This is a genomic window from Hoskinsella mucinilytica (genome assembly GCF_045223415.1).
Lineage (GTDB): Bacteria > Bacillota_I > Bacilli_A > Erysipelotrichales > Erysipelotrichaceae > Hoskinsella > Hoskinsella mucinilytica.
The window spans coordinates 1-53,693 of record NZ_JBEQZJ010000027.1 but is presented as its reverse complement, the minus strand read 5'-3'; the positions used below and the strand labels follow the sequence as shown (position 1 = coordinate 53,693).

Genomic DNA, 53,693 nt, shown 5'->3' with positions numbered 1-53,693 from the left:
AGCAGCAGTTCATGAGGCAAGAGCATTATTGAAAGCAAGTATCGAAAGTAATAGACTTCATCAGAAAAAAGTGGAGAAAAAGATAAAGCGTATCACGAACCGTATGAAGAACAATGAAAAGAAACTTCAGAAGATAGATAAACAATTACAGATGTTTATAGAAAAGAGCCATCATAAGAAGACAACGAAAGCAGATTATCTTGAAGAAGTACAGGTATGGAAACCAAAGAAGAAACAGTTGAAAAATGAACAGAAGATGCTGTTGTTTCGCCTTCATCGAGAAGAATACCGCTTATCAGGCTTGAAAAAGCGAGTAAAACAGTGTTGCTTTGGTGGAAGAAAACAGATGAAACAAAGAACGACAATGCCATATGAAGACTGGAAGAGAGAATACCGGAAGAACTGAAATGTTATGGAAAGAGTAATGTAAAGAGAATCACCCAGTGGAAGAAGATTGCCAAAGAGGCATAAGTTAACAAATGCAATCTGATATGTGATGATATACACTGGACGATGTATACATGGCGTACAGAATGAAATTGCAAAATGAAATAAAAAAAGCATCGTAATGAAAGAAAGACGCATAGCTCTATGATGTGATTACAACATGGAGAAGGTCTATCAAACAAAACGATGTTACTGAGGGAGCGAGGAATCTACTCAGGTGTGGAGACTTTGTTTTCACATGATCCATTTATGGGTCATTTTCTTGTTTTTTTAAGTATGGTATAATAAACAAAGAAAGAGAGAGAAGAATATGCTAGAATGTCCAAAATGTAAACATACGTTAGTGAAAAGGGAACATCGTTATCAATGTGATCAAAATCATAGCTTTGACATCGCAAAAAGAGGTTATGTAAATCTATTGCTAGGAAATCATAAAACGACTGGGGATGATAAAGAAATGGTAAAGGCCAGAACAACTTTTTTGAATCATGGCTATTATCATATGTTACAACAAAGATTGATAAAGCTTTTAACAAAGCATTCCATTCAGGTACTTGTGGATGCTGGGTGTGGACAAGGATACTATACCAATGCCATTCATGAGGCATGTCATTGTGAAACCTTTGGTTTTGATTTATCTAAATATGCAGTAGATGAAGCGTCAAAAGCACATAATGGTGCATTTTATGGGGTATGCAATATATTTCATATGCCACTATCTGATGAATGTGCAGATGCACTTGTTTCTGTTTTTGCACCTATTGATATTCGTGAAAATGCAAGAGTCTTAAAACAAAAGGGGATATTTTTAAAGGTGGCACCGGGACCTAAACACCTTATCGACATGAAGAAGGTCTTATATCAAGATGTTTATGAAAATGAAATAGAAACCGGATATGACGGCTTTGAATTGATTACTGAGGAACTGTTAGAGGATGAAATCCTTCTTCAGGATCAAGCAGATATCAAGGCTTTGTTTCAAATGACGCCATATTATTGGCGAACACCAAAAGAAAGTGTAGATAAATTATTTCGTATGGAACGATTACAGACCATGATTCAATTTCATATCACATGCTATCGAAAGCTTTGAAAGGATTCATTATGAATAGGAAAGAAAAAATTGAGTTGTATTTTAAGAGTTGGTTGCAAAAGAAGGATGAATGCTTTGATGATATATTTTCAAAAGAGATTACTTATTATGAATGCTATGGTCCTTTTTATCATGGATTAGAAACTTTACATAAATGGTTTCAAGATTGGCAACGATTTGGATCAGTCTTGGAATGGGAAATTCGTGATTATATCGAATCCGGAAATCAAGCAGTTGTGACTTGGTACTTTCATAGTGTGTATGAAGGGGAAGAGGATGCGTTTGATGGTGTGAGTATCATCCGTTTTGATGAAAACGAACATATCATTGAATTAAAAGAGTATCAATCAACGCTTCCACATACTGAAATTCAGTTAAAATAGCCTTTGAGAAAAGAAAGTGCTATGGTATAATAAACAAGAAATGTATGAGAAAGGCGGAATTTGCATATGGCATTTGAATCATTAAGTGATCGTTTACAAAAAACGTTTAAAAATATAACAGGAAAAGGAAAACTTAGCGAAAAAAATATGAATGACATGTTACGTGAGGTACGTATGTCATTATTAGAAGCAGACGTAAATTATGGCGTTGTCAAAGATTTTATTGCTAGAGTAAAAGAAAAAGCATTAGGAACCGAGGTCATGACTTCATTGAACCCAGGTCAAATGGTTGTGAAAATCGTTCATGACGAGATCATGGATCTTTTAGGAACGAATGATGCTCCTTTAAATTATAAAACATCTGGTATTACAACAATCATGATGGTTGGTCTACAGGGTACTGGTAAAACTACGGCAAGTGCTAAGATTGCCAATGTTATTAAGAAAAAGCAAAGTAGAAATCCTTTGCTTGTGGCATGTGATGTTATTCGACCTGCAGCAATTGAACAGTTACAGACATTGGGAGAAACCATCGGTATCGAAGTATTCTCTTTGGGTGTAGAGACCAAAGCTTTAGAAACAGCAAAGAGAGCGATGGAATATGCTTTGGAACATGGATATGATACCGTAATATTCGATACTGCCGGGCGTTTGCATATCGATGAAGAATTGATGCAAGAGCTTAGAGATATCAAAGCTTTCGTACACCCTGATGATATTCTTTTAACTGTGGATGCAATGACAGGACAAGATATTGTTAATGTAGCGAACAGTTTTCATGAACAACTAGATGTTACAGGGCTAGTGTTGACGAAATTAGATGGTGATTCTCGTGGTGGTGGAATCTTGTCTGTGCGAGCAATTACCAATGTTCCTGTAAAATTTATTGGTCTAGGTGAAAAGATCGATGATTTAGATGTATTCCATCCAGACCGTATGGCAGATCGTATCTTGGGTATGGGTGACATTCTTTCTTTAGTGGAACAAGCACAAGAAAAAATGGATATCGAAGCCAGTACAAAGAGTGCTAATCGTATGATGAGTGGTCAATTTACATTAACAGATATGTTGGTTCAATATGAGCAGATTGAAAAAATGGGTTCTCTTGGTGGAATGATGAAGCTGATTCCGGGATTCTCACAGATGGCGGGTCAAGTAGATGAAGCCAAAGCGGATAATAAAATGAAAAAAAGCAAAGCTATTATTTTGAGTATGACGCATGAAGAAAGAGAGAATCCTAATATCTTACGAGCAAGTCGTAAGAACCGAATCGCAAAAGGTAGTGGAACAACGGTAGCGGATGTAAATCGTTGTATCAGTGAATACGAAAAGATGAAAACGGTGATGAAACAAATGTCTAGCATGGCAAAAGGCGGTGGTATCCCAGGTATGCCTGGAATGGGAGGCCTAGGTGGCATGAAACAAGCCCATGCGATGAAAAAGGCAATGAAGAAAAATAAGAAACGCAGATAATGATGATAAAGCTTATCCGATCCTATGTTACTCAAGGATAACGAGAGATAAGCTTTTTGTTTAGAAAAAAACAAAGTGTCAAGTAAAAATACTTGACACCACAAAAAACTATGGTATACTAAGACAGGTAATAAGATAAATAGGAGGAAATAACATGGCTGTTAAATTAAGATTAAAAAGAATGGGTTCTAAAAGAAAACCTTTTTACAGAATAGTTGCTGCAGATTCTCGTTCACCTAGAGATGGACGTATCATTGAAACAATCGGTACTTACAATCCAACAACAAACCCTGCAAACGTAACAATCAATGAGGAATTGGCTGTTAAATGGTTGAAAGATGGCGCTCAGCCAACTGATACTGTTCGTAACATCCTTTCTAAACAAGGTGTTATGAAACGTTTGCATGATGAAAAATACGCTAAATAATCATGATTGATTACGAAAAAGTTTTATTGGATCTTGTAAAACCGATGGTGGAAGACAAGACAAATGTGTCTGTTAAGCAGATGGATAGTCTAGATGATAACGAAATTCTATTGTATGTTTACGCAAACAGTGAGGATGTTGCTCGTTTGATCGGGCGTCGTGGAATGATGGCTACCAGCATTCGTCAAATGATGTCAGTTGCTTCTCGTAAGGAAGATAAACGTGTCACCATCAAATTCGAATCTTATTAGGATGCAAATCGCATCCTTTTTTTGGAGGACTATATGAAACAGATAAAAATTGGTGTTTTGGTAAATACACATGGGTTGAAAGGGGAAGTGAAAATCAAGCCGTTGACGGACTTCCCTGATATTCGATTTAAAAAAGGAAATACGATTCATATGCATCATCATGATCAAGACATAGCATTGAGGATCCAATATGTTAGACAACAAAAGGATCTTTTGCTTGTATGCTTTGAAGGGTATGAAGATATCAATGCAGTAGAAGGATGGAAAGGCAATTCTCTTTATATCAATGAAGATCAATTGCATGAACTTGAAGAAGATGAAGTCTATTTCTTTGAATTAATGGATTGTGAGGTCTATGACACCAATGATACAAAACTTGGTGTTGTGAAAGAAGTAATTGAAACAGGTGCGAATGCAGTGCTTCGTGTTTGCGGAGAACGAGAATATCTGATTCCTTATGTGAAAGCATTTATCAAAGCATATGATAAAACCGAGAAAACAATTCATGTAGAGCTGGTGGAGGGATTATGAAAATAACGGTGTTGACCCTATTTCCTGAGTTTTTTGACAGCTTTATTTCAACCTCTATCATCAAACGAGCAATTGATCGCAATCTTGTCAGTTTTGAAACAGTAGATTTTCGTGCATATACGTTAGATAAACATCATCATGTTGATGATACACCATGTGGTGGCGGTCAGGGGATGTTGTTATCCTGTCAGCCAATCGTGGATTGTATCAAAGCGGTTCGCACTGAACGCAGTGTGGTTGTGATGATGTCTCCTCAAGGGAAAACCTTTCAACAACAGACGGCTCATGAATTTGCGCAATTCGAGCATTTGATCCTTTTGTGCGGCCATTATGAAGGCTTTGATGAGAGAATCCGTGATTATGTAGATATAGAAGTAAGCTTGGGCGATTTTGTTTTGACAGGTGGAGAGGCTGCTGCCTTGGTCATCAGTGATGCAATCATTCGTCTGTTGAATGGAGTCATTCTTAGTGAAAGCCATGAAGATGATTCCTTCGAGAACGGATTATTAGAATATCCCCAATATACCAGACCAATCGAATATGATGGAAAACGTGTCCCTGATGTATTGTTAAGCGGACATCATGCTAATATTCGTAAATGGCGATTAAAACAATCGCTACTTCGCACGATGGAGAAGCGCCCTGACTTATTGGAACATCGTACCTTTACAAAAGAAGAAACAAAACTAATGAAGGAAATCATGGAAGAAAAAGCGTGATTTCTTTTTCTATACTGACATAAGATGTCAGCTTTCTTGTGTTATACTAAAGTCATATCTATAAGGAGATGATGATATGGAAGATAACATCGTTGTAGTTTTTGTGAATGAATGTGCACCCATGAATGATCAAGATGATTTTTATGGAAAGGAAGATGGAGAATATGCGAATAGTGTGAAGGCATTATTTAAGGGTACGTCTTTAGAAGGGAAAGAAATGATACAGCTAAAAGAGTTGGGATTTTATTTTACCAATGTATGTAAGAAGCCTAAGTCTGAAACAAACATAACAAAAGAACTACTACAACGATATGCTGATCAATTGGAAGAAGAATTAAAACAATTTCCAAATGTGAAAGTATATATGTTGATGGGAGATACTGCGATTCAAACATATACCTATTTAAACCGAAAACACAAAAAGAAGCGTGTCATACCGGCTGGTTCTACATATAAACTTAGAAAAGATCGCTATATGGATGGTGAAATCAGAGTGTTTCCATCCTACATCATGACAGGAAAGAATCTGAAAATAGAAAAAAGTAAAATAACAATGATAAGAGAAGATATACAAAGAATGTTGAAATATCTTAATTTTTAGAAAATATCTTTTCAATTACTATAGGAAATGATATGATAATGACAAGAAAGTACCCGTAAACTTTCCAAAAAAACAAGCATCTGACGAAATGTAAAAAAATGAAAAAACTGTTTACAAAGGTGCTCTGATTATGCTATTATGATATAGCCTATTGGCACGAGGTTCCGCTGATCATGAATGATGAATGAGCCCAACGTTATATATGATAGAAAAGGAGCGCCGTAATTATGAACATGCAGTTAGTAAATGAAGTAACGAAATCACAATTAAAGAAAGATGTACCTTTCTTTAAACCAGGTAGTACCGTACGTGTACACGTTAAGATCAAAGAGGGTGACAAATCCCGTATCCAGATCTTCGAAGGTTTGGTAATTTCTAAACAGGGTGGAGGAATCGCTGAGAACTTTACAGTTCGTAAGATTTCTAACCAGATTGGTGTTGAGAGAACATTCCCAATCCATTCTCCAATTGTTGAGAAAATTGAAGTAGTACGTAACGGTAAAGTTAGAAGAAATAAATTATTCTACTTACGTGGACGTTCAGGTAAAGCTTCTCGTATCAAAGAAATTCGTTAGTAAAGGAAAAAGTCGGGTATTTGCTCGGCTTTTTCATTAGCTTAATTCGCCTACTGGAGGAATGAAAGATGGCTGGCTCAAAGAACAGGCACACGGAGGAATCCAAAGAGACATTAGGAAAAGTAATTGCGTCTAATTTATTTTCTTTATTGAAAATATTTTTGGTGTGCTTTGTTCTTGTTTATACGGTTGTGAACTTTGGAATCAAACCTGTTCGTGTATATGGAGGAAGCATGTATCCTACCTTAACGGATGGAAGTTTTGCGTTAAGTAATGCATTTCAAGGAAGATTTTTGGATATTGAACGATATGATATCGTTGTAGCTTATGACCCTGCCATCACGAAAACAACTCGAACGTTGATCAAACGTGTGATTGGTTTACCAGGCGAGACGATTTATGCTAAGGATGATGTGATATATATAGATGGAATCCCATTAGATGAGCCATATATTGCGAATGAACATAATAATTTTGCGAAAACAACAAGAGAATTTGAAGGTATTTTTACCAATGATTTTGGGCCGGTCACATTAAAGGAAGATGAATATTTTCTTATGGGAGATAGTCGAAAGCTATCAGATGACTCTCGGCGATTCGGTCCCTTTAAACGTGATTCCATTAAGGCAAGTGGCATTTTTGTGCTGATTGCAGGAAAGCAGTGATAAATATGAAAAAACGAAATCAAACAAAACGAGATAGAACTGACTTGACAATTGATTTATTAGAGTTGCTTCGTGTAGCAGTGATAGCGATTGTCGTTGCCCTTATGTTTTTTATGCTGATTGCAAGAAAAAAAGAAGTTGTAGGAAATAGCATGTATCCTTTACTAGAAGATAAGGAGTCCGTATTTATCAATGTTGCGGCAAGCTATTTGACATCAATAGAGCGTTTTGATGTTGTGGTTGTAGAACATGAGGAAAGTAATGAGTTGTGGGTAAAACGTGTCATCGGTCTTCCGAAAGAGAGCGTTTCTTATCGAGATGGCAAATTATATATCAATGATCAAATGGTTGAAGAACCCTTTTTGGATAAAGAATATCAAACAAAAGATATGAAAGAACTCGGACTTTCTGTTTTTACACAAGATATGGATACGGTAACATTGGGAGAAAATGAATATTTTGTGGTAGGAGATAATCGCAATCATTCCTTAGATAGCAGAAATCCAAGTATAGGAGCATTTCAACGAAGTCAAATCAAAGCAAAAGGAGTGTTGGTTTATGCTCCTTTATCGAAAGTGAGGTATGTATCAGGTGGAACAACAGGAACAGAAAATTAGGATACAATGGTTTCCAGGTCATATGACCAAGGCCAAAAGAGAGATGCAAGAACGCATGAAGATGGTGGATATGGTAATAGAATTAAGAGATGCCAGAATACCGAATGCGAGCAAAAATCCATTGATCGAACAATTATGCGGTCAAAAGCCAAGACTGATCATATTGTCAAAAAAGGACAAAGCTGAAGATGCGGTTACCGCAAAATGGATCAAGGCATTGAGCAATGAAACGACAAGTGTCATCGCCTTGGATATTTTAAAAGAAAATATTACACCAAAGGTAGTGTCAGCGAGCAAGACCTTGATGAAAGCTAAAATCGATCGAATGATCAAGAGAGGGATTCGTCCCAGAGCTATTCGTGCTATGGTCGTAGGTGTTCCCAATGTAGGAAAAAGTACTTTTATCAATCGGATAGCGAAAAAAAAGGTGGCGGTAACAGGGGATCGACCAGGTGTTACACGTTCTCTTCAATGGTCAAAAGTCAATCAAGAATTAGAATTATTGGATACACCTGGGGTGTTATGGCCAAAATTTGAAGATGAAACCGTTGGGGTGTTGCTTGCAATCACAGGAGCTATTCGAGATGAAATTTTACCTTTAGAAGAGATTGCGGCATGGGCAATGCGCTATTTGATTCAAAATAAACCTGAGCTTTTGGTCAAACGGTATGATGTAGCGTTATGCGAAGATCCTTATGTTATGTTGAAACGTGTGGCTATGAAGCGAGGCTTCCTCAAAAATCAGGATGAAATAGATGAAAAGCGAACCATCGAAACGTTTCTAAGAGAAATCAGAGATGAAAAACTAGGCGCTATTAGCTGGGAGGTACCAGATGAAGTGTGAGAATGAATATGAAATTGCATGGTGGCAACAAGGAAAAAAGAAGATCATTGGAATAGATGAAGCAGGAAGAGGACCGATTGCAGGTCCTCTCGTTGTAGCGGCAGTTAGCTTTCCTCCTGGCTTCTCTCATGAGGAAATTTATGATTCTAAAAAAGTAAGTGAAAAGAAACGAAAATTGTTGTTTCGTGAAATCATTGCACTTGCCAGTGAGTATCACATCGCAATCGTAGAACCGGATGTGATCGATTCTTTGAATATCTATCGAGCAACCCAAAAGACGATGGAAGATCTTAGTATGATGTTTCAAGAGGCAGATGGGGTATTGACCGATGCCATGCCACTTCCGGGCAATCCTTTAGAGGTGATTTCTTTGGTAAAAGGAGATCAAAAAAGCGTGAGCATTGCGGCAGCGAGCATTTTAGCAAAAGTAACAAGGGATTGTATCATGCAGGCATATGATAAACAGTTTCCTCAATATGGCTTTGCTAGGCATAAGGGATATCCGACAAAAGCTCATATTGAGGCGATGCATCAATATGGTGTAATAGATAAAATCTATCGAAAAAGTTATGGGCCGGTTGCGGAAATGAATCAATTGGTATTGGATATCTGAAAGAAAATAAGAAAAATAAGAAATTAGCAAAATAATAGTTGCAAATAAATAAGAAAAATAATATAATGAAGCCAAGAAAGGTGGTGGCAGTATGCTAGAATGGGTCAAGGGTAATGTCTATACATTAGTAATTACGTTGTATCCGAGCAATATTACACTAAACAGCAGTGCTGCTTCTTACTTCAAGGATGTAAGATGGTCTATGATTGGCGTCGACAGGGAAACGTTTCAATTGGCAATCAAGCCGGTAACCAAACGAGAGGTTGATTTGAATTTGGTTCCATTGGAACAGCTCCACAAGGTTTCTGTAGGGAAAGGCTATGCACGTATTTCAAATAAAGCAATCATTGAAGAAATATCGTTAATGATCGATGCACCGATTGATGGATTGAAAATTAGCGCAACATTTGATGATGAGGAGAATATGCTGATTGCAGATCTCCATGAGCTTGTTAAGGACAAGGGGTGAAACTATGATGGTCTTAATTTGGATAGGTATCAGTGTTGCGGCAGTTGTGCTGGAGCTGATTACACCTACTGCTTTGATTAGTATTTGGTTTGCCGTTGGCGGTGTCATTGGAATTCTGTTGGCATTATTAGATCTACCGTTATGGCTACAAATTGGGGCATTCGCAATTGTATCTATCGTAAGTATGCTAGTCGTTAGACCGATGGCTTCTCGCTATCTTCGTGGTAATACTGTCGCAACCAACAGTGATCGCTGTATTGGCGAAATTGGCGTGGTTGTGAAACAGATCGGTGAAGATACATGGGGAGAGGTTAAGGTCAATGGGACGATTTGGAGTGCGGTCAGTGTTGATCATGATGTGATAGATGAACATGATAATGTTAAGGTGATCGCTATTGAAGGTGCTAAACTACTTGTTCGTAAAGTAGTTTCACATAAATAAAAGAAAGAAGGGTAATGTATGAATTTATTTACAATTATTGCATTGGTCGTATTAGCATTGGCTTTGATTGGTTTCTTTGCTTATTTGGTACGTATCGTACCTCAAGCTAAGGCATATGTAATTGAGCGTTTGGGAGCATATCATTCTACTTGGAATACCGGAGTGCATTTCTTGATTCCATTTGTGGATCGTGTTGCCAATAAGGTGACTTTAAAGGAAGTTGTAAAAGATTTTGCGCCACAACCTGTTATCACAAAAGATAACGTTACGATGCAGATCGATACTGTTGTATATTTTGCAATTACGGATCCTAAACTTTATACGTATGGGGTTGTCGGACCGATTACAGCAATTGAAAATTTAACAGCAACGACACTACGTAATATTATCGGTGATTTGGAATTAGATGAAACATTAACATCTCGTGATATTATTAATACAAAAATGAGAAGCATCTTGGATGAAGCAACCGATCCATGGGGCATCAAAGTGAATCGTGTGGAAGTCAAAAATATCATTCCACCACGTGATATTCAAGAAGCTATGGAAAAACAGATGCGTGCAGAACGTGAACGTCGTGAATCTATCCTTCGTGCAGAAGGTGATAAACGAAGCAATATCTTAACTGCAGAAGGTGAAAAAGAAGCAATGGTACTTCGTGCTAATGCGAAAAAAGAATCTATGATTGCCGAAGCAGAAGGGCAAGCACAAGCGATGGAGCGTATTTATGAAGCACAGGCTCGTGGTATTGAAATGATCAAAAATGCAAATCCAACAAAAGAATATTTGAGCTTGAAGAGCTTGGAAACTTATGAAAAAATGGCGGATGGTAAGGCAACGAAAATTGTGGTTCCTAGTGAACTGCAAAATATGGCAAGTCTTTTGACCAGTGCCAAAGAAATTTTGATCGATGATGCAGATAAAGGGTTAAAAGACAACATCAAGGATACGATCAACCATAAAAAATAATGGTTATCACAAGCTTTAGAAACATAAAAAAGACGAAAAAACAGGTGTATTTCTAAAATATACTTGTTTTTTTATAAAATTTAGGATTTTCGCCTCTTTTATACGTATAGAATAATAGGAGGTAATGAAAATGAGAGAACAACTTTTGTACTATGCCGTCAAGTATGATGGCAATTATCAAAGAATCAAACGAGCAATCGAAAAAGAGGAGCCTTGGGAGCCAATCACTTATCAAGGGAATTACGTTACCATATTAGATGCCCAATATCCAATGAAATTAAGAAGGCTACAATATGCGCCATGGGTATTGTTTTATGAAGGTAATCTTTCTTTGGCGAAAAATGATGGTTGTGGAATTATCGGGAGTCGGGATACCAGTGTATTTGGTAGAGACATGTGCGTGAAAATCACAAATGAAGTAAAAAAACGGTATACCATTGTTTCAGGATTAGCAAAAGGAGTGGATGGATTGGCACATCGCTATGCATTGGATCGTAATACAATAGCGGTGATCGGTTGCGGTTTGGATATTTGTTATCCCAAAGAAAATGAATGGCTATATCGCCAAATTGCGCAGCATCATCTTTTGATAAGCGAGTATCCCAAAGGGAGTAAGCCATTAGCTTATCACTTTCCATGGCGCAATCGTATTCTTGCAGGATTAAGTGATTGTCTGGTTGTGATTGAAGCCAAAAAAAGAAGTGGAACATTGATTACGGTAAATGAAGCATTGGCACTGGATATTCCTATTTATTGTGTACCACATGACTTTATGAAAAAAGAGGGAGAAGGCTGTAATCTATTGATTTCTCAAGGAGCGAATATTTTGGTGGATGAGGATGATATTCGTGATATTTAAAATAAAATGTTTGACAAATCGGAAATATACGCTAATAATAGGATACGTATATTTTATGCTAGGAGGCTGTAATGAAAAATTTAGTAATTGTGGAATCACCTTCCAAATCTAAAACAATAGAAAAATATCTAGGAGAAGACTTTCATGTCGTATCTTCTAAAGGACATATTCGTGACCTTGCGACAACAGGCAAGGGAGGGCTGGGAATCGATGTGGATCACGATTTTGAGCCAACCTATAAAATCAGTACGGATAAAAAAGCGGTCGTAAAAGAATTAAAAGAACTTGCGAAAAAAAGTGATCAAGTTTATTTGGCAAGTGACCCTGACCGTGAGGGAGAAGCGATTGCATGGCATTTAGCGAATGTCTTGGATCTGGATATGGACCAAGATAATCGTATCATCTTCCATGAAATCACAAAGAATGCTGTTACTGAGGCATTTCAACATCCAAGAAAGATCGATCAGGATCTGGTGAAGTCGCAAGAGGCTCGTCGTATGTTGGATCGTATCATTGGATTTAAACTTAGCAAACTATTACAAAGCAAAATCAAAAGTAAAAGTGCAGGGCGTGTGCAATCCGTTGCTTTGCGTTTGATCGTAGAGCGTGAAAATGAAATCCGAGCATTTAAAAGCGAAGAATATTGGACATTGGCTGCCAATATCGAAAAGGATGGAAAACAATTTCGTGCATCCTTAAATCGTGTGGATGGTAAAAAAGCGGAATTAAAGACACAAGAAGAAGTTGATACGATCATTCAGCGTTGTCAACAGGATTTTGTTGTGCAAAGCATCGAAAAGAAAGTTCGTAAAAAAGAAGCAAAGATGCCATTTATTACATCTACCTTACAACAGGAAGCTAGCACGAAACTTGGTTTTGGTGCTAAAAAGACAATGCAGATCGCACAAAAGTTATATGAAGGTATTGCCTTGGCCGGAGGATCCCCTGAAGGTTTGATTTCTTATATGCGTACCGACTCTACAAGATTATCTGATGTATTCGTGAAGGATGCAGAGGATTATATCGAACAGACGTATGGAAAAGAATATAAGGGAAAGGCACGTCAGAAAAACAGTGAGAATGCTCAGGATGCTCATGAGGCAATTCGTCCGACTAATGTATGGAACACTCCGGATGCAGTGAAGGAATATTTGACAAATGATCAATATAAGCTATACAAATTAATTTATGCGAGAACGCTAGCATCTTTGATGGCGCCAAGTAAATCTGATGTTGTCAATGCACAAATCGTGAGCAATGGTTGTGAATTCAGTGCCAATGGTTCCATTTTGACCTTTGATGGTTATTTAAAGATTTACAACGCTTATGAAACGGTAAAAGATGAAATGTTACCGGCATTAGTAGAACAGGAAATCCTTAAAGATGTTGAATTAGAAGGAAAACAACATTTTACAGAGCCACCACTTCGTTATAGTGAGGCTAGATTGATCAAGGATCTTGAAGAAAAAGGAATCGGAAGACCTAGTACGTATGCAATCATCATCGATACCTTACAAGCTAGAGGCTATGTTTCTTTAGAACGTGCCAGCGAGGGAAGTAAAACTAAGGTGTTCTTCCCAAGTGAACAAGGAGAATTGACAGATACCAAGCTACAAGAATTCTTTAGTGGGATCATCAATGTTTCTTATACTGCCAATATGGAACATCACTTGGATGAAATTGCATCTGGAACAAGAGATAATATTGAAGAAGTGCGAACATTTTATAATGAATTTGAGCCTTTGCTTGAGAATGCATATGAGAATATGGAGAAAAAAGAGCTGGAACGTACCGGAGAGATGTGTCCGGAATGTGGAAGCGAATTGGTGTATCGTGTAGGAAGATATGGTAAATTCATTTCTTGTATCAATTTTCCGACTTGTCGTTATACAAAAGCAGAAAATGAGGAAGAAAATGCCACAGATGAGGTTTGTCCAAAGTGTGGCAGTAAGCTTGTGGCAAAAAAAGGTCGTTATGGTTCTTTCTTGGCTTGTAGTAATTATCCGGAATGTAAATATATCAAGAGCAATAAACCGAAAGAGGAGCCGGTTCCTACAGGCGAAATGTGTCCGGAATGTGGAAATGAGCTGGTTCAAAGAAAATCTCGTTTCGGTACAACTTTTGTAGGGTGTAGCAATTATCCGAAATGTCGCTATATCAAAAAAGATCCGAAAAAAGAAAAGGAAAAAGAAGAAAAGAAAGCAGCAAAGAAAACAGTGAAAAAGACGACCAAAAAGGTTGTGAAGAAAACAGCAAAGAAAGCTGAAGAAAAGAAAGAGGAAGCTTAATGGAAAAGGTAACCATCATCGGCGCTGGCTTGGCAGGTAGTGAAGCTTGTTATCAATTAATCAAACGTGGTATACCGGTGCGCCTTATCGAAATGAGACCAAAGGTTTCTTCTCCTGCACATCGAAGCGATCGATTTGCGGAATTGGTTTGTAGTAATTCTCTTCGTTCGGATTCTTTGAATAATGCCGTTGGTATATTGAAAGAAGAAATGCGTCAATTGGATTCTTTGATCATGCGCTGTGCAGATGAGCATCGTGTACCGGCAGGTAGTGCTTTGGCAGTAGATCGTGATGGCTTTGCTCAAGCGGTGAGTGATACGTTAAAGCAACATCCTTTGGTAGAAGTTGTATATGAAGAAGTTGATCATATCATGGATGGTCCTGTGATCATTGCAAGTGGGCCTTTGACAAGTCAAAAGTTAGCTGCTTCCATTCAAGAGTATACACATGAGGATTATTTTCATTTCTATGATGCCGCTGCACCGATCATTGAAAAAGATAGTATCAATTTTGATAAGGCTTATATCAAATCTAGATATGATAAAGGAGAAGCTGCATATATCAACTGTCCGATGAACAAAGAAGAATTCGAAGCTTTTTATGATGCACTGATCCATGCGCAAACCGCAGAGCTTCATGAATTTGAAAAGGAAACTTATTTTGAAGGTTGTATGCCGTTTGAAGAAATGGCGAGACGGGGTAAGAAAACCTTGCTGTTTGGACCTATGAAGCCGGTTGGTTTAGAATGTCCAGATGGTACGCTACCTTATGCAGTAGTTCAACTGCGTCAAGATAATGCTGTTGCATCTTTGTATAATGTGGTAGGATTTCAGACGCATTTGAAATGGGGAGAACAAAAACGTATTTTATCCATGATTCCGGGATTAGAAAATGTATCGATCGTTCGTTATGGAGTTATGCATCGTAATTCTTATTTATGTGCACCTAAGGTACTACGTCCAACTTATCAGCACATTACAAGAGATGACTTGTTTTTTGCGGGACAGTTAACTGGTGTAGAAGGTTATGTGGAGAGTGCTGCCAGTGGTTTGTTGGCTGGATTGAATATGGCAAATATCATGAAAGGGAAAGCACCTGTGGTGCTACCAGATACTTGTGTGATAGGTTCCATGGCAAATTACATTACGCATGCAAGTGCGTCCTATTTTCAACCGATGAACGCTAATTTCGGTATCATGAGATTAGAAGGAAAGGTAAAGAAAAAGGATCGAAAAGAAGCATTTGCGAAACAAGCATTGGATGTTGTAGCATCTTATAAGGAATCGTTTGTAGAGTAATGGAAGCACAAGATACTTTTGCGATTTATTTGAATCGATTCTTAGATCATGTTTCTTCTATGAATACCGGAAGCGTACATACGTTAGAGGCTTATCGACGAGATATTCTCGAGTTTTATGATTTTTTGAGTAGTGAAAGTATTGATCGTTTGGATGATGTAGATCGCATGGTCGTTATGAATTATGTTGCTGCGTTAAGAATGAAGATGGGGACAAGAGGCACGGTGAAAAATTCAACCATTGCAAGAAAATTGTCCTCTCTTCGTTCTTTTTTTCGTTATCTGAATGACTACATCGGGGTCAAGAGCAATCCTTTTCTTTATTTGAAATCACCAAAGATAGGAAAACGAATTCCGGAATTTTTGTTTCAAGATGAAATGGACGTATTTTTGAATTCCTTGGATCAACAAGATGACGCAACCATTCGTGATCGAGCCATGTTTGAGATGATGTATGCGTGTGGTTTACGTGTAAGTGAATTGATCGCATTACGGCTAGAGGATATTGATATGGTAGATCAAATCGTACACGTCATAGGAAAAGGAAATAAGGAAAGAATCGTTCCGTTTTTTGATGAGGCAGGGATCAGATTACAACTTTATATCACAAAGGTTCGTGATAAGTGGGTGAATCAGGAGCATGGTATCGTGTTTGTGAATCAACGTGGCGCTCCAATGACTTCCAGAGGGGTACAATATCGTATGGAACTTGCGGCAAAAAATAGTGGACTTTCCATTCATATCCACCCTCATATGTTTCGTCATAGTTTCGCAACGCATCTATTGGATCATGGTGCAGATCTAAGGTTTGTACAAGAACTTTTGGGGCATTCTTCTCTTTCAACTACCCAGATTTATGTCCATGTGAGTCAGGAGCGTTTGAAAAAAGCTTACAAGGACGCACATCCAAGGGCAAAATGATAAGAAATTTATGGAAAAGTATTTGAATGTATAAAAAACTATGGTATAATAACCAACGGTGCGAACAAGAAAAGCACCAATACACACATCATGGATTCGCATAGCCCGTGCTTTAGCTGCATTGATCAGTGATGATAAGTTGCTATGGTTTGAAATGATGGAGGTACAACGGAAAGCGAGGATATTAAAATGTCAGTAGTTACAATGAGAAAATTATTGGAATCTGGTGTGCACTTTGGACATCAGACACGTAGATGGAACCCTAAAATGAAACCAAACATCTACGCAAGCAGAAATGGAGTTTATATTATCAACCTTGAGAAATCAATGGAACAGATTGAAACTGCATATGCTGCAATGAAAGATATCGCTGAAAAAGGCGGTAAGGTATTATTCGTAGGAACTAAAAAACAAGCTCAGGCTGTAGTTGTTGAAGAAGCACTTCGTTCAGGAAGCTTCTTTGTTAACCAGAGATGGCTTGGTGGATTGCTAACAAACTTCCGTACGATTCAAAAACGTGTAAAACGTCTTGTTGAAATCGAAGAAATGGAAGCTAGTGGCGTATTAGATGTATACCCTAAGAAAGAAGTTGCTCAGATCAAAAAAGAAAAAACAAAATTGGAAAACTTCTTAGGTGGTATCAAAGAAATGAAGAAACTTCCAAATGCATTGTTCGTAATCGATCCAAAAGAAGAACACAATGCAGTTGCAGAAGCTAAAAAATTGGGTATCCCTGTATTTGCAATGGTAGATACAAACTGTGATCCAGAAATGGTAGATTACCCAATCGCATCTAATGATGATGCTATTCGTTCAGTGAAATTGATCACAACATTGATGGCTGATGCTATCGTTGAAGCAAAAGGCGGATTGTTAAGCGTTGCTCACAATGTAGATGAAAACGAAACTGATGTAACTATGAAAGATGTTATCATCAACGTAGAAGAACAAATCGCTGAAAACGAAAGACGTCGTCGTCAGAGAAATGAAGAAAGAAGAAACCGTCGTCCATATGACCGTAACCGTAACAACAATGGACGTGGAGCTAGAGCACCTTACCAAAAACGTGAAAACGTAAGACCAGCAGAAGCAACAGCTAACACAGAAGCTGCTGCAGAAGCAAAACCAGCTGAAACAAAAGCTGCTGAATAATCAAGGGAGGTAAGATACAGATGATTACTGCACAAATGGTAAAAGAACTGCGTGAAAAAACAGGCGCAGGAATGATGGACTGTAAAAAAGCATTGACAGAATGTGACGGGGATATGGAAAAATCCATTGACTGGTTACGTGAAAAAGGAATTGCAAAGGCTGCTAAGAAAAGCGACCGTATTGCTGCTGAAGGTTTGACTCGTGTTGCTGTAGATGGCAATGTGGGTGTCGTTCTTGAAGTAAATTCAGAAACTGACTTTGTTGCAAAGAACGAACAGTTCCTTGGCTTATTAGACAATATCCAAAACGTATTGTTAACTCAGAAACCAGCTGATTTAGATGCAGCATTGGCTTGTACGCTTGATGGTGTAACTGTTGCTGATATGGTAACAACTGCTACTGCTACGATCGGAGAAAAAATCAGTCTTCGTCGTATCGCTGTTGTAGAAAAAGCTGATGATGAATTCTTCGGTTCTTATATGCACATGGGTGGAAAAATTTCTGCACTTGTTGTATTAAAAGGAAAAGAAGATGCAAAAGTTGCGAAAGATATCGCAATGCAGGTAGCAAGTATGGCTCCTCAGTATGTATCTCGTGATGAAATGCCTGCTGAAGTTGTAGAACACGAAAGAAAAGTTCAAATCGAAATCGTGAAAAACGATGAAAAACTAGCTAACAAACCTGAAAAGGTATTGGCTGGTATCATCGAAGGTAAAGTTAGCAAGAACTTAAAAGACTCTTGTCTGGTAGAACAAGAATTCTTCTTGAATCCTGATCAGAAAGTTGCTCAGTATTTGAAAGAAAGCCAGGCTGAAGTTGTAAGCTTCATTCGTTACAACGTAGGTGAAGGTATCGAAAAACGTGAAGATAACTTTGCTGAAGAAGTAATGAGCCAAGCATTTGGTAAATAGGACACAACTCGTGTCCTTTTTTTAAGGAAAGATGTAATTTATTCTTTTCTTTTGTAAGCTTTTTCTTTATAATAATACATAGAGGATTTAATTCCGGAAAGTAAACGAAGGTGGATGTGATATGTACAAACGAGTATTGTTAAAGCTGAGTGGGGAAGCTCTTTCTTCTCCAGGTAATTCTTTTGATCCCCAGATATTAAAATCCCTGGCACAGGAATTGAAAGAAGTTCATGAGTTGGGTGTAGATCTGGCAATTGTCGTTGGCGGAGGAAATTTCATTCGTGGTAAGATGGCAGAAACGATGGGTATCGAACGTGTACAGGCAGATTATATGGGAATGCTTGCAACAGTTATCAATGCACTTGCTGTACAAAGTGCTTTGGAACAGGAAGGTGTTCCTACACGAGTACAGACGGCAATTGAAATGCAAAAGGTTGCGGAACCATTTATTGTTCGACGTGCTACTCGTCATTTAGAGAAAAATCGTGTTGTGATTTTTGGCGCTGGTACAGGAAATCCTTATTTCTCTACAGATACAACAGCGGCACTTCGTGCAAGCGAAATCAAAGCTGATGTGATCTTGATGGCTAAAAATGGAGTAGATGGCGTATACAATGCAGATCCTAAAACTAATCCTGATGCTGTAAAATATGATACTTTGACTTATATGGATCTGATTCAGGAAGGGCTTGCTGTTATGGATACAACAGCAACAAGCATGTGTATGGATAATGATATTGATCTTGTTGTGTTTAATATGAATGAACATGGCAATATTTTAAAAGCAGTGAAAGGCGAAATTACAGGCACTGTGATTTCAAAAGAAAGGAACTAAAACAATGGAATTGTTAGATTTAATGAATCATAAAATGGAAAAAGCGGTTGCAGCTCTAGAAGAAAATTTAAAAACACTTCGCACAGGTGTGGCGAATGCAGCAATTTTTGATCATGTACAGTGTGAATACTATGGTAGTCCTACACCAATCAACCAAATGGCAAGTATCAAGGTTGTAGAAGGAAGACAGCTAGTGATCAAACCTTATGACAAAAGTATTTTAAAAGATATCGAGCGTGCGATTTCTACAAGCGATGTTGGTCTTGTACCACAAAATGATGGAGATGTCATTCGTTTGAATGTACCTGCTTTGACTGAGGAACGTCGTAAGGAATTGGCAAAACATGCCGGTAAATTTGGTGAAGAAGCTAAAATCGCAGTACGTAATGTACGTCGTGAAGGTATGGATGCCATTAAAAAAGATAAAGAATATACAGAAGATGATAAAAAAGAAATGGAAACAGAAGTACAGAAAATTACAGATAAATTCGTCAAAGCAATTGATGAAGCTGTAAAGGCAAAAGAAGCAGAAATCATGAAAGTTTAAGAAAAGAGGGCATTTGTGTTACAAATGTCCTTTTTTGTCAGTTATTGGATGATTTTACGTATAGAAACGCTTTGTTTTATGGTATAATACCAATGACTATTCACGTAGCTGTGATATTGTTTAGGAGGTTGGCTGTTATGGAAGGAAGAGTGATCCCGCAGCATATCGCCATCATCATGGATGGAAATGGAAGATGGGCTAAGAAAAAAGGACTGCCAAGAACTGCTGGTCATAAGCAGGGAGCAGAAATGATAAGGAAAATCGCAATTGCATGTAATGATCTAGGTGTAAAAGTATTGACATGTTATGCATTTTCAACAGAAAACTGGAAACGACCTGAGAGTGAGGTAGATTATTTGTGTAAGCTACCAAAAATGTTTTTTAATCGATATATCAAAGATCTAAAAGCAAGAAATATCAAAGTTTCTTTTATTGGAGAATTAGAACGTTTTCCCGCTGAAACGAAAAAAGTTATTTTGGATGCGGTAGAACAAACGAAAGAGAACACAGGGTTAAACTTGTGTATCGCAATCAATTACGGATCAAGAAGAGAAATTACTCTTGCAGCACAAGCATATGCGCAAGATGTCATTCATGGTGTTGTCGATGCAGACATTGATGAAGAAACATTTGGAAAGTATATGATGACAACTGATTTTCCTGAGCTGGATCTATTGATACGAACAAGTGGAGAACTACGTATCAGTAATTTTCTTTTGTGGCAACTTGCTTATGCGGAATTGATCTTTACACCGGTTCCATGGCCGGAATTTGATGAAGATGAATTGAATAAGGCAATTGATGAATTTAATCATCGACAAAGAAGATTTGGGGGATTATGATATGAAAACCAGAATATTAACTGCGTTGTTGATCTTAGCATGTGTCATTCCTCCGCTTTTATATGGTGGATGGCTTATCTTTTTACTTATTTCTTTTATCATAATTGCGGGTGGAATCGAATTATTAGGGTTAACGGAACATAAGGGAGCTTGGCCGATCGTTATCAAACCTTTGGCTATTCTCTGCGTATTTATCTTGACCTTTGGCAATCAAAAACTATCTGTATCATTATTAGGCGTATTTGCTCTTGTGTTTTTATCTATACCTGTGTTTACAGATGCTTTTCATGCAAAGGATGGGTTTCTTTGTATTACTTATATCACTTTCTTTTATATGATTGCGACATCCTTTTTAGATATCTATCAATTGGATCCCTTGTATGTATGGCTGATCATCGTCGCAACCTATGTATGTGATACTGCCGCATATTTTTGTGGAAGATTTTTAGGAAGTCATAAACTAAATGTTCGTATATCACCTAAGAAAACATGGGAAGGTGCCATTGGCGGATGGCTGTTTGGTGCTATGTTATCCTTTGCATTTGCTTATTTTTTGATTCCTAATATGGGTTTAACGCATATGCTATTGGCAAGTTTGGTTCTTCCTTTTACAGGACAGATAGGAGATCTGTCTTTTAGTGCAATCAAACGTTGTTTTCAAATCAAAGATTTCAGTGATTTGCTACCGGGACATGGTGGTGTTTTAGATCGTGTAGATTCCCTTGTGTTTAATTTTATATGTTTTGACTTTATATTGGTGGTGTTATCATTATGAAAAAATTAGTATTATTAGGTGCGACCGGTTCCATTGGAACACAGACGATCGATGTCGTAAATCATCATAGAAATGAGTTTTCAATCATAGGATTAAGTGCTGGGCATAATATCAAAAAGCTTATTGAGCTATTACAAGTTTGTCCGGATGTAACATATGTTTGTGTTGCAAGACAGGAAGATAGAGAACATTTGCAAAAACAATATGCAAATATCACTTTTTTTGATGGTGAGGAAGGGTTGTGTAAGCTTGCTTCCTTATCTGATTATGATGTCTTTGTAAATGCAATTGTTGGCTTTCGTGGCTTGCTTCCGACACTTGCTGCGATTCGAAATCAAAAGATGATCGCTCTTGCCAATAAAGAAACCTTAGTGGCTGGAGGGCCTATCGTAAAAGCAGAGTTGGCTAAATACAATGTTACGTTATATCCGATCGATAGTGAACATTCTGCCATCTTTCAATGTCTTCAAGGCAATCAGATGAAAGATGTCGATAAGTTGATCGTCACGGCAAGTGGTGGAAGCTTTCGAGATAAAAGTAGAGAAGAATTAAAGGATGTAACCGTAGCACAGGCATTGAAGCATCCCAATTGGAATATGGGAGGTAGGATCACCATTGATTCTGCAACTATGATGAATAAAGGTTTCGAAGTGATAGAAGCACATTATTTATTTGATGTTCCTTATGAAAATATCGAAGTGCTGATTCATCGTGAAAGTGTGATTCATTCTATGGTACAATATCAAGACCATGCCATCATGGCACAGCTTGGTACTGCGGATATGCGCTTGCCGATTCAGTATGCCTTATCTTATCCAAGACGATTAGATATGCCACAAGAAGAGCCATTTAACTTTATGGATCATCCTACGCTTCATTTTGAAGTGGCGAATACAACACGATATCCACTGTTAGGACTAGCTTTTGAAGTAGGAAAAAAAGGTGGTAATCTAGGTGCTGTTATGAATGGTGCTGATGAAGAAGCTGTGGCATTATTCCTACAAGATAAAATTTCTTTCCTTGAAATAGAAACCTTGATTGAAGATGCAGTAAAGGCAGCAACCTATATAGAACATCCAAGCCTGCAGGATATTATCGATGCAGATCACTTTGGACGTGAATTTGTAAGACAGGCATGGAAAGGAGCGAGCGAATGAATTTCGTAACAATTATTTATTTTATACTTATTTTAAGTGTCATTATTATTATACATGAATTGGGGCATTTGATTGCCGCTAAGCATTTTGGTGTATATTGTAGAGAGTTCTCCATAGGTATGGGACCGATCATTTACCAAAAACAGATGAAAGAAACAGCATGGTCTATCAGATTATTGCCAATTGGTGGGTTTGTGGCCATGGCTGGAGATGAAGATGCGCCATTAGAAGGCGGTAGTAGTGAAGATGAGGAAGAATTGGATATCCCATTTGAACGAACCATCAATGGAATCAAACGATGGAAACAAATCGTTGTTATGGCTGCCGGAGCTTTCATGAATATCATCTTGGCATGGGTTATTTTCATTGGTATTACAGCATATCAAGGAAAAGTAGCAATCCCAGGGAAACCAATGGTATCCAGTTTTACTGAAACCAGTGTTGCGGAAAAAGCCGGTATGAAAGTAGATGATGAAATCATCAAGGTGAGCAACGGGAAAGAAAGTATAACACCAAAAACATTTGATGACATTACAGAATTTATGCAATATTATCCAGGAGAAACGACCTTTACCGTAATGCGTGAAGGGAAACAGTTAGATATTACGATGACACCAGTTTTTGATAAAGAAGAGAATATGTATAAAATCGGTGTTTATCATGAATATAAGGATATCAAAGAAATCAGTTTATTGGAATCTATACCATACGGTACACAGAAAATGGTAGATAGTGTAACCTCAATCATTTCCTCATTAGGAAAGTTAATACAAGGGGTTGGCTTAAACAATTTAAGTGGGCCTGTCGGTATTTATAAATTAACAGATCAAATTACCCAAACAGGCTTCTTGACCACATTAGCATTTGTGGGCTTGCTGTCAGTGAATGTTGGTATCTTTAATTTGTTACCTATTCCGATTCTTGATGGAGGAAGAATTTTTATCCTCTTGATTGAAATGGTCATAGGAAGAAAGTTAAGTGAACGAGTACAAAATATTATTATGACAATAGGGCTCGTCGCAATCGTTGCGTTGATGTTGTTTGCGACATGGAATGATATTGTCAGATTATTATAAAAAAGCAATCCTAAGTGATTGCTTTTTTGTCATCATTTTAATTGATACATCCATGTATTGGTTTCTTTTTGATGATAGCTTTGATAGGATTGAGCAATGATGCCTTCTTTTTGTGCCAAATCAAATAAGGTGTTGCCATCTTGTAATGTTTCATTTAATGTATCACATACCTTATTTGTTTCACATTGAAAAATCAATGTAGGGTGGTCATTGTGTGCCTCTTTGGATAACAGACGTTGAATATCCTGTAAATTCGAAGTATCAAGATAAGCATCATTTCGATAAAAATAGTTATCTTTTAATGCTGTGCTTTCCATATAATCAATATCCGGATGATACAATGCTAACATCTGTGAACTTGTCATACTAAAGAAACTATAACGCCAACGTTCATCTAATTGCTCATCATCTTGATCACCGTTGGTAGCATCCAAATAATAGATATCACCATCCATTTTCACAAGGTTCCATGCATGGTCTTCTTGTGAATACGTGGTACCGCCCCATAGATAAGTACAAGGAATATCGGCTTTATTTAACAGATATTGAATGCTTTTGGCATAGCCTGCACATACACTGGATTGGTATAGAAAGACACTTAGAATGGTTTGATTATACATGCTGTTTTCTTGATAGGTTGTATGGTCTATGACATAATCATAAATATATTTCACTTTTTCATAATCATGATCTAATTGAGCAACTTTGGCAAGGATTCCTTTCGTGACTTCGTCTAATTGCTTTTCATAATGTTGAATCTCTTTTAAGCTAAAGGTGTTACTGGCATATACTTCAAATACCGTTTTATCACCAATGGAAGAGGTGGTGTAAGATACATTGCTACCATCTTCCCAGAAAATTTCCGGATGATCTGCCAACACATACTCATATAGATCAAAGAGTGTGTCTTTATCATCTGCCTCAACACCAAAGGATTGGTCATGTTTGCTAAGGTGATAATAAATAGTATCATAAATGGTTTGTTCCTTCTCATTAAGCTGATCACGGTAATAGCTAAAGCCTTGATATTCTTTTGCATAGGCGCTAGCGGCATCAATATCATCTTTTTTAGTTGCGCTACAGGAACAAAGAAGCAGCAAACATAACAGCATGCTAAACACTTTCTTCATAAGATCCCTCAATTTCTACGAATAGTATAACAGAATTATAAAAAAAAGCATACAAAAAAATCGATCATCCGATCGATCATTTATGCAGCAATTTCGTTGATTGCTTTAGCCAGACGTGATTTCTGTCTTGTTGCGTAGTTCTTATGGTGGATTCCTTTCGCAACAGCTTTATCTAATTTACTACTTGCAACATTGTAAGCAGCTTTTGCGGCTTCAACATCTTTTGCTTCGATAGCAGCCAATACATTTTTGATTGCTGTTCTCAATGCAGATTTCTGTGAACTTACAGCCAAGTTTCTTTTGTTATTAGTTTTTACACGTTTTTTCTGTGATTGGATCTGTGGCATGATTACACCTCCTAATTTTCAATTGCCAATAAATTATAACAAAAACCTTTTGAAAAAGCAATATGATGGCGAAAAAAAGACATACTATACAAAGAGGTGAATAAAAACATGTCGAAATATACGTTAAGAAGTGATTTTGCTGATGAAATCATTACCTTGGATACAAAAGAGGATGCCTATGAGCATATTGAGAAAAGAAATGACCATATTAGAAGCAATTATATCAAAGTGTTAAAGGAGGACAATAGTTTTCATAAAGCGATAGGAGAATATGTATCCATTGAATTTCAACAAATGGATGATCATGTTGTTCGAGAAGAAGCAATCGATGCTATCGTAGAAAATCTCAATCATATGAAAGAGCATATGAAGCTTTCTTTGAAAAAAATTCTTGTGGTAGGACTTGGTAATCGGATGATCACCAGTGATGCTCTTGGTCCCATGGCGGCATCAGAAATACTTGTGACCGCACATTTATATGCCAATGAGCGTACAGAACTTTTGAAAGGAACACGTAATGTAGCGGTATTGACACCGGGAGTAATGGGACAGACCGGTTTGGAATCCATGACGATCGTGGAAAGTGTGGCTAAACAATATCAACCGGACCTTATCATCGCAATGGATGCACTAGCTACTAGGAATATTTCAAGGATCAATCGTGTGGTACAAATAAACAATACCGGTATTCAACCCGGAAGTGGTGTTGGGAATCATCGAATGGCATTGAGCGAAGAAACATTGCATGTACCGGTGATTTCTATTGGCGTAGCAACGGTCACAAGTGTCGGTGCTATTTTAAAAGAGGCGTTGGATGAGGCGGAAATCGACAGAGAACGTGTGTTTTCCTATTTATATGATAAAAAGCGACTTGATTTGGTCGTAACACCAAAGTCAATGGATGATGAATTAAAGCAGCTTGTCTATATCGTTTCACAAAGCATCAATCGTTTTCTACATCCCGATTTTATGAATTTATAAACGGTAATAAGATTGTACAATTGTTTACAAGAAGGACATGATTGTTCTTCTTTTTTCATATGTTGTTAGTGGAGGGATGTCTATGAAATCAACGTGGAAAATCATCGCAAAGCTGGCCTTGATCGGGCTGATCTTTTATGTAACACCCTTTTATGATACGCTATTTACACTTTTGAGTCAGGCTGATATCAAGACGCTCGCCTATACAAACAAAACAGTGGATCCATCCATATCCTTAAAGGATGAATTGAATGTATTATCGTATCAAAAACAAAAAAGCAAACAAGACAAAGAAGTGGTCAAGGTAGAAACAACACAAGAAAATCCGGTTGTAGTGCCAACTCCCAAAAAAGAGGAAAGTAAGGAAAGTAAGACCGTTTACATTTATGATACCCACCAGGGAGAGGAATATAACGATGGTAAAGGCGTCATGGATGCTGCCGCAGATTTAGGAGCTCGTCTGGAAAAAAAGGGTATCAAGGTTGTTTTGGAAACGCATAGTTTTCAAAAGTATATGAATGAGCATGGTATGGATTATAACCAATCCTATTTTGTCTCTAATAAGTTTTTACAAGATGCTTTGGTCAATTACGGAGGGTTTGATTTGTGCATTGATTTGCATCGAGATAGCATTCCAAGAGAAGCAAGCATATTAGAAGCAAATGGAAAAACATATGCAAAAGCAATGATGGTAGTAGGAGGACTCGCAACCTATGCAGATTCTTCCACACAAATATCCTCGACACTAACTGACATAATGAACAAGAAGGTCAATGGTATCATGAAAGGTGTCATGACAAGAGAGGCATATTATAATCAACAAGTAGCAAAGAATATCGTCTTGATAGAAGTTGGCGCTGAGGTAAATAGCTTTGAAGAAATCACCAATACAACGAGCGTACTTGCGGATGGTATTTATGATCTATTGATGAAAGGAGGATGACGATGAAGCGGTTTCTCGCAGATGCAATTCTGATTCTATTATTGGTATCGATCGGAAATTATATCAAAGAACAAGAGGATACAAAATCGAGCTATTCCATGGAACAAAAGGTAGATGCTTTCGAAGATGATATCGCACAAAATCATATCGTAAAACAACAAATAGAGGCAACAGGTCTGAATGAAATCAAAGAGAATCGAGCTAGTTCTTTCGCAAAAAGTTCCAGTGAATTTGTGATCGATACCATTCATACTTCTGTAACTGCTTTTTCTGATATCTTTGATAGTATTTTCGGATGAGATTTGCTATAATAGGCTAACAGAGGTGATGGTATGAAAGAATGTAAAATTTTATTTATGGGGACACCGGACATTGCGGTTTCTATGTTAGATAGGATCCTTGCAGATGGCTATCAAGTGATTGGTGTCGTTACACAACCGGATAAAAAGGCAGGAAGAAAACAGGAATTGAAAATGCCTGAGGTCAAGATACGTGCCTTAGAACAGCATTTAAACGTTTATCAGCCACAGAGAATCAAAGATGCAATCGATGAATTGATGACATTGGATATAGATTTGATCGTGACTTGTGCGTATGGTCAATTTATTCCTTCTAAGTTATTGGAATATCCAACGTATGGAAGTATCAATGTTCATGCATCCCTTTTACCAAAACTAAGAGGTGGTGCACCGATTCATAAAGCAATTATCAACGGTGATAAAAAGACCGGTATGTCTATCATGCGAATGGTAAAAGCAATGGATGCCGGTGCAGTCATGCGCCAAGCTGTTGTGGATATCACGGATGAGGATACTACCGGTACCTTGTATGATAAGCTTGCAATTGCGGGAGCTGATTTATTGAGTGCATGTATTCCTGAAATCATAGAAGGCACAGCGGTGTTCAAAGAACAGGATGAAAGGGAAGCAACATTTGCTTATACCATACAAAAAGAGGAAGAATACATCGATTTTTCAAAGCCGGTACAAAAAGTGTATGATCATATTCGAGGATTGATACCATTCCCGATCGGACATGCCATCATAGATGGTAAAAAAATGAAATTTTATAAGGCTAGAAAAAAGGTCTGTGCACATGGGCATACACCAGGAGAAGTCATTGGTATGATGGAAAATGGTTTTGCGGTGGCTACAATGGATGGCTATATCCTTTTAGATGAATTGCAGTTGGAAGGAAAAAGCAAATGTGATGCCAAAAGCTTTTTCAATGGTGCAGGCAGAAATTTGATTGGAAAATGTTTTGTTTATAAAGATGAGCTTTGATCTCATCTTTTTTCTATGCAAATAAGCTTGTTTCTGCTATAATTGTCGAGTATGAGGAGTGGATGCAATGGATCAGAAGCATATACGTAATTTTTCTATTATCGCCCATATCGATCATGGAAAATCTACACTTGCTGACCGTATCTTAGAAATTACGGAAACGGTAGAGCAAAGAGAAATGAAAGAACAGCTATTAGATACGATGGATCTTGAAAGAGAACGTGGTATTACGATCAAATTGAATGCTGTACAATTAAAATATAAAGCAAATGACGGTGAGGATTATGTATTTCACCTCATCGATACACCGGGTCATGTGGATTTTACTTATGAAGTATCTCGTTCTTTGGCAGCTTGTGAAGGTGCTGTTTTAGTTGTGGACGCTGCACAAGGAATCGAAGCTCAAACATTGGCAAATGTATATCTTGCATTGGATAATGATTTAGAAATCATTCCGGTCATAAACAAAATAGATTTGCCTAGTGCTCAACCGGAGGTCGTAAAAAAAGAAATCGAAGATGTGATAGGATTGGATGCCAGTGAAGCACCGCTGATTTCAGCGAAAAATGGGTTGAATGTGAAAGATGTGTTAGAAGCGGTCGTCAAATATGTGCCTGCACCACATGGTGATCCAAGTGCAAAGTTACAGGCATTGGTATTTGATTCTCTTTACGATGCGTATCGAGGCGTCATTGCATTTGTACGTGTGAAAGAAGGCCAAATCAAAGTAGGCGATAACATACGCTTTATGGCAACCGGTGCAGAATACGAAGTGTTAGAGGTTGGTATTCGTACGCCGAAAGAGGTAAAAAAAGATGTATTGGAATGCGGGGAAGTAGGATGGCTTTGTGCATCGATCAAATCAATCAAGGATGTACGTGTCGGAGATACGATCACCTTAGCGCAACAACCAGCAGAAGAACCATTGCATGGATATCGAGAAATGAATCCAATGGTTTATTGTGGGTTGTATCCAATTGATTCTGCGAAATACAATGATTTACGTGATGCTTTGGAAAAGTTGCAATTGAATGATGCATCTTTACAATTTGAAGCAGAGACCTCGCAAGCGTTAGGCTTTGGATTTCGTTGTGGCTTTTTAGGGTTGCTACATATGGATGTAGTTCAAGAACGAATTGAACGAGAATATAAAATCGATTTGATCGCAACTGCACCAAGTGTTGTATATCATGCTTATTTAACCGATGGCAGTATGATTTCCATAGATAATCCGAGTCTATTGCCGGATGTTCAGAAAATAGATCATATTGAAGAACCGTTTGTAAAAGCAAGTATCATGACTCCAAATGATTATGTTGGTGCAATCATGGAACTATGTCAAAGAAAACGAGGCAATTATAAAGATATGGTTTATATCGATGAAGGACGAATGAATGTTATTTATGAGCTTCCATTAGGAGAAATTGTATTTGATTTCTTTGATAAATTGAAATCCTGTACCAAAGGTTACGCTTCCTTTGATTATGAATTGATCGGATATCAAATGAATAAGTTGTCAAAAATGGATATCTTGTTGAATGGTGAGGTAGTCGATGCATTATCAAGCATCGTACATCGTGATTTTGCATATCCAAGAGGAAGAGCTATTTGCGAAAAATTGAAGAAATTGATTCCGAAGCAACAATTTGAGATTCCAATTCAAGCCGCAATCAATGGGAAAATAGTGGCACGTGCAGATATCAAGTCCTTACGTAAAAACGTATTGGCAAAATGTTATGGTGGTGACATTTCAAGAAAGAAAAAATTATTGGAGAAACAAAAAGAAGGGAAGAAACGTATGAAGGCAGTGGGTAGTGTTGAAGTACCACAAGAAGCATTTATGGCAGTTCTTTCTATGGATGATGATAATTGACAGACCTAAGCGTCTGTCTTTTGCCTGTTTATAGGAACTTTGTTTCCTATTTTCTTCACTATCGCAGAAATAATTACCTAACAATGGTATATGGATACTTAAAGGTTGAAATTCATTGATGAAGTGATATCATAGAATGTAACCGATAACAGTGTTTCAAGTAAAGAAACATCGAGGGAGTTCATGGGACGGGAAGGATTGATGGGTTTGATCAAGGTATTTTTATGTATCAATGATTTTGGTGTTATTAAGAATATGATGGATTATGAGAATGAAAGTGGCAAAATCAAGATTGTAGGGATTTCAACAACGGTTATGGAACATATGGAAGAACTAGATACCAAAGAGGTGGATATTCTAGTATTGCAATTCTCTATGGATCAAAAGAAATCTGAACACTTATTGGATTATATTTTGGTAGAGAACAAGTTGGATATCAAAGTGTTACCATTGTTTCAAGAACTGGATAGTGAGGTCATTCATATTTTATTACAATATGATCTGCAAAACTTTTTAGTACAACCATTTAGTTTTGCGCAATTATTATCTGCGATTGAAAGCGAACAACTTCAAAAACAGGCAATCAGCGCAGCTGCCAATACGATTGAAGCAATGGCGAGTGAAATTATGTTGAGTCTTGGATTACCACCACATCTTGATGGCTTTCCTTATATTCAAAGTTGTGCTGTTTATATCGCAAGAAATGTAGATGATGTCAAGGTACAAATGAAACAGGTATATCATGAAGCCGCAAAATGTCACCATTCTACTGCATTAAGAGTAGAGAAGTGTATTAGAACTGCAATTAATTTTGCATATCGTAATCAACCGGAAAAGATCTGTATCAATAACTGTAAGCCTACCAATACACAGATCATATTATATATTAGTGAGAAATTAAAATTATTTGAAAAATAAAAGGAGATGTCTATGTGTAAAAGTGCATATCTACATGTACCGTTTTGTCGTGATATTTGCAGCTATTGTGATTTTACACGCTGTCGCTATCATGACGGACTTGCGACAAAATGGCTGAAGGTGATAGAAAAAGAAATTACAGAAAAATTGGCTGGTATACAGTTGGAAACTATTTATATCGGAGGCGGCACTCCTAGTGCGCTGAGCGTCAATCAGTTAGAACAATTATTGAAGACGCTTGCCCCCTATACCAAAGAATGTGTGGAGTATACCATGGAAGCCAATATCGACTCTTTTGATTGCGAAAAAATGAAGTTGTGTCATCGATATGGTATCAATCGCATATCACTTGGCGTACAAACGCTACAACCGCAATTATTGAAAAGCATTCATAGAAACCATGACATAGAAGCAGTTGCACGATGCATCGATCAAATACATGAACATGGCATTCATAACATATCCGTTGATATGATGTATGGATTACCTGGACAAACGCTGTCTATGTGGAAACAAGATTTGACAAATGTGATCACGCAATTTGATGTACAACATATATCCTTATATGCTTTGACCATTGAAGAACATAGCGAATTCGGGCGTCTTCAGGTTCAGAATATCGATGAAGATGAAGAAGCGGATATGTATGAATATGCAGTATCTTTTTTGAAGGAACAAGGTTATCAGCACTATGAAATCAGTAATTTTGCGAAACCGGGCTATGAATCCAAGCATAATTTAACCTATTGGCGTTATGATGATTTTATCGGAATCGGTATGGGTGCAAGCGGGAAACAGAATCATTGCCGATATGATAATACCAGAAATATGCAGACTTATTTTGAACGAGGGTGTGAGGAACATGTCATCAAACTCAGCAAGGAAGATGAAATGTTTGAGATGATCATGATGTCATTGAGAACAAGCTTTGGACTTGATTTGAATCTTTTTGAAAAGCGCTATGGGATTTTGGCGAATCAACGCTATGAAGCAACCATTCGATCTTATCAAAAGAAGGGGCTGTTGTATGAAGAGTCTGGCTTTTTAAAGGCAAATGAAAAAGGCAGAGAACTGTTAAATGAAATTTTATTGTCTTTTATGGACGAAATGTGAAAAAAGCTTGCATATAGAGAATTGGCTATGGTATAATCATAAAGGTTTATACTTAGTCCACCGAGATTCCTCGACGGTTCACTCAGTATAGAACTTTAAAAACATACAGGAGGAAAAAACTATGTTATTGAAATCAGAAAAACAGGCTATCATGAAAGAATACGCACGCTTTGAAGGAGATACAGGTTCTCCAGAAGTACAGGTTGCTGTATTAACTGCAAGAATCAATCAGTTAACAGAACACTTCAAAGAACACAAACATGATTATCATTCTCAAAGAGGTTTGATGAAAATGGTTGGACGTCGTAGAAATTTATTGACTTACTTAAAGAAAAAAGACGTAAACCGTTACAAAGAACTGATCACTCGTTTAGGATTACGTAAATAGTCGATGTTAAAAGCTCAAATGAGCTTTTTTCTTTTTTATTTTTGTTTCTTTCCTTAAAAAAATATGATATCATTAAAAAGATGAAAAATAAGAGGTGAAGATAAGTGGCTAAACAAGTATTTAGTTTAGATTTCTGTGGTCGTGGGATCACAGTGGAAACAGGAGAAGTAGCAAAACAGGCTGGAGGGTCTGTTTTAGTAAGATATAACGATACCGTTGTTCTTTCTACGGCTACCGCTAGTAAACAGGCAAAGGAAGGGATTGACTTTTTCCCATTGACTGTTTCATTTGAAGAAAAGTTATATTCTGTAGGTAAGATCCCAGGAGGATTCTTACGTAGAGAGGGTAGACCGAGTGAACATGCAACATTGACTGCACGTATGATCGATCGTCCTATCCGTCCATTGTTTGCGGAAGGCTTCCGTAATGAAGTTCAGGTGGTAAATACCGTGTTATCCGTAGAACAGGAATGTTCTCCAGAAATGACTGCAATGTTTGGTGCATCATTGGCATTGTGTGTATCTGATATTCCATTCAATGGACCAATTGCTGGAGTGATCGTTGGAAGAGTCGATGGAGAATATGTAATCAATCCTACTGCTGAGCAACAAGAAAAAAGTGATATTCATTTGACGGTTGCCGGTACAAAATATGCAGTCAACATGGTGGAAGCAGGCGCAAAAGAAGTAGATGAAGAAGCTATGCTTGGTGCTATTATGTTTGGACATGAGCATATCAAACAATTGGTAGCCTTTCAAGAAGAAATTGCGGCAGCAGTTGGAAAAGAAAAGATGGAAATCAAACTTTATACCGTTGATGAAAGCATTGATGCTGAAGTACGTGGAAGCTTTGAAGCGAGTATACGTGAAGCCGTATCCATTGAGAAGAAGTTGGAGCGTTACAACAAGATCGATGAATTAACACAAGAAGCCGTTACGCTATTTGAAGCAAAAGAATATGCAACGGAAGCAGATAAAAATAAAGCAATCAAACAGGTACAACAAATTTGCCATGGTATTGAGGCAGATGAAGTGCGTCGTTTGATCATCGAAGATAAGATTCGTCCTGATGGACGTAAGATCGATGAGATCCGTCCTTTGGATTCTCAAGTCGATATCCTTCCTCGTGTACATGGTAGTGCATTATTCACACGTGGAGAAACACAGGTATTAAGTGTAACAACGTTAGGCCCTATGAATGATAATCAGATCATTGACGATGTAACAGAGGTAGAAAGCAAACGCTTCTTACATCACTATAATTTCCCACCATACTCCGTTGGTGAAACAGGGCGTATGGGAAATCCAGGACGTCGTGAGATCGGACATGGAGCATTAGGAGAAAGAGCACTTGCTCAAGTATTGCCTGATGAAGAAAGTTTCCCTTATACCATTCGTACCGTTGCTGAGGTTTTAGAATCTAATGGTTCTAGTTCACAGGCATCTATTTGTGCTGGTACCATGTCTTTGATGGCAGCTGGTGTACCAATCAAAGCACCTGTTGCAGGTATTGCGATGGGACTTATCATGGATGAAGAGAGTGGTAACTATACTGTCTTGACAGATATTCAGGGAATGGAAGATCACTTCGGAGATATGGACTTTAAGGTTGCAGGTACTAGCGAAGGAATTACCGCACTTCAGATGGATATCAAAGTGACCGGTATTACAGAAGCGGTATTCAAAGAAGCGTTGGCTCAGGCCAAGATAGCACGTACTCAAATCTTAGAAAATATGATGCAGGCTATCTCAGAACCAAGAGAAGATGTTGGTACCTATGCGCCTAAGATTGAAATTCTTCACATTGATCCTGAAAAGATTCGTGAAGTTATCGGAACCAATGGTAAAGTAATCAATCAGATCATTGCGGACAGCAACGAAGTGAAGATCGATATTGATGATGACGGTAAGGTTGTTATTTACCATATGGATCGTGCTTCTATCAATAAGGCAGCTGATATGATTCGTGATATCGTTCGTGTTGCTAAAGTTGGCGATGTATATGATGCAAAGGTTGTCAGAATTGAAAAATTCGGTGCTTTTGTAAATCTATTCTCAGGAACAGATGGTTTATTACATATCTCTAAGATTCGACATGAACGTGTAGACAAAGTCGAAGATGTTTTGAAAATCGGAGATACTGTGAAAGTTAAGGTCATGGAAATCGATGATCGTGGACGTGTGAATGTCAGTGCAAAAGCATTGCTTCCAAAACCTAAAAAAGAAGAGAAAAAACCTGAAGAAGAAACAACAGCAGAGAAGGCAACAGAAGAACCTACTGTAGAAACAACAAAGGTAGAAGAATAACAAAATAAAAATAGTGCAGTGATTCTAAGCGGATGAACTGCACTTTTTATGTATAAACGTATGATACATTAAGTAGTATCCTAATAGAAGCAAAGACTGAAAATTCAATAAGAAATAGATATAAAGTTAAAGCTCTGGAACTTTTTGAAAATTAATGTAAAAAAACATAGGTAAGTTGGTTTGCTTATGGTAAAATAGTAGTCGAGGTGAACGAAATGAATTGGTTAACAGAAGTTGAAACATATAAAGAAGCTTTCTTACAGGACGTAAAGGATTTGATCGCAATTCCAAGTATCAAGGCAGAAGCAGTTGAAGGTGCTCCTTTTGGAAAGGATTGTCGTAGAGCATTGGATCATATGTTAGCGCTTGGTGAAAAAGAAGGCTTTCGTGTGAAAAATATAGATGGCTATGCAGGGGTAATTGAGTATGGCGAAGGGGAAGAAAGTGTTGGTGTGTTGGCACATTTAGATGTGGTTCCGGTTGGAGAAGGTTGGAGCAAAGATCCCTTTCAAGCAACGGAAGAAAACGGTTATTTGTTTGGTCGTGGAGTATTGGATGATAAAGGTCCGGCAGTCAGTGCTTTTTATGCTATGAAAATGTTAAAAGATCACAAGATCAAATTAAATAAGAAAATCATGTTGATCTTAGGTTGTGATGAGGAAAGTGGCATGGAATGTATGAACTATTATGTAGAACATGCTCAAATACCGACGTTAGGTTTTACACCTGATGCAGAGTTTCCGGTCATTTACGGAGAAAAAGGTGGACTGCATATAGAGTTACATGGAAACGTGAATACAGTCATTGAATCCATGCATGCAGGAGAACGTAGTAATATCGTCATTGGAAAAGCGAGCTGTATTGTGAAGGAATGGGATGATCGTGCCATGGATCTATTTGATTTCTATTTGAAATCACATGGATTACAGGGAAGCGTGACCTATACCCAAACGAAGGCAGAATTAATGATCGAAGGTGCATTTGCTCATGCCGCTATGCCATATCTTGGAAATAATGCTGCTTTACATCTTTTAAACTTTGTCGGTAGCTGTTATCAGGATAAGTTTGCCACTGACACGTATGCAATGTTACATGACTGGCAAGGGAAACCATTGGATATTTATATGGATAGTCCTACTATGGGCTTTTTGACGATGAATACAGGTATCGTCAATATCGAAGATGGACATGCAAACATCACCATCGATATTCGTTATCCTCAAGAAACAAATGCAGATGTCGTTATGTCGGGATTTCAGAAAAAAGCAAAAGAATTGGAATATGCTTTAGAGATAGAGTTGAAAAAGGATACAAAACCATTATATGTAGATCCGAATAGTGAACTGGTACAAACATTAAGTGAAATGTATCGTACGTATAGTAAAGATGAATCGACGCCAAATATGACAATTGGTGGTGGTACTTATGCGAAGAAATTCCCGAATTTTGTTGCGTTTGGTCCGGAATTTCCACATCAAAATTATCCAGAAGGAATGTTTGTAGGTGGATGTCATCAAAAAGATGAAGGAATTTTGATTCAAGATCTCTTGTGTGCTACAGCAATCTATGCAGGTGCGTTAGAGAAGCTGGCGAAATAGTGAGGTAATTATGAGAATGCGTAAACTGCCTTGGGCAGAAGATTTTTTAAAGGAACAACAGGTAGTTATAAAAGAACCGGCAACCTTTGCTGGGAAGTGGAAAACATATTTAAACAAAGATTGCTTACATGTGGAAATAGGTACAGGTAAAGGTGATTATCTTCTTCAAATGAGTCAAAAAGATAAAGCGAGTGGTTGGATCGGTGTTGAGAAAAATAATAATGTGGCGGCATTGGCAGTTCGTAAATATACCAATATGGAAGAACCCGGTAGTCATGTAGCTTTTATCAATGCCGATGCAGAAGAGATTTCCTCCTGGTTCAAACCAGGTGAAATTGATGTGATACATTTGAACTTTTCTGATCCATGGCCTAAAAAACGAGCACATAAGAAACGTTTATCCAATGAGAAATTTATTCGTCAATATGCAGATATCTTAAGTGAAGATGGAGAAATTCAAATGAAAACTGATAATAGTTCTTTATTTGAATATTCCTTGATCGAATTTCAAAAATGTGGTTGGTTTTTACATGATGTGAGCGTCGATTTTAGAAGAACAGAACATGAAGAAGATGCAATCAGCGAGTATGAGCGCAAGTTTATGGATAAAGGACAGCCAATCTATCGTGCTGTATGGAAGAAAGTACCAAATCTTAACGAAAATTAAGTGATTACATGAAATAAAAAAGAGAATTTTCATAAAATAATGATATAATAAATAAAGTGAGAAAAACACTCATGTGGAAAGGTTGCGAAAAAACATGAAAGAATATATGACAGAAATCACTTCAAAAGAAGCATTTGAAGCAGCATATCATGCAGAAGGTGTACAGGTATTTACCTTTAGTGCAGACTGGTGCCCCGATTGTCAATTTATTAAGCCATTTATGCCTGAATTGATCAAGGCATATCCAGATTATCATTTTTATTATATTGATCGTGATCAGTGTATGGATATCGCTGTTGAGCAGATGGTGATGGGGATTCCAAGCTTTATCGGTGTGAAGAATGGAAATGAAACAGGTAGATTTGTATCAAAATTGAGAAAGACCAAAGAAGAAATCAACACATTCTTAAAAGATTTGGATCAATAAGAAAGGGGGTCATGATATGCCAGTATTTAAAAATTTGATGTCTATGCTGTTTGGAGAAACAGATGAAGAGATTATTGTAGAAGATGAATTAGAAACCATCGAATTCAAGGAAAAGAAAAAACCAAAAAGTGATCCTATTGTGAAAGAAGATGTTCCTTCACCACGTGAAAAGCATGTTGAGGGTAAGGTAATCAAACAACAAGCACAAGAAGAAAAGAAAAAATTTGTCAGCATTGACCTTGAAGAAAAGAAAATTGAAGATAAGAAAAAAGAAGTCAAGGAATCCACTACTGCACGTCCTGTATTAAAGAAAAATGATAGTAGTAAAGACTTTGAATTTACACCTGTGATTTCTCCGATGTTTGGCGCAAAAGAAGAAAAGAAAAAAGAACAAAAAAATCAGAGCGTAAAAATTATGAAACGCTCTAACACTGTAAAGAAAAAGCCGAATCCTTTAGGGACGATCATTTCTCCATACTATGGAGTGAATGAACTGGAGGAATTTGAAGAAGAAGCGATGGAAGAAATCGCCGCAAAGCAACAAGAACAAGCAACACCAATCGAAACACCCAAACATGATGTTGAGATAGAAGAACTAAATCAAATGGAAGAAGTTGAAAATGTTACCTTGGATGAATTGTTAGAGGATGTCCATGATACAACAGAAAATGATGAGGATTTGATGCAGATATCTCTTTTTGGAGATTCTACACCCGTCCAGGAAGTAGAAGAAACATATAAATATAAAAATGAAGAATAAGGGGTGAAGAACATGCTGTATCATTTTATTGGAATCAAAGGAAGCGGTATGGCTTCTTTGGCGGAAATCGTAAAGGATCGTGGAGATGAAGTTACCGGTTCAGATATAGAAAAATTTATATTTACGCAAAAACCATTAGAAGAGCGTGGTATCAAAATCACAGGATTTGATGAAGCCAATGTCGTAGAAGGCACCACTGTTATTATTGGCAATGCATTTCATGAGGATAATCCGGAAGTGAAAAAAGCATTGATTCTAAAGGAACAAGGTAGTGCTAAAGTATATTGGTATCATGAGTTTTTAGGTGAATTGGTAAACGAATATACAAGTGTATCAATTGCTGGAACACATGGTAAAACAACCACAACTGGTATGGTTTCTCATGTGATGTCATTGGCTGCACCAACTGGGTATCTGATCGGTGATGGAACTGGTGAAATGCCAAAAAACAGCAAATACTTTGTATTGGAATCTTGTGAATATCAACGACACTTTCTTGCCTATGAACCACAATATGCGATCATTACGAACGTAGAATTGGATCATGTGGATTATTACAAAGATATGGATGATTATTGTGATGCTTTTGAAACATTCGCTAATCAGGTGAAAAAGGGTGTTGTTATTTTCGGTGATGATGAAAGTGCAAGAAGCTTAAAGGTGAAAACCAATCATTTATATTATGGATTACATGAGGATAATGATGTGCAAGCAATTCATGTGGTACAGAATGAAGAAGGAATGGCATTTGATGTTCTTTATAAAAAAGAGTTGTTTGGTAGTTTTAAATTTCCGTTTGTTGGGAAACCTTTGTTATGGAACAGCCTTGGCGTGATCGCACTAGGCATTATGGAAGGATTGTCTGCGAAGTTGCTACAAGAAGGGCTTGCAAGCTTTCCAGGAGTAAAACGTCGTTTTACAACGGAAGAGAAGCATGGAAATGTTTATATCGATGATTATGCTCATCATCCAACTGCAGTAAAATATATGATAGAAGCAGCAAGAATCAAATATCCAGGAAAAAAGGTGATTGCTGTATTCAAACCGGATCGTTATTCACGTATCTTCTATTTTATGGATCGTTTTGCTGAGGAATTAGATCAGGCAGATGAAGTATATCTATGTCATTTTCCAGAAAATGCTACAAAGGAAGAGGGTATTGATATCACGATTCAAGATCTTGCAGATAAATGCCAAAAGGCTAAAGTTATTTTGGAAGATGAAAAGGCTGCGGAAATGTTAGCTAAACGTGGACCTGCGGTTTATCTGTTTATGAGTAGCAAAGATATCTATAAATTAAAAAATGTTGTAAAAAGTTTTCATTGATGTTGTAAATGGTTACAGAATGTTGTAATATAATTAGAGAGGTGTTTCTATGGAATTAGATCAGTTATTAGATTTATTAAGTGTGGTTGCTCAAAAGTCATTACCTATTTTGGGCTTTATCGTTCTTGTATTCCTTATCCTGTTTGTTAAACATTTGATTGTCTTATTGAAATCAGCAAATGAAGCAATCATCAGCATGAAAACAACATTGGATACCGCAAACAAGGAACTGGAAACACTCGAAAAACCACTGAATACGTTGAACGAATTGAGTGATACGATCGACACTGTGCATGAGGCTAGTAAAACGGCTGTAAGAAGTGCATTGGTGGCAGTGATCGAAAATCTTGGCGCCATTAAAGATTGGGCTTTACAGAAAAGCAAAAAAGGCGAAACAACAGTTGAAAGAGAGGACATGGAAGAAGAATGATGGAAAACAATTGTGAAAAAGAAGTAGAATCTATGGAAAATGAAGCAAAATATACCATTATTCAAATGGAAGAAGATGTAGAAGGTGAGCAAGGCATTCTGGACGAAACCAGAAAAGAAGTAACTGGATTATATCAAGAATTTCGAGAATGGCTTTCTGAGAATGTTGACAGCGAGGATATCGCTGCTAGGATGGAAAAGTTAAAGGAAGATACTGCAGTACTTCTTGCGAAAGGTAAGAAAAAAACAGTAGACTTTGCGAATCGTGATGATGTGCAAAATGCAAAGGATAAGGTTGTAGCTGCAGGTGAAAAAGTGATAGATGGTGTCAGTGATGGAATCAACACGATCATGGAAAATGAGCATGTTAGCAAAGCAATGGATACCATCAGTGATACGATCACAAGCGTGAAGCATGATGAACGAGTGCAAAAAAACGTAAAGAAATTAAAAAAAGGGACATTAAAGGTTGCACAACATGCATTTGATGGACTCAAAAAGGTGTTAGACACCGACAATAAAGACGACTAGGTCAGAAGGGATAACGTGTTATGAAAAGAATTACGATTTATGACGTTGCAAAAGAAGCAGATGTTTCATTAGCAACAGTATCTCGTGTTATCAACGGAAGTGAAGTAGTACGAGAAGACACACGAGTAAAGGTGCAGGAGGCAATTGAAAAACTTGGATACAAACCGAATGCAATTGCTCAGGGCTTGGCCTTACAAAAAACAACAACCATTGCTTTGATCGTGCCAGAAGCTAGTTATTTCTACACTGGACAGATCATCAATGGTCTAATTGATGTTGCTAAGATTTATAAATATAACATTATGTTGCATACAACAACTGCAGGCATTAGCGAGATGAATGATATCATTGAAAATATCATTAAATCTCGTGTAGATGGTGTTGTGATTTTCAATGACAAACTGAATAAAGATGAGTTAAAACAATTGACAAATTATCAAATTCCTATCGTAGTGATCGGTAATAAAATGTCAGATGATACGGTTGGATCTATCTATGTTGATTATGCAAATCTTGTATATGATTATGCAATGAAATGCATTAAAGAAGGTAAAAAGGACCTTGCTTTGGTTGAAGATAGAAAAAATCCGGCAATGATCAAACAATTAAGAGAAGGCTTAGAAAAAGCATATGCTGATTCTGGAATGAAATTTGAAAATTATATTGCGATTCCAAAAGAATATCGCTCAAGTTATTTATTCTTAAAAGAATATATGAAAAAAGATATTCACCATGATGTTGTGATTACCTACCGTGATTCACAAGCAATGGCAGTGTTAAATACAGCAAAAGAAGCTGGATTAAACATTCCAGAGGATATGGAACTGGTATGTATTTTGGATAGTAAGTATAATGCAATGGCACGACCTCAGATTTCCGGTTTCAAAATTCCTGATTATGACTTAGGTGCAGTTGCAATGCGTCTGTTGACAAAAATGTTGACGGAAGAAAATGAAGTAACCGACAAAGAAATTGAATTAAGTTATATTTTTACGCCACGTAAATCCACAAAATAGGATTGACAAATCGTAAGAATTACATATACTAATAACAGAGCTATGAAAAGAAAAGAGCACAGAGGAAAAGTAAAAGAGAGTGCATGGTTGGTGTGAATGCATACTGGAATCTGTGAAATACACCTTGGAGCTGCTTTATGCAAAGTAAAGCCGTATGACTTGCGTTAAGAGTTTGAGTGCGCTTATGAGAATAGCGAACTAAGGTGGTACCACGTAGTGAATTGCGTCCTTGGATACAAGGACTTTTTTTATGGAAAGGATAAAATTGATATGAAATTATTTGAAGAATTAAAATGGCGTGGATTGATCAATGATGTGACCAGTCCTGAATTAGAAGAAAAATTAAATGCAGGAGGTATGACCTTTTATATTGGTACAGATCCTACCGGGGATTCTTTACATATCGGACATTACTCTAGTTTGCTTTGCGCAAAACGTTTGAAAGAACATGGACACCATCCATTGATGCTTGTTGGAGGAGCAACTGGTTTTATCGGTGATCCTAAGGCAACCGGTGAAAGAAATATGCTGACTAAAGAAGTATTACAGCATAATTATGAATGCCTTAGCAAACAGATCGAAGCATTGTTTGGTTTTGAAATGGTAAACAATTTAGATTGGACAAAGGACCTTAGTGTCATTGATTTCCTTCGGGATATCGGTAAATACTTTAACATCAACTATATGATCAACAAGGAAACGGTAAAAAGAAGATTAGAAAGTGGTATCAGTTATACAGAATTTTCTTATATGATCCTACAAGCAATGGATTTCTTACATTTATATGAAACTAAGGGATGTACTTTACAGCTTGGTGGACAAGATCAGTGGGGCAATATCACCAGTGGTTTGGAATTGATTCGTAAGAAGCATGGCGCAGATGTAGAATGCTATGGACTTACAATGCCATTAATCACAAAGGCAGATGGTACAAAGTTCGGTAAGAGTGAAACCGGCACCGTTTGGTTAGATAAAAACAAGACAAGTGCTTATGAGATGTACCAATTTCTTGTCAACTCTGAAGATGCAAAAGTCATTGATTATTTGAAAAAGTTGACTTTCCTTGGTAAAGAGGAAATTGACGCATTAGAACTTAGCGTACAAAATGAGCCTCATAAACGTGAAGCACAGAAAGCATTAGCTAAAGAAGTGGTAACCTACTTACATGGAGAAGAGGAATATCAGAAAGCATTAAAAATTACCAATGCCTTATTTCGAGGAAATATCAAGGATCTGGAAGCAGATGAAATCAAGGATGCAATACATGGAATAGAATCTAAGAACATTGATGATCATTTGATGTTGCCGGATGTATTGGTAGCAGCGGGAATTGCAAGCAGTAAACGTGAAGCAAGAGAATGGATCAATCAAGGTTCTATTCAAGTCAATGGAGACAAGGTTCAGGATGTTGCCTTTGTTGTAAGCAGTGAAAATGCAATCAGTGAACAAAAAACATTGATCAAAAAAGGAAAACGTAATTATTTCGTTATTGAACAAAACTAAACGAAGCCATCAGATGGTCTATATCTGATGGTTTTTTCTATGTTTTCGCTTTTGTTAAGAACAATTCATTTGTTTGTCTCATATGATAAAAGTGAGGAGAGATGTTATGATAACTGCTGTTGTCTGCAGTGACGATAGAATGCTTTTTGTTTATAAAAAACTGCATATGTATAAGGAAGTAATCGCAATAGATGAGACTACAGATTTTTTAACATTACCACGCTTAGACGCTCTAGTTCTACCAGTAAAAGGTATTGATGAAGATGGATATCTTCGGATAAGAGAACATCGCATTCATGTACCTGCTATGTTTTGGAGAATTCAAAAAGAGATGCTGATATTTTGTGGGATGCCTTGTACGTATGTAAAGACATTACCACAACGAAAGGATTATTATCTAGAAGATCAACATGTGATTGAGGAAAACGCTATGTTAACTGCAGAGGGTGTATTATATCTTTTGATTTCTTCCATATCGAAAAGCTTATATGACATTGATGTGGATATTATAGGATATGGTAATTGTGGGAAAGCGATTCATCATATGTTAGGTAATTTAGATGTTAAGACAAGGGTGATACGAAGAGAATGTAAAGAAGATCAGAACTTTATCAAGATATCTTCTTGGAATGATTGCGCAGATGTGATTGTAAATACATCCATACAGAAAGTGATAGAGGAGAAACATATTCTGACATGGTCGAAACGACCCATCGTCATCGATATTGCGACACCTGATGTGGTCGATCAAGCTTTGTTGAAAGCATATGATATGACCTTTATCAAGGCGCCAAATCTTCCAGGTCGTTTCTGTGCCGAAAGTGCTGGCAGAATCATCGCCGATTATGTAAGGGGGAAATTAATAAAATGAAAAATCAGCACATCTTGTTTGGTATTTGTGGTTCTTTTTGTAACCATGCTGCCATTTTAAAGCAGTTTGAAATGCTTTGTGAAAAAAACGATGTACAAGCTGTTGTAAGTGAAAATGTATTTACCTGTGATACCAGGTTTTTTTCACATGAAGACTTTATTTCAAGATTAGAACAGGCAAGTCATAAGCCGGTCATTCATACAATAGTAGAGGCAGAGAAAGTGGGACCAACGAATGCTTATGATATTATGATCATAGCACCAATGAGCGCAACGGTTGCTGCGAAAATGACATTGGGGATTTATGATCATCCGGTAACATTAGCTGCTAAGGCGATGTTGCGAAACAATAAAAACATTGTATTTGGTATTGCTAGCAATGATGGTTTAAGCATTAGTGCCAAAAACATCTTTACCTTAATCAATATGAAACATTTTTATGTCATTCCATTTCGACAGGATGCGCCCTTTGAAAAAGAGCGTAGTATCGTTAGTAAATGGGAGTTAATGGAGCGTAGTACAGAAATGGCATTGGAGCACAAACAACTACAGCCGATTTTACTTGGAGGCGATTAAATGGAAAAAGTTATGGTGGCTTTGATTACACCATTCACAAAAGAAAATGAGGTTGATTATGAGGCATTGACAAAAATTGTAAAACGCTTGATGCGTGAGGGATGCGATGGTTTCATTGTCTGTGGTACCACAGCAGAAACACCAACTTTAAAAGAAGCAGAGCGTTATGCTGTATTACAACATGTATTATCTATCGTGCAGGGAAATTGTGAAGTTTGGTTTGGTTGCGGAAGAAACTGTACAAGAGATACCATTCGTCTCATACGAAAAGCACAAAAATACGCAATTTCGGGAGTGTTGGTCGTAACTCCATATTACAATAAACCATCACAACGTGGATTATATGAGCATTATCACGCAATTGCTTCTAGTGTAGATACCAAGCTTATGTTATACAATGTGCCTGGAAGATGCGGAGTAGAATTACAGTATGATACGATACGTAAATTAGTATATGAACATAAGACGATCGTAGGATTAAAACAGGCAAGTCATGATCTGGATACCGTGATCAAATTGAAAAAAGAATTTCCACAATTTCAAATATATAGTGGTGAAGATGGTTATTTCGATGAAGGTCTTGATGTAGGTATGGATGGATTAATTTCGGTAATGGGACACTTTAATATGGAAAAGATACAGCGTTTTATCAAAGAAGGTAGAAAAGATAACCGATTGAAGAAAGAATTATATAAGGAAGCTACCTTGGCCTTTTGCGATGCATCTCCTGCTCCTGTAAAATATCTGTTATCCCGTAAACGAGAATGCGAAAATTTATTAAGATTGCCAATGTGTCCTGTCAATCGAGAAAAAGAATTATTGTTATCTTCTTATTTCGACAAGGAGGAAGATTGATTGTTGATATAGTATTCTTGGTGATAGCATGAAACAAGTTAAGGTCTTTGATGAAGAACACGAGGATGATCTTAGTGATAGCATCAATGAATTTCTACAAGAAAACGAAGATATTCAAGTGTTGGATATCAAGTTCTCAGTGGCGGTATGTGATTGTGAAGATGGACAAATTTATTGTTTTAGTGCACTTATGCTTTATGAGGCATAGATTATAAATTCGTTCACATACTAAAACCGATGGAGGTGGAAGTGTGATGCAGAAAAAAACTGAAATCTTATGTAATGTACATTCTTGTGTATATCATAAGGATAACCGTTGTGAGGCTGAAACAATCTCTGTTTGCTGTGACAACTGTGTAGAACCTAATCAGTGCCATGAAACAGAATGTAAATCATTCCGTTGCAAGTGTGGCAAATAAAACGACCAAGCGGTCGTTTTATTTTTTTCAAAACCATAGAATACTAGCAATATCACTCTATCGAAATGAAAGAGTAACATCAGCCTAACATGAAGGAAAAAGTATTGACAATGTAGAAACATACTGTTAGGCTAAAAATATAAAGAAAGAAGGATCCTTTATGATTTACGAAATCAATAAGAAGTTGGTGTTACTGATATGGTGGCATCTTTCTAGAATTGGATGCCAGAACTTCAGTAAATAAACAAGTGTGATTTTCATTGTAAGAGTAATTATTTCTGTAGTTGAATGCTTACTTTGATCATTTGTAATGTTTTTATTTATATATCATCTAAGTAATTAGACAATTGACAGTGGCATTCAGCATGGAAATCATTGGGTAACTGTCTATCAATATTATGAAATGTAGGTGAACGATGTTTACTTAAATTGTGATAAAGGGAATGAATAGAATGAAGAAAAAATTCATCATCATCTTTCTGACATTAGTATTACTTGGTGTTTTATATTTTGCAAATCAACACTACTTTCTAAGAAGAGTTTCTAATGTTGCGGTTGATGCAGAAGCATATGGATTGAATCAAGATCAGATGATAGATACGCAATGCTACAACGTTCGTAATTACTTACTGTATCAAAGCGGTTTGTATTTCGCCAATGCGAATGAAGATGCAAAGATTGATGGCCATCCTTATTGGATCGTATGTTCTGATTATGATATGGATTATTTTTCTCATTCGGATAAGGATACGCTTATACATACCCTTACTTGGAATGGAAAAGAAGTACGTGTGAAGTTTTATAATATTACAAAAGGATCTAGTACACATATCAATGTGATATTCGAATTGAAACAGAAAGTTTATATACAGGGATTTCTTCGAGATGTTTATCAGAATGATAAAGATCAGACTTTAGAAGAGATTGATGAAACATATTTAAAGCCATTGGATCATACAATCATAAAGATTCTAGATCAATATATAGAAAAAGAATAAACTACAATGAAGTAGATACTTACTGGTTCATGGTAAAGAAAGGTAAAAACAGCACGATCTTTTGTGTTGTTTTTTTGCGTTCTCAATGAAGTATTTCAACTAAAAACCGCATTCTCATTAAAAACAGGTAGATAACAGGGCAGAAACATGATTGTTTAATCTCATGAGATTTGATATAATGTACGATAGAGGTGATGTTATGCGTCGATGTTCCCTTATTGCGATTTGCCTGCTAGTGTTGTTATGTGGCTGTAGTGGCAAAAGCAAAAAAGAAGAAGAAAGCATGAAAAACTATGAAACCTTTATCAATGCAGTCATGAATAACAAGGGAAATGTATCTAAAACCATTCCTTTTGATTATAAATTGATTCAACAAAAGCAAGCAGATGGGTCTTATAAATATGAAGTCATTATTAATAACCCGAGAGTGGCAATGTATGATATTCAAGCAATTGCCATTGATCAGGCAGTGGATTCTAATACCAATATATATCCATGTCTTGGTTTGGTTGGTGATGATATTGACCACGCTTACTCGATGTTGCCTTTTCAAGCGTATCCTGATCTTGATTATTGGCAGGGTATCATATTAGATGGCATTTCAAAGGAAAAACAGTTTACGTTGAATGTGTTGGTATCCTGGTCGGATGCTACAAGAACAAATAAATTCAATGCGTTCTTTAATCTGAGCTTTGCAGAAGAAAGCAGTGAACAGGAAAAAGAATAGTAGAAAGGTTTTGAAATCATGAGTAATCAGAAAGCAATATCAAATAGAAAACAATCCATTATTACGGGTGCATTGATTTCTTCCGCAGGTATTTTCGTCGCAAAATTCATAGGATTGTTTTATGCAGTACCTTTTAATACCTTGCTTGGGAATGAAGCCAATGTGGCCATGTATGGTGTGGCTTATAATATATACAGTTATCTGTTGAATATTTTTACCGCAGGATTTCCTTTTGCCGTTGCGACGATGGTAGCGAAATATACAAGTAAAGGTGATTATCGAACCTCTCTTATGATTCGTAAATTATCTACGCTTGTCATGATTTGTTTTGGTGCCTTCGCAATGCTTTTGGTCATACTGTTTTCATCTCCATTGGCAAAGCTTGTGCTTCCTACCTCAGATGTTGGAGTAGCACAAGCAATAGGATATTTAAAACCGGCAACGCAGATCGTATCCACATCAGCGGATATTTCGACGATGCGTTTGGTATTGATCTTAATAAGTTTTGCTTTATTCTTTGTTCCGGTCTTAAGTGCAACACGTGGCTTTTATCAGGGATTGAAGGAAATGGAAGTATATGCATTATCGCAGGTTCTTGAACAGATTGCCCGTGTAGCATTTTTACTGATTTTGAGTGCGATCGCTATTTATGTATTTCATTATGGTCATGTGTGGAGCGTTTATTTCGGAGTCATATCTACAAGTGTAGCTGCCATATTGGCATTTCTTCATTTGAAATTTTATGATCGAAAGACGATGCCGACGATGCGTAAAATGGCGAAAGAGCAGGAAATAGTCGCAAATACGGATCGTAAAGCAATTCTACAAGAGCTTGTAATGATCGCAATGCCTTATTTATTCAGTGCGATCTTGGGATATAGTGATACCATTGTTAATACGGTGTTTTTGAAAAATGGATTAGAGGCACATGGCAATACCGGACAAGAAATCGTATTAATTACCGGATGTATCAATTATGGAGTATTAAAATTAATGTCCATCCCAATGATTTTAGCACCTGGCTTTTCTAGTGCAATCATTCCTCATATTACATCTGCATTAGCGAAACAAGATTATAAACAAATCAGAAAAAATATTCGTGATTGTTTTGACATCGTCTTATATATTGGTGTACCGATTAGCTTCTGTTTGTTTATTTATGCGAAACCTTTATATGATATTTTGTTTCCACCAGCTAATCCGGGGGATCTAGAGGTTTGTGCAGAAATATTAAAATGGTTTTCCATTGAAGCATTGTTTAGTACGATCAATCCTGTGATCACTGCATTGATGATGGCAGTAGGACAAAGAAAGTTGTGTATTCGTTTTCAGGTTATTATGGTATCGATCAAGTTTATTCTTTCTTATCCAATGCTATATTTCTTTGGTTATTCCGGCGTCGTTATTTCCAGTATGATTTCCATGGGCTTTTATTTGATCATGGGAATGTATTCTTTGGCACATCAATACCATGTTAATTGGAAATATACATTGCATAAGTTCTTTATCATCGTATTAGGATGTACTGTTATGTTCTTATTGGCTTGGTTATGTGAATTGATCGGGTTGAAGGGATATGGACAGGGAAGAATGATCGGTATCGTACAACTAGGAGTATCCGGTATCATTGCGTTAGGCGGTTATATCGTTTTAACCGGTATTTTCCAATTACCGCAAACTTTATTTCATATCGATTTGAATCGTATCAAGAAAAAAGTAAAAAGAGGTTAATTATGCGATTAGATAAATACTTGGCTCATGCCAATGCAGGCTCTCGTAAAGAAGTAAAACAAATGATTCGCAAAGGGTTTGTGGAAATTAACGGTGTTGTTTGTAAGAAGGATGATGTACACGTTGATGAAACGAAAGATATTATTACCTTAGATGGCGAAGAAATCAGTTATCAAAAATATTATTATATTATGTTGAATAAGCCGGATGGCTGTGTTTCCGCAACACAAGATAACCTGCATCCAACGGTTATGGATCTTTTGGATATCCATTTACCAAAAGATATGTTTCCTGTAGGAAGACTAGATATCGATACACAAGGATTGCTATTATTGACCAATGATGGTGCACTTTCTCATGCCTTATTATCTCCTAAAAAACATGTGGAAAAAGAATACGAAGTAGTCTTAGATGCTCCTTTATCTCAAGAAGACATCGTACTTCTTGAAAATGGAACCATCTGTTTAGATGATGAGCCTGTTTATCCTGCAAAGGTGAAGTTAATAGAACCTACTCTTATTCATTTGATCATTTCACAAGGGAAATTTCATCAAGTCAAACGAATGATCCATGCTGTTGGGCATGAGGTATTAGGTTTAAAACGTATTCGTATGGGAAATCTTTGCTTAGATGAAACCTTAGCTCCCGGAGAATGGCGCTATTTGAGTGATGATGAATTAGAACGATTAAAAGCATCATGATCACGATCATAGCAGCTATGGATCTTGATGGCGTTATTGGGAATCAAGGGCATATGCCATGGCATGATCATCAAGAACTTGCGTTGTTTCGATCCTTGACGATGGGACATAAACTGTTCATGGGAAGAACCACTTGGGAATCACTTCCTAATCCATTAGAGGATAGACAGATCATGATCGTAAGTCATCATAACGATCTTTTATGTAAGCATGGCGAAATAATCTGTCAAGATCCTATCTCTATTTTACGTAAGTATCAAAACACAAAAGAAATGATCATGGTGGGCGGAGGTCGCAAAGTATATGAAATGGCACTTCCTTATGCAGATACCTTATATCTTTCTATTATGAAACAACGATATCATGGAGATACGACATTTCCTGAATGGAATAAAACAGATTATAGTTGTATAGAAACACGTGATTATCCAACATTTACATGGTATTCCTATAAAAGAAAGAAGGGAACTTTATGCGATTTGTAGATATCATCGAGAAAAAGAAAGAACATCAAGCATTAACCAAAGAAGAACTACATTTTTTTATTTCAGAATATGTAAAAGGAACGATTCCGGATTATCAAGTAAGTGCCTTATTAATGGCAATTTATTTTAACGGTATGGAGGAAGAGGAAACTGCCTATTTGACAGAGGAAATGTTGCATAGTGGTGATATGATCGATCTATCTAGTATACCTGGAGTGAAATGTGATAAGCATTCTACTGGTGGTGTCGGAGATAAAACAAGTCTTTCTCTTGCACCGATGGTAGCCGCTTGTGGTGTAAAGGTCGCAAAAATGAGTGGCCGAGGCCTTGGACATACGGGTGGAACCTTAGATAAGGCGGAAAGCATTGAAGGATTTCGAGTTGATTTAACGATCGATGAATTTTTAAGTCAAGTAAAAGAGATCGGGTTGGCGATCATAGGACAAACAGGTACTTTGGTACCGGCTGATAAAAAACTATATGCACTTCGAGATGTTACGGCAACAGTCAATTCTATTCCATTGATTGCTTCTAGTATTATGTCGAAGAAATTAGCTGCCGGTTCGGATACTATTTTATTAGATGTAAAGTATGGGGAAGGCGCCTTTATGCAGACAGCAAAAGATGCACAGAAGCTGGCGGAAACGATGATACGAATTGGTCAACATTTCCATAAAGATGTACGAGCAATGATTTCCAATATGAACCAGCCCTTGGGCAATGCCATTGGTAATGCTTTAGAGGTCAAAGAGGCAATTGCTACCTTACAGGGAAAAGGACCAAAAGATTTTACTGAGCTTTGTTTAAAAGCAGGAAGCATCATGTTGATGCAAGCAGGCAAAGCAGAAGATGAAATCAGCGCAAGATCTATGCTTCAAAACGTTATGGATGATCATCGTGCATTGGATAAGTTATTGGAAATGGTAGAAGCACAAGGTGGAAACATCGAACAAATCTTACATCCGGAATTATTACCACAAGCAAAAGAAATTTTGGAAATCACAAGCAAAGAATGTGGTTATATCAAAGATGTTCATGCGCTGACCTTAGGAACTTTGGCAATGCAACTTGGAGCAGGGCGTATGGTAAAAGAAGATACCATTGATCCGGCTGTAGGTATTGTGTTAAATAAAAAAGATGGGGATTATGTAGAGAAAGGTGATATTCTTGCCTTTGTGCATATCAATCGACCATTACCAGAACATTGGCTAGAAGACTTTTATGGTGCATTCCATTTTACCAAAGAAGTTGTGGAAAAGAGTGATCTTATCCATAAGGTCATTCAATGAAAAAGGGTGCTTTCTTCTTTGGCGTTGCTTTGATTTTTTTCAGTATCATATTACAAGCCATGCATGTGATGCAACCTGTGTTACTTGTTATCAAATACTGTACGCTTTGCATAGGAATCAGTATGACTAGTTATGCTTTTATAAGACCACATATCAAACGTAGTTATATGATACTAGCTCTTGTTGGATATGTCTTCATCCTATTCTTTATCATCCTTACTCTGGATACTTTTCTTTTTCATGCTATTACTTGGTTTCCTGGTATCCTTCGATATCCTATCTATTCCTTATATGGAATCCCATATCTCATCTTTATATTGCCAGGATGGCTCATATGTTTTCATGATGAAAGAGGTAATCTGAAATAAGGTGGGGTATACAGAATCTGGGGTGTAAATAAACAAGGGGTAAATAGAATCCCATAAACTGTATAGAATCAACTCAACCAAAAACAATGAAGGAAGTGTGAAGATCCATGGGGTTCATCACACTTCTTTTCATTTATGATCTCGTAGATATTCTTTCCTTGAAAGGGATCTACAACATGGAGAAGGTCTGGCAAACAAAACGATGTTACTGAGGGAGCGAGTATCTACTCAAGTGTGGAGACTTCGTTTTCACATGATCCATTTATGGGTCATTTTCTTGGGGCTTGACTTTTCCCTTAGGGGAAGCTGTAAAGTAGTGATGTGAAAAGTGAGGTAAAGTTATGAAACAGAATATGAAATTTTTAAAGGAACTGATAGAAGAAAAGTATCCAAACACAGCAGCATTGATCATTATGAAGGATCAAGAGGTCATACATGAACAGTATTTTCAAGATTATCAAAAAGAACATACCCTTCATGTCTATTCTGTTACCAAAAGCATCCTATCTATTTTGATTGGTATTGCCATCGATAAAGGATATCTAAAAGGGGTTGATCAAACACTACAGACTTTTTATCCTGAATTAGCAAAACGTGATTGTGCAAATATCACAATTAGAGATATGTTGCGAATGTGTGTGCCATATCGATATGAGGAAGAACCATATATAGAGTACTTTACAAGTGATAGTTATGTAGATACAGCATTGTGCTACTTAGGCAAAGAAGGTGATGTTGGTACCTTTCGTTATGCACCTATGATAGGTCCGGATATATTATCGGGCATTTTGGTTAAAACAACGGGTACTTCTGTTTTAGAGTTTGCCAGAACATGGTTGTTTTCTCCTTTAGGGATTCACATAGAAAAAAGTATAGTATTTCAAAGTGAAAAAGAACAATATGACTTTCAACAATCAAGAACCATGAGTGGTTGGGTACAAGATACGCAAGGCATTCATACAGCCGGATGGGGATTAACCTTAAGCGCTATGGATATGGCTAAACTTGGTCAACTTTATCTTCAAAAAGGTGATTGGCAAGGGTCACAGATCGTATCTGCTCATTGGGTAGAAGAAAGTACGAAAGAACAAAGTCGCTGGGATCAAATGAATTTAGCGTATGGTTATTTATGGTGGGTGATGCAAGATGGTTTTGCGGCGATGGGAGATGGAGGTAACGTCATTTATGTAAATCGAAAAAAGCATCTTGTTGTGTGCATGCAATGTATGTTTGCGCCAAATGCAACTGATAGAGTGGAATTGATCGAACAAACGATCATACCCTTATTTGAAAATGAGGATAATGAAGCTATTACATCATATGTGTTATAGAATAGAGAAACCTTAAGAAAGAGTA

General features: G+C 37.1%; 62 protein-coding genes and 1 other annotated feature. Of the genes, 60 read left to right on the top strand and 2 right to left on the bottom strand.

Annotation, left to right across the window (positions count from 1 at the left end; genetic code table 11):
* From UGRO018_RS11165 to rseP, 29 genes are all read left to right on the top strand, one after another.
* Positions 1-406 (top strand): hypothetical protein (locus UGRO018_RS11165; RefSeq protein WP_416326565.1); only part of this gene is annotated, 406 nt, incomplete at its 5' end.
* Positions 407-757: 351 nt separating this feature from the next.
* A complete protein-coding gene (locus tag UGRO018_RS11160; protein WP_416326564.1) occupies positions 758-1,540 on the top strand; it encodes a putative RNA methyltransferase in 783 nt (260 codons plus the stop codon).
* Between the two features lie 11 nt (positions 1,541-1,551).
* Complete coding sequence (locus tag UGRO018_RS11155) at positions 1,552-1,923, top strand: nuclear transport factor 2 family protein (RefSeq protein ID WP_416326563.1); 372 nt, start codon at positions 1,552-1,554, stop codon at positions 1,921-1,923.
* Between the two features lie 66 nt (positions 1,924-1,989).
* On the top strand, positions 1,990-3,396 hold the full coding sequence (gene ffh, locus UGRO018_RS11150) for a signal recognition particle protein (protein WP_416326562.1): 1,407 nt from the start codon (positions 1,990-1,992) through the stop codon (positions 3,394-3,396).
* Between the two features lie 154 nt (positions 3,397-3,550).
* On the top strand, positions 3,551-3,823 hold the full coding sequence (gene rpsP, locus UGRO018_RS11145; protein WP_416326561.1) for a 30S ribosomal protein S16: 273 nt from the start codon (positions 3,551-3,553) through the stop codon (positions 3,821-3,823).
* 2 nt (positions 3,824-3,825) lie between these two features.
* Positions 3,826-4,074 carry a KH domain-containing protein gene (locus UGRO018_RS11140; RefSeq protein ID WP_416326560.1) on the top strand — a complete coding sequence of 83 codons (249 nt, stop codon included), beginning with the start codon at positions 3,826-3,828 and terminating at the stop codon, positions 4,072-4,074.
* A gap of 33 nt (positions 4,075-4,107) precedes the next feature.
* Complete coding sequence (gene rimM / locus UGRO018_RS11135; RefSeq protein WP_416326559.1) at positions 4,108-4,605, top strand: ribosome maturation factor RimM; 498 nt, start codon at positions 4,108-4,110, stop codon at positions 4,603-4,605.
* Entirely contained in the window at positions 4,602-5,324 is a 723-nt protein-coding gene (trmD, locus tag UGRO018_RS11130; RefSeq protein ID WP_416326558.1) for a tRNA (guanosine(37)-N1)-methyltransferase TrmD, read from the top strand. The genes rimM and trmD overlap by 4 nt, the downstream gene beginning before the upstream one ends.
* 76 nt (positions 5,325-5,400) lie before the next feature.
* Complete coding sequence (locus UGRO018_RS11125) at positions 5,401-5,925, top strand: uracil-DNA glycosylase family protein (protein ID WP_416326557.1); 525 nt, start codon at positions 5,401-5,403, stop codon at positions 5,923-5,925.
* 227 nt (positions 5,926-6,152) lie between these two features.
* Positions 6,153-6,500: a 50S ribosomal protein L19 gene (gene rplS, locus UGRO018_RS11120; RefSeq protein WP_117452205.1), complete on the top strand. Its 348-nt coding sequence runs from the start codon at positions 6,153-6,155 to the stop codon at positions 6,498-6,500.
* 68 nt (positions 6,501-6,568) lie between these two features.
* The gene (gene lepB / locus UGRO018_RS11115) at positions 6,569-7,165 is read left to right on the top strand and encodes a signal peptidase I (RefSeq protein WP_416326556.1); all 597 of its coding nucleotides are present in this window, start codon (positions 6,569-6,571) and stop codon (positions 7,163-7,165) included.
* A gap of 5 nt (positions 7,166-7,170) precedes the next feature.
* Entirely contained in the window at positions 7,171-7,782 is a 612-nt protein-coding gene (lepB, locus tag UGRO018_RS11110; RefSeq protein ID WP_416326555.1) for a signal peptidase I, read from the top strand.
* Entirely contained in the window at positions 7,757-8,626 is an 870-nt protein-coding gene (gene ylqF / locus UGRO018_RS11105; RefSeq protein ID WP_416326554.1) for a ribosome biogenesis GTPase YlqF, read from the top strand. Before lepB (UGRO018_RS11110) ends, ylqF begins: the two co-directional genes overlap by 26 nt.
* On the top strand, positions 8,616-9,239 hold the full coding sequence (locus tag UGRO018_RS11100) for a ribonuclease HII (RefSeq protein ID WP_416326553.1): 624 nt from the start codon (positions 8,616-8,618) through the stop codon (positions 9,237-9,239). Before ylqF ends, UGRO018_RS11100 begins: the two co-directional genes overlap by 11 nt.
* 91 nt (positions 9,240-9,330) lie before the next feature.
* The gene (locus UGRO018_RS11095; protein ID WP_416326552.1) at positions 9,331-9,708 is read left to right on the top strand and encodes a hypothetical protein; all 378 of its coding nucleotides are present in this window, start codon (positions 9,331-9,333) and stop codon (positions 9,706-9,708) included.
* A gap of 4 nt (positions 9,709-9,712) precedes the next feature.
* On the top strand, positions 9,713-10,150 hold the full coding sequence (locus UGRO018_RS11090) for an NfeD family protein (RefSeq protein ID WP_463667560.1): 438 nt from the start codon (positions 9,713-9,715) through the stop codon (positions 10,148-10,150).
* 18 nt (positions 10,151-10,168) lie between these two features.
* Positions 10,169-11,119, top strand: coding sequence for an SPFH domain-containing protein (locus UGRO018_RS11085; protein WP_416326551.1), 951 nt, complete (start codon positions 10,169-10,171; stop codon positions 11,117-11,119).
* Between the two features lie 130 nt (positions 11,120-11,249).
* A complete protein-coding gene (dprA, locus tag UGRO018_RS11080) occupies positions 11,250-11,978 on the top strand; it encodes a DNA-processing protein DprA (protein ID WP_416326550.1) in 729 nt (242 codons plus the stop codon).
* A gap of 71 nt (positions 11,979-12,049) precedes the next feature.
* Positions 12,050-14,266: a type I DNA topoisomerase gene (gene topA / locus UGRO018_RS11075; RefSeq protein ID WP_416326549.1), complete on the top strand. Its 2,217-nt coding sequence runs from the start codon at positions 12,050-12,052 to the stop codon at positions 14,264-14,266.
* Entirely contained in the window at positions 14,266-15,564 is a 1,299-nt protein-coding gene (gene trmFO, locus UGRO018_RS11070; RefSeq protein ID WP_416326548.1) for a methylenetetrahydrofolate--tRNA-(uracil(54)-C(5))-methyltransferase (FADH(2)-oxidizing) TrmFO, read from the top strand. The genes topA and trmFO overlap by 1 nt, the downstream gene beginning before the upstream one ends.
* Complete coding sequence (gene xerA / locus UGRO018_RS11065) at positions 15,564-16,484, top strand: site-specific tyrosine recombinase/integron integrase (protein WP_416326547.1); 921 nt, start codon at positions 15,564-15,566, stop codon at positions 16,482-16,484. Before trmFO ends, xerA begins: the two co-directional genes overlap by 1 nt.
* A 189-nt stretch (positions 16,485-16,673) precedes the next feature.
* Positions 16,674-17,636, top strand: a complete 963-nt coding sequence (gene rpsB / locus UGRO018_RS11060) for a 30S ribosomal protein S2 (RefSeq protein ID WP_416326546.1) — start codon at positions 16,674-16,676, stop codon at positions 17,634-17,636.
* A gap of 20 nt (positions 17,637-17,656) precedes the next feature.
* Positions 17,657-18,547 carry a translation elongation factor Ts gene (gene tsf, locus UGRO018_RS11055; RefSeq protein WP_416326545.1) on the top strand — a complete coding sequence of 297 codons (891 nt, stop codon included), beginning with the start codon at positions 17,657-17,659 and terminating at the stop codon, positions 18,545-18,547.
* Between the two features lie 121 nt (positions 18,548-18,668).
* Positions 18,669-19,382, top strand: coding sequence for a UMP kinase (pyrH, locus tag UGRO018_RS11050; protein ID WP_416326544.1), 714 nt, complete (start codon positions 18,669-18,671; stop codon positions 19,380-19,382).
* Positions 19,383-19,386: 4 nt separating this feature from the next.
* The gene (gene frr, locus UGRO018_RS11045; protein WP_416326543.1) at positions 19,387-19,929 is read left to right on the top strand and encodes a ribosome recycling factor; all 543 of its coding nucleotides are present in this window, start codon (positions 19,387-19,389) and stop codon (positions 19,927-19,929) included.
* A 137-nt stretch (positions 19,930-20,066) separates the two neighbouring features.
* Entirely contained in the window at positions 20,067-20,771 is a 705-nt protein-coding gene (locus UGRO018_RS11040; protein WP_416326542.1) for an isoprenyl transferase, read from the top strand.
* 1 nt (position 20,772) lies between these two features.
* Complete coding sequence (locus UGRO018_RS11035) at positions 20,773-21,546, top strand: phosphatidate cytidylyltransferase (RefSeq protein WP_416326541.1); 774 nt, start codon at positions 20,773-20,775, stop codon at positions 21,544-21,546.
* Positions 21,543-22,703: a 1-deoxy-D-xylulose-5-phosphate reductoisomerase gene (locus UGRO018_RS11030; RefSeq protein WP_416326540.1), complete on the top strand. Its 1,161-nt coding sequence runs from the start codon at positions 21,543-21,545 to the stop codon at positions 22,701-22,703. The genes UGRO018_RS11035 and UGRO018_RS11030 overlap by 4 nt, the downstream gene beginning before the upstream one ends.
* Positions 22,700-23,779 (top strand): RIP metalloprotease RseP, encoded by a 1,080-nt coding sequence (gene rseP, locus UGRO018_RS11025; RefSeq protein ID WP_416326539.1) that lies wholly within the window; start codon positions 22,700-22,702, stop codon positions 23,777-23,779. Before UGRO018_RS11030 ends, rseP begins: the two co-directional genes overlap by 4 nt.
* A gap of 32 nt (positions 23,780-23,811) precedes the next feature.
* On the opposite strand, the gene UGRO018_RS11020 is transcribed toward rseP, so the two are convergent.
* Together UGRO018_RS11020 and rpsT are read right to left on the bottom strand one after the other, a co-directional pair.
* A complete protein-coding gene (locus UGRO018_RS11020) occupies positions 23,812-24,909 on the bottom strand; it encodes a transglutaminase domain-containing protein (RefSeq protein WP_416326538.1) in 1,098 nt (365 codons plus the stop codon).
* Positions 24,910-24,989: 80 nt separating this feature from the next.
* On the bottom strand, positions 24,990-25,256 hold the full coding sequence (rpsT, locus tag UGRO018_RS11015) for a 30S ribosomal protein S20 (protein WP_416326537.1): 267 nt from the start codon (positions 25,254-25,256) through the stop codon (positions 24,990-24,992).
* A 108-nt stretch (positions 25,257-25,364) separates the two neighbouring features.
* On the opposite strand from rpsT, the gene gpr reads away from it, so the two are divergent.
* The 31 genes from gpr to UGRO018_RS10860 all read left to right on the top strand — a co-directional run bounded on the left by gpr (position 25,365) and on the right by UGRO018_RS10860 (position 53,668).
* Positions 25,365-26,237, top strand: coding sequence for a GPR endopeptidase (gpr, locus tag UGRO018_RS11010; protein ID WP_416326536.1), 873 nt, complete (start codon positions 25,365-25,367; stop codon positions 26,235-26,237).
* A gap of 82 nt (positions 26,238-26,319) precedes the next feature.
* Positions 26,320-27,180, top strand: a complete 861-nt coding sequence (spoIIP, locus tag UGRO018_RS11005; protein WP_416326535.1) for a stage II sporulation protein P — start codon at positions 26,320-26,322, stop codon at positions 27,178-27,180.
* Between the two features lie 2 nt (positions 27,181-27,182).
* Positions 27,183-27,479 carry a hypothetical protein gene (locus UGRO018_RS11000; RefSeq protein WP_416326534.1) on the top strand — a complete coding sequence of 99 codons (297 nt, stop codon included), beginning with the start codon at positions 27,183-27,185 and terminating at the stop codon, positions 27,477-27,479.
* 33 nt (positions 27,480-27,512) lie between these two features.
* Complete coding sequence (gene fmt, locus UGRO018_RS10995) at positions 27,513-28,463, top strand: methionyl-tRNA formyltransferase (RefSeq protein WP_416326533.1); 951 nt, start codon at positions 27,513-27,515, stop codon at positions 28,461-28,463.
* 67 nt (positions 28,464-28,530) lie between these two features.
* Complete coding sequence (lepA, locus tag UGRO018_RS10990; protein WP_416326532.1) at positions 28,531-30,336, top strand: translation elongation factor 4; 1,806 nt, start codon at positions 28,531-28,533, stop codon at positions 30,334-30,336.
* Positions 30,337-30,519: 183 nt separating this feature from the next.
* Positions 30,520-31,254, top strand: coding sequence for a sporulation initiation factor Spo0A C-terminal domain-containing protein (locus UGRO018_RS10985; protein ID WP_416326531.1), 735 nt, complete (start codon positions 30,520-30,522; stop codon positions 31,252-31,254).
* A 12-nt stretch (positions 31,255-31,266) separates the two neighbouring features.
* Complete coding sequence (hemW, locus tag UGRO018_RS10980; RefSeq protein WP_416326530.1) at positions 31,267-32,367, top strand: radical SAM family heme chaperone HemW; 1,101 nt, start codon at positions 31,267-31,269, stop codon at positions 32,365-32,367.
* A gap of 121 nt (positions 32,368-32,488) precedes the next feature.
* The gene (gene rpsO / locus UGRO018_RS10975; protein ID WP_416326529.1) at positions 32,489-32,755 is read left to right on the top strand and encodes a 30S ribosomal protein S15; all 267 of its coding nucleotides are present in this window, start codon (positions 32,489-32,491) and stop codon (positions 32,753-32,755) included.
* A gap of 104 nt (positions 32,756-32,859) precedes the next feature.
* Positions 32,860-35,061, top strand: coding sequence for a polyribonucleotide nucleotidyltransferase (pnp, locus tag UGRO018_RS10970; protein ID WP_416326528.1), 2,202 nt, complete (start codon positions 32,860-32,862; stop codon positions 35,059-35,061).
* Positions 35,062-35,276: 215 nt separating this feature from the next.
* Complete coding sequence (gene pepV / locus UGRO018_RS10965) at positions 35,277-36,659, top strand: dipeptidase PepV (RefSeq protein WP_416326527.1); 1,383 nt, start codon at positions 35,277-35,279, stop codon at positions 36,657-36,659.
* Between the two features lie 10 nt (positions 36,660-36,669).
* Complete coding sequence (trmB, locus tag UGRO018_RS10960; protein ID WP_416326526.1) at positions 36,670-37,326, top strand: tRNA (guanosine(46)-N7)-methyltransferase TrmB; 657 nt, start codon at positions 36,670-36,672, stop codon at positions 37,324-37,326.
* Between the two features lie 73 nt (positions 37,327-37,399).
* Positions 37,400-37,753 carry a thioredoxin family protein gene (locus tag UGRO018_RS10955; protein WP_416326525.1) on the top strand — a complete coding sequence of 118 codons (354 nt, stop codon included), beginning with the start codon at positions 37,400-37,402 and terminating at the stop codon, positions 37,751-37,753.
* A 16-nt stretch (positions 37,754-37,769) separates the two neighbouring features.
* Positions 37,770-38,513 carry an internalin gene (locus UGRO018_RS10950; protein ID WP_416326524.1) on the top strand — a complete coding sequence of 248 codons (744 nt, stop codon included), beginning with the start codon at positions 37,770-37,772 and terminating at the stop codon, positions 38,511-38,513.
* Between the two features lie 12 nt (positions 38,514-38,525).
* Positions 38,526-39,839, top strand: coding sequence for a UDP-N-acetylmuramate--L-alanine ligase (gene murC, locus UGRO018_RS10945; protein WP_416326523.1), 1,314 nt, complete (start codon positions 38,526-38,528; stop codon positions 39,837-39,839).
* A gap of 49 nt (positions 39,840-39,888) precedes the next feature.
* Complete coding sequence (locus tag UGRO018_RS10940; protein WP_416326522.1) at positions 39,889-40,269, top strand: histidine kinase; 381 nt, start codon at positions 39,889-39,891, stop codon at positions 40,267-40,269.
* The gene (locus UGRO018_RS10935; protein WP_416326521.1) at positions 40,269-40,799 is read left to right on the top strand and encodes a hypothetical protein; all 531 of its coding nucleotides are present in this window, start codon (positions 40,269-40,271) and stop codon (positions 40,797-40,799) included. Before UGRO018_RS10940 ends, UGRO018_RS10935 begins: the two co-directional genes overlap by 1 nt.
* Positions 40,800-40,819: 20 nt before the next feature.
* Positions 40,820-41,815: a LacI family DNA-binding transcriptional regulator gene (locus UGRO018_RS10930; protein WP_416326520.1), complete on the top strand. Its 996-nt coding sequence runs from the start codon at positions 40,820-40,822 to the stop codon at positions 41,813-41,815.
* 33 nt (positions 41,816-41,848) lie between these two features.
* Positions 41,849-42,049, top strand: a binding site (T-box leader).
* Between the two features lie 36 nt (positions 42,050-42,085).
* Positions 42,086-43,318, top strand: a complete 1,233-nt coding sequence (tyrS, locus tag UGRO018_RS10925) for a tyrosine--tRNA ligase (protein WP_416326519.1) — start codon at positions 42,086-42,088, stop codon at positions 43,316-43,318.
* A 106-nt stretch (positions 43,319-43,424) separates the two neighbouring features.
* Positions 43,425-44,189 carry a hypothetical protein gene (locus UGRO018_RS10920; protein WP_416326518.1) on the top strand — a complete coding sequence of 255 codons (765 nt, stop codon included), beginning with the start codon at positions 43,425-43,427 and terminating at the stop codon, positions 44,187-44,189.
* Positions 44,186-44,764, top strand: coding sequence for a dipicolinate synthase subunit B (locus tag UGRO018_RS10915; RefSeq protein ID WP_416326517.1), 579 nt, complete (start codon positions 44,186-44,188; stop codon positions 44,762-44,764). Before UGRO018_RS10920 ends, UGRO018_RS10915 begins: the two co-directional genes overlap by 4 nt.
* Positions 44,765-45,619, top strand: a complete 855-nt coding sequence (gene dapA, locus UGRO018_RS10910; RefSeq protein WP_416326516.1) for a 4-hydroxy-tetrahydrodipicolinate synthase — start codon at positions 44,765-44,767, stop codon at positions 45,617-45,619.
* Positions 45,620-45,647: 28 nt separating this feature from the next.
* On the top strand, positions 45,648-45,827 hold the full coding sequence (locus tag UGRO018_RS10905) for a sporulation protein Cse60 (RefSeq protein ID WP_416326515.1): 180 nt from the start codon (positions 45,648-45,650) through the stop codon (positions 45,825-45,827).
* 46 nt (positions 45,828-45,873) lie between these two features.
* Entirely contained in the window at positions 45,874-46,038 is a 165-nt protein-coding gene (locus UGRO018_RS10900; RefSeq protein WP_416326514.1) for a DUF1540 domain-containing protein, read from the top strand.
* A 452-nt stretch (positions 46,039-46,490) separates the two neighbouring features.
* Complete coding sequence (locus UGRO018_RS10895; protein ID WP_416326513.1) at positions 46,491-47,036, top strand: hypothetical protein; 546 nt, start codon at positions 46,491-46,493, stop codon at positions 47,034-47,036.
* A 178-nt stretch (positions 47,037-47,214) separates the two neighbouring features.
* Positions 47,215-47,763, top strand: coding sequence for a hypothetical protein (locus UGRO018_RS10890; protein WP_416326512.1), 549 nt, complete (start codon positions 47,215-47,217; stop codon positions 47,761-47,763).
* Positions 47,764-47,781: 18 nt separating this feature from the next.
* A complete protein-coding gene (locus UGRO018_RS10885; RefSeq protein WP_416326511.1) occupies positions 47,782-49,494 on the top strand; it encodes an oligosaccharide flippase family protein in 1,713 nt (570 codons plus the stop codon).
* Positions 49,495-49,496: 2 nt separating this feature from the next.
* A complete protein-coding gene (locus UGRO018_RS10880; protein ID WP_416326510.1) occupies positions 49,497-50,195 on the top strand; it encodes a pseudouridine synthase in 699 nt (232 codons plus the stop codon).
* Entirely contained in the window at positions 50,192-50,680 is a 489-nt protein-coding gene (locus UGRO018_RS10875) for a dihydrofolate reductase (RefSeq protein WP_416326509.1), read from the top strand. Before UGRO018_RS10880 ends, UGRO018_RS10875 begins: the two co-directional genes overlap by 4 nt.
* The gene (locus tag UGRO018_RS10870) at positions 50,668-51,969 is read left to right on the top strand and encodes a pyrimidine-nucleoside phosphorylase (protein WP_416326508.1); all 1,302 of its coding nucleotides are present in this window, start codon (positions 50,668-50,670) and stop codon (positions 51,967-51,969) included. The genes UGRO018_RS10875 and UGRO018_RS10870 overlap by 13 nt, the downstream gene beginning before the upstream one ends.
* The gene (locus tag UGRO018_RS10865) at positions 51,966-52,337 is read left to right on the top strand and encodes a hypothetical protein (RefSeq protein WP_416326507.1); all 372 of its coding nucleotides are present in this window, start codon (positions 51,966-51,968) and stop codon (positions 52,335-52,337) included. Before UGRO018_RS10870 ends, UGRO018_RS10865 begins: the two co-directional genes overlap by 4 nt.
* Before the next feature lie 341 nt (positions 52,338-52,678).
* Positions 52,679-53,668, top strand: a complete 990-nt coding sequence (locus UGRO018_RS10860; RefSeq protein ID WP_416326506.1) for a serine hydrolase domain-containing protein — start codon at positions 52,679-52,681, stop codon at positions 53,666-53,668.
* Positions 53,669-53,693 lie beyond the last annotated feature (25 nt).

Bases quoted from the DNA above. Each gene is read 5' to 3' on its own strand.
- UGRO018_RS10880 (WP_416326510.1), top strand. From the start codon at position 49,497: ATGCGATTAGATAAATACTTGGCTCATGCCAATGCAGGCTCTCGTAAA.
- UGRO018_RS11030 (WP_416326540.1), top strand. From the start codon at position 21,543: ATGAAAAAATTAGTATTATTAGGTGCGACCGGTTCCATTGGAACACAG.
- UGRO018_RS11100 (WP_416326553.1), top strand. From the start codon at position 8,616: ATGAAGTGTGAGAATGAATATGAAATTGCATGGTGGCAACAAGGAAAA.
- rseP (WP_416326539.1), top strand. From the start codon at position 22,700: ATGAATTTCGTAACAATTATTTATTTTATACTTATTTTAAGTGTCATT.
- UGRO018_RS10935 (WP_416326521.1), top strand. From the start codon at position 40,269: ATGGAAAACAATTGTGAAAAAGAAGTAGAATCTATGGAAAATGAAGCA.
- gpr (WP_416326536.1), top strand. From the start codon at position 25,365: ATGTCGAAATATACGTTAAGAAGTGATTTTGCTGATGAAATCATTACC.
- UGRO018_RS11035 (WP_416326541.1), top strand. From the start codon at position 20,773: ATGAAAACCAGAATATTAACTGCGTTGTTGATCTTAGCATGTGTCATT.
- UGRO018_RS10900 (WP_416326514.1), top strand. From the start codon at position 45,874: ATGCAGAAAAAAACTGAAATCTTATGTAATGTACATTCTTGTGTATAT.
- murC (WP_416326523.1), top strand. From the start codon at position 38,526: ATGCTGTATCATTTTATTGGAATCAAAGGAAGCGGTATGGCTTCTTTG.
- frr (WP_416326543.1), top strand. From the start codon at position 19,387: ATGGAATTGTTAGATTTAATGAATCATAAAATGGAAAAAGCGGTTGCA.
- rpsT (WP_416326537.1), bottom strand. From the start codon at position 25,256: ATGCCACAGATCCAATCACAGAAAAAACGTGTAAAAACTAATAACAAA.
- UGRO018_RS11020 (WP_416326538.1), bottom strand. From the start codon at position 24,909: ATGAAGAAAGTGTTTAGCATGCTGTTATGTTTGCTGCTTCTTTGTTCC.
- rpsO (WP_416326529.1), top strand. From the start codon at position 32,489: ATGTTATTGAAATCAGAAAAACAGGCTATCATGAAAGAATACGCACGC.
- UGRO018_RS10950 (WP_416326524.1), top strand. From the start codon at position 37,770: ATGCCAGTATTTAAAAATTTGATGTCTATGCTGTTTGGAGAAACAGAT.
- rpsB (WP_416326546.1), top strand. From the start codon at position 16,674: ATGTCAGTAGTTACAATGAGAAAATTATTGGAATCTGGTGTGCACTTT.
- spoIIP (WP_416326535.1), top strand. From the start codon at position 26,320: ATGAAATCAACGTGGAAAATCATCGCAAAGCTGGCCTTGATCGGGCTG.
- UGRO018_RS11140 (WP_416326560.1), top strand. From the start codon at position 3,826: ATGATTGATTACGAAAAAGTTTTATTGGATCTTGTAAAACCGATGGTG.
- UGRO018_RS11040 (WP_416326542.1), top strand. From the start codon at position 20,067: ATGGAAGGAAGAGTGATCCCGCAGCATATCGCCATCATCATGGATGGA.
- UGRO018_RS11090 (WP_463667560.1), top strand. From the start codon at position 9,713: ATGATGGTCTTAATTTGGATAGGTATCAGTGTTGCGGCAGTTGTGCTG.
- lepB (WP_416326555.1), top strand. From the start codon at position 7,171: ATGAAAAAACGAAATCAAACAAAACGAGATAGAACTGACTTGACAATT.
- dapA (WP_416326516.1), top strand. From the start codon at position 44,765: ATGGAAAAAGTTATGGTGGCTTTGATTACACCATTCACAAAAGAAAAT.
- UGRO018_RS11160 (WP_416326564.1), top strand. From the start codon at position 758: ATGCTAGAATGTCCAAAATGTAAACATACGTTAGTGAAAAGGGAACAT.
- pyrH (WP_416326544.1), top strand. From the start codon at position 18,669: ATGTACAAACGAGTATTGTTAAAGCTGAGTGGGGAAGCTCTTTCTTCT.
- dprA (WP_416326550.1), top strand. From the start codon at position 11,250: ATGAGAGAACAACTTTTGTACTATGCCGTCAAGTATGATGGCAATTAT.
- tyrS (WP_416326519.1), top strand. From the start codon at position 42,086: ATGAAATTATTTGAAGAATTAAAATGGCGTGGATTGATCAATGATGTG.
- tsf (WP_416326545.1), top strand. From the start codon at position 17,657: ATGATTACTGCACAAATGGTAAAAGAACTGCGTGAAAAAACAGGCGCA.
- xerA (WP_416326547.1), top strand. From the start codon at position 15,564: ATGGAAGCACAAGATACTTTTGCGATTTATTTGAATCGATTCTTAGAT.
- UGRO018_RS10920 (WP_416326518.1), top strand. From the start codon at position 43,425: ATGATAACTGCTGTTGTCTGCAGTGACGATAGAATGCTTTTTGTTTAT.
- UGRO018_RS10930 (WP_416326520.1), top strand. From the start codon at position 40,820: ATGAAAAGAATTACGATTTATGACGTTGCAAAAGAAGCAGATGTTTCA.
- rpsP (WP_416326561.1), top strand. From the start codon at position 3,551: ATGGCTGTTAAATTAAGATTAAAAAGAATGGGTTCTAAAAGAAAACCT.
- UGRO018_RS10890 (WP_416326512.1), top strand. From the start codon at position 47,215: ATGTACGATAGAGGTGATGTTATGCGTCGATGTTCCCTTATTGCGATT.
- UGRO018_RS11085 (WP_416326551.1), top strand. From the start codon at position 10,169: ATGAATTTATTTACAATTATTGCATTGGTCGTATTAGCATTGGCTTTG.
- topA (WP_416326549.1), top strand. From the start codon at position 12,050: ATGAAAAATTTAGTAATTGTGGAATCACCTTCCAAATCTAAAACAATA.
- UGRO018_RS10875 (WP_416326509.1), top strand. From the start codon at position 50,192: ATGATCACGATCATAGCAGCTATGGATCTTGATGGCGTTATTGGGAAT.
- UGRO018_RS10940 (WP_416326522.1), top strand. From the start codon at position 39,889: ATGGAATTAGATCAGTTATTAGATTTATTAAGTGTGGTTGCTCAAAAG.
- rimM (WP_416326559.1), top strand. From the start codon at position 4,108: ATGAAACAGATAAAAATTGGTGTTTTGGTAAATACACATGGGTTGAAA.
- lepB (WP_416326556.1), top strand. From the start codon at position 6,569: ATGGCTGGCTCAAAGAACAGGCACACGGAGGAATCCAAAGAGACATTA.
- hemW (WP_416326530.1), top strand. From the start codon at position 31,267: ATGTGTAAAAGTGCATATCTACATGTACCGTTTTGTCGTGATATTTGC.
- trmFO (WP_416326548.1), top strand. From the start codon at position 14,266: ATGGAAAAGGTAACCATCATCGGCGCTGGCTTGGCAGGTAGTGAAGCT.
- trmD (WP_416326558.1), top strand. From the start codon at position 4,602: ATGAAAATAACGGTGTTGACCCTATTTCCTGAGTTTTTTGACAGCTTT.
- fmt (WP_416326533.1), top strand. From the start codon at position 27,513: ATGAAAGAATGTAAAATTTTATTTATGGGGACACCGGACATTGCGGTT.
- ffh (WP_416326562.1), top strand. From the start codon at position 1,990: ATGGCATTTGAATCATTAAGTGATCGTTTACAAAAAACGTTTAAAAAT.
- lepA (WP_416326532.1), top strand. From the start codon at position 28,531: ATGGATCAGAAGCATATACGTAATTTTTCTATTATCGCCCATATCGAT.
- UGRO018_RS11125 (WP_416326557.1), top strand. From the start codon at position 5,401: ATGGAAGATAACATCGTTGTAGTTTTTGTGAATGAATGTGCACCCATG.
- UGRO018_RS10895 (WP_416326513.1), top strand. From the start codon at position 46,491: ATGAAGAAAAAATTCATCATCATCTTTCTGACATTAGTATTACTTGGT.
- UGRO018_RS10860 (WP_416326506.1), top strand. From the start codon at position 52,679: ATGAAACAGAATATGAAATTTTTAAAGGAACTGATAGAAGAAAAGTAT.
- UGRO018_RS10865 (WP_416326507.1), top strand. From the start codon at position 51,966: ATGAAAAAGGGTGCTTTCTTCTTTGGCGTTGCTTTGATTTTTTTCAGT.
- trmB (WP_416326526.1), top strand. From the start codon at position 36,670: ATGAGAATGCGTAAACTGCCTTGGGCAGAAGATTTTTTAAAGGAACAA.
- UGRO018_RS10985 (WP_416326531.1), top strand. From the start codon at position 30,520: ATGGGACGGGAAGGATTGATGGGTTTGATCAAGGTATTTTTATGTATC.
- UGRO018_RS10915 (WP_416326517.1), top strand. From the start codon at position 44,186: ATGAAAAATCAGCACATCTTGTTTGGTATTTGTGGTTCTTTTTGTAAC.
- UGRO018_RS11000 (WP_416326534.1), top strand. From the start codon at position 27,183: ATGAAGCGGTTTCTCGCAGATGCAATTCTGATTCTATTATTGGTATCG.
- UGRO018_RS10885 (WP_416326511.1), top strand. From the start codon at position 47,782: ATGAGTAATCAGAAAGCAATATCAAATAGAAAACAATCCATTATTACG.
- UGRO018_RS10905 (WP_416326515.1), top strand. From the start codon at position 45,648: ATGAAACAAGTTAAGGTCTTTGATGAAGAACACGAGGATGATCTTAGT.
- rplS (WP_117452205.1), top strand. From the start codon at position 6,153: ATGAACATGCAGTTAGTAAATGAAGTAACGAAATCACAATTAAAGAAA.
- pepV (WP_416326527.1), top strand. From the start codon at position 35,277: ATGAATTGGTTAACAGAAGTTGAAACATATAAAGAAGCTTTCTTACAG.
- UGRO018_RS10870 (WP_416326508.1), top strand. From the start codon at position 50,668: ATGCGATTTGTAGATATCATCGAGAAAAAGAAAGAACATCAAGCATTA.
- UGRO018_RS11155 (WP_416326563.1), top strand. From the start codon at position 1,552: ATGAATAGGAAAGAAAAAATTGAGTTGTATTTTAAGAGTTGGTTGCAA.
- UGRO018_RS11095 (WP_416326552.1), top strand. From the start codon at position 9,331: ATGCTAGAATGGGTCAAGGGTAATGTCTATACATTAGTAATTACGTTG.